The organism is Pseudundibacterium arcticum (assembly GCF_042646465.1).
Taxonomy (GTDB): Bacteria; Pseudomonadota; Gammaproteobacteria; order Burkholderiales; family Burkholderiaceae_D; genus Undibacterium_A; species Undibacterium_A arcticum.
The window spans coordinates 1-57,671 of record NZ_JBHRTP010000054.1; the positions used below are offsets into that span (position 1 = coordinate 1).

Annotated in this window: 50 protein-coding genes (1 of these 50 running past the window's edge); 25 read left to right on the plus strand and 25 right to left on the minus strand. The window is 58.7% G+C overall.

All coding sequences use genetic code 11. The features are described from left to right. Positions 1-615 precede the first annotated feature (615 nt). The 5 genes from ACFOFO_RS16465 (at position 616) to ACFOFO_RS16485 (ending at position 5,343) form a co-directional block, all read left to right on the plus strand. Positions 616-1,134: a hypothetical protein gene (locus tag ACFOFO_RS16465; RefSeq protein ID WP_390325352.1), complete on the plus strand. Its 519-nt coding sequence runs from the start codon at positions 616-618 to the stop codon at positions 1,132-1,134. 35 nt (positions 1,135-1,169) lie between these two features. After that, a complete protein-coding gene (locus ACFOFO_RS16470) occupies positions 1,170-2,846 on the plus strand; it encodes a GMC family oxidoreductase (RefSeq protein WP_390332054.1) in 1,677 nt (558 codons plus the stop codon). A 49-nt stretch (positions 2,847-2,895) separates the two neighbouring features. Continuing rightward, complete coding sequence (locus ACFOFO_RS16475) at positions 2,896-3,876, plus strand: esterase/lipase family protein (RefSeq protein WP_390325355.1); 981 nt, start codon at positions 2,896-2,898, stop codon at positions 3,874-3,876. 131 nt (positions 3,877-4,007) lie between these two features. Beyond that, a complete protein-coding gene (locus ACFOFO_RS16480; protein ID WP_390325356.1) occupies positions 4,008-4,682 on the plus strand; it encodes a TetR/AcrR family transcriptional regulator in 675 nt (224 codons plus the stop codon). Positions 4,683-4,740: 58 nt separating this feature from the next. Next, the gene (locus tag ACFOFO_RS16485; protein ID WP_390325359.1) at positions 4,741-5,343 is read left to right on the plus strand and encodes an LOG family protein; all 603 of its coding nucleotides are present in this window, start codon (positions 4,741-4,743) and stop codon (positions 5,341-5,343) included. A gap of 333 nt (positions 5,344-5,676) precedes the next feature. On the opposite strand, the gene ACFOFO_RS16490 is transcribed toward ACFOFO_RS16485, so the two are convergent. The 11 genes from ACFOFO_RS16490 to ACFOFO_RS16540 all read right to left on the minus strand — a co-directional run bounded on the left by ACFOFO_RS16490 (position 5,677) and on the right by ACFOFO_RS16540 (position 20,085). Next, the gene (locus ACFOFO_RS16490) at positions 5,677-6,918 is read right to left on the minus strand and encodes a cystathionine gamma-synthase family protein (RefSeq protein WP_390325361.1); all 1,242 of its coding nucleotides are present in this window, start codon (positions 6,916-6,918) and stop codon (positions 5,677-5,679) included. Positions 6,919-7,051: 133 nt separating this feature from the next. Further along, positions 7,052-8,569 (minus strand): amidophosphoribosyltransferase, encoded by a 1,518-nt coding sequence (gene purF / locus ACFOFO_RS16495; RefSeq protein ID WP_390332055.1) that lies wholly within the window; start codon positions 8,567-8,569, stop codon positions 7,052-7,054. Between the two features lie 77 nt (positions 8,570-8,646). After that, a complete protein-coding gene (locus ACFOFO_RS16500; RefSeq protein ID WP_390325362.1) occupies positions 8,647-9,135 on the minus strand; it encodes a CvpA family protein in 489 nt (162 codons plus the stop codon). Between the two features lie 54 nt (positions 9,136-9,189). Then, entirely contained in the window at positions 9,190-10,257 is a 1,068-nt protein-coding gene (locus ACFOFO_RS16505) for an SPOR domain-containing protein (RefSeq protein WP_390325365.1), read from the minus strand. A gap of 22 nt (positions 10,258-10,279) precedes the next feature. Further along, on the minus strand, positions 10,280-11,599 hold the full coding sequence (folC, locus tag ACFOFO_RS16510; RefSeq protein WP_390325367.1) for a bifunctional tetrahydrofolate synthase/dihydrofolate synthase: 1,320 nt from the start codon (positions 11,597-11,599) through the stop codon (positions 10,280-10,282). Between the two features lie 366 nt (positions 11,600-11,965). After that, positions 11,966-12,838, minus strand: a complete 873-nt coding sequence (accD, locus tag ACFOFO_RS16515; protein WP_390325369.1) for an acetyl-CoA carboxylase, carboxyltransferase subunit beta — start codon at positions 12,836-12,838, stop codon at positions 11,966-11,968. Between the two features lie 98 nt (positions 12,839-12,936). Next, positions 12,937-13,734: a tryptophan synthase subunit alpha gene (trpA, locus tag ACFOFO_RS16520; RefSeq protein WP_390325371.1), complete on the minus strand. Its 798-nt coding sequence runs from the start codon at positions 13,732-13,734 to the stop codon at positions 12,937-12,939. Positions 13,735-13,938: 204 nt separating this feature from the next. After that, positions 13,939-15,150, minus strand: a complete 1,212-nt coding sequence (trpB, locus tag ACFOFO_RS16525; RefSeq protein WP_390328143.1) for a tryptophan synthase subunit beta — start codon at positions 15,148-15,150, stop codon at positions 13,939-13,941. 184 nt (positions 15,151-15,334) lie between these two features. Next, on the minus strand, positions 15,335-16,039 hold the full coding sequence (locus tag ACFOFO_RS16530; RefSeq protein ID WP_390332058.1) for a phosphoribosylanthranilate isomerase: 705 nt from the start codon (positions 16,037-16,039) through the stop codon (positions 15,335-15,337). A gap of 163 nt (positions 16,040-16,202) precedes the next feature. Further along, positions 16,203-17,030 (minus strand): tRNA pseudouridine(38-40) synthase TruA, encoded by an 828-nt coding sequence (gene truA / locus ACFOFO_RS16535; protein ID WP_390325373.1) that lies wholly within the window; start codon positions 17,028-17,030, stop codon positions 16,203-16,205. A gap of 79 nt (positions 17,031-17,109) precedes the next feature. Further along, positions 17,110-20,085 carry a motility hub landmark protein FimV gene (locus tag ACFOFO_RS16540; RefSeq protein ID WP_390325375.1) on the minus strand — a complete coding sequence of 992 codons (2,976 nt, stop codon included), beginning with the start codon at positions 20,083-20,085 and terminating at the stop codon, positions 17,110-17,112. Between ACFOFO_RS16540 and ACFOFO_RS16545 the strand changes: the two genes are divergently transcribed. Next, positions 20,084-20,281 (plus strand): hypothetical protein, encoded by a 198-nt coding sequence (locus ACFOFO_RS16545; protein WP_390325378.1) that lies wholly within the window; start codon positions 20,084-20,086, stop codon positions 20,279-20,281. The genes ACFOFO_RS16540 and ACFOFO_RS16545 overlap by 2 nt on opposite strands. 116 nt (positions 20,282-20,397) lie before the next feature. Here the strand turns inward: ACFOFO_RS16545 and asd are convergent, their stop codons facing one another. The 6 genes from asd to aroC form a co-directional block, all read right to left on the minus strand. Beyond that, complete coding sequence (gene asd, locus ACFOFO_RS16550) at positions 20,398-21,525, minus strand: aspartate-semialdehyde dehydrogenase (protein WP_390332060.1); 1,128 nt, start codon at positions 21,523-21,525, stop codon at positions 20,398-20,400. 151 nt (positions 21,526-21,676) lie between these two features. Then, positions 21,677-22,747, minus strand: a complete 1,071-nt coding sequence (gene leuB, locus ACFOFO_RS16555) for a 3-isopropylmalate dehydrogenase (RefSeq protein WP_390325380.1) — start codon at positions 22,745-22,747, stop codon at positions 21,677-21,679. A 234-nt stretch (positions 22,748-22,981) separates the two neighbouring features. Continuing rightward, positions 22,982-23,629: a 3-isopropylmalate dehydratase small subunit gene (gene leuD / locus ACFOFO_RS16560; RefSeq protein ID WP_390332062.1), complete on the minus strand. Its 648-nt coding sequence runs from the start codon at positions 23,627-23,629 to the stop codon at positions 22,982-22,984. 140 nt (positions 23,630-23,769) lie between these two features. Continuing rightward, positions 23,770-23,895 carry an entericidin A/B family lipoprotein gene (locus ACFOFO_RS16565; protein WP_390325385.1) on the minus strand — a complete coding sequence of 42 codons (126 nt, stop codon included), beginning with the start codon at positions 23,893-23,895 and terminating at the stop codon, positions 23,770-23,772. A gap of 33 nt (positions 23,896-23,928) precedes the next feature. Then, entirely contained in the window at positions 23,929-25,329 is a 1,401-nt protein-coding gene (gene leuC / locus ACFOFO_RS16570; protein WP_390332213.1) for a 3-isopropylmalate dehydratase large subunit, read from the minus strand. A 245-nt stretch (positions 25,330-25,574) separates the two neighbouring features. Continuing rightward, positions 25,575-26,675: a chorismate synthase gene (gene aroC / locus ACFOFO_RS16575; protein ID WP_390332064.1), complete on the minus strand. Its 1,101-nt coding sequence runs from the start codon at positions 26,673-26,675 to the stop codon at positions 25,575-25,577. 453 nt (positions 26,676-27,128) lie between these two features. Between aroC and ACFOFO_RS16580 the strand changes: the two genes are divergently transcribed. Continuing rightward, positions 27,129-29,414 (plus strand): putative bifunctional diguanylate cyclase/phosphodiesterase, encoded by a 2,286-nt coding sequence (locus ACFOFO_RS16580; RefSeq protein ID WP_390325388.1) that lies wholly within the window; start codon positions 27,129-27,131, stop codon positions 29,412-29,414. Between the two features lie 123 nt (positions 29,415-29,537). Then, on the plus strand, positions 29,538-32,813 hold the full coding sequence (locus tag ACFOFO_RS16585; protein ID WP_390332066.1) for a PAS domain S-box protein: 3,276 nt from the start codon (positions 29,538-29,540) through the stop codon (positions 32,811-32,813). A 71-nt stretch (positions 32,814-32,884) separates the two neighbouring features. Here ACFOFO_RS16585 and ACFOFO_RS16590 read toward each other — a convergent pair whose 3' ends face one another. Then, positions 32,885-33,088 (minus strand): oxidoreductase-like domain-containing protein, encoded by a 204-nt coding sequence (locus ACFOFO_RS16590; RefSeq protein WP_390325395.1) that lies wholly within the window; start codon positions 33,086-33,088, stop codon positions 32,885-32,887. A 24-nt stretch (positions 33,089-33,112) separates the two neighbouring features. Continuing rightward, complete coding sequence (locus ACFOFO_RS16595) at positions 33,113-34,120, minus strand: asparaginase (protein WP_390325397.1); 1,008 nt, start codon at positions 34,118-34,120, stop codon at positions 33,113-33,115. 290 nt (positions 34,121-34,410) lie between these two features. On the opposite strand from ACFOFO_RS16595, the gene ACFOFO_RS16600 reads away from it, so the two are divergent. Together ACFOFO_RS16600 and ACFOFO_RS16605 are read left to right on the plus strand one after the other, a co-directional pair. After that, on the plus strand, positions 34,411-35,145 hold the full coding sequence (locus ACFOFO_RS16600; protein ID WP_390325399.1) for a 2OG-Fe dioxygenase family protein: 735 nt from the start codon (positions 34,411-34,413) through the stop codon (positions 35,143-35,145). Positions 35,146-35,230: 85 nt separating this feature from the next. Next, positions 35,231-35,443 carry a DUF1653 domain-containing protein gene (locus ACFOFO_RS16605; protein ID WP_390325400.1) on the plus strand — a complete coding sequence of 71 codons (213 nt, stop codon included), beginning with the start codon at positions 35,231-35,233 and terminating at the stop codon, positions 35,441-35,443. A 156-nt stretch (positions 35,444-35,599) separates the two neighbouring features. Here the strand turns inward: ACFOFO_RS16605 and ACFOFO_RS16610 are convergent, their stop codons facing one another. The 3 genes from ACFOFO_RS16610 to ACFOFO_RS16620 all read right to left on the minus strand — a co-directional run bounded on the left by ACFOFO_RS16610 (position 35,600) and on the right by ACFOFO_RS16620 (position 39,484). Then, complete coding sequence (locus tag ACFOFO_RS16610; protein WP_390332068.1) at positions 35,600-37,486, minus strand: MFS transporter; 1,887 nt, start codon at positions 37,484-37,486, stop codon at positions 35,600-35,602. 336 nt (positions 37,487-37,822) lie between these two features. Further along, entirely contained in the window at positions 37,823-38,842 is a 1,020-nt protein-coding gene (locus ACFOFO_RS16615; protein WP_390325402.1) for an NAD(P)/FAD-dependent oxidoreductase, read from the minus strand. Between the two features lie 195 nt (positions 38,843-39,037). Then, on the minus strand, positions 39,038-39,484 hold the full coding sequence (locus ACFOFO_RS16620; protein WP_390332070.1) for a CBS domain-containing protein: 447 nt from the start codon (positions 39,482-39,484) through the stop codon (positions 39,038-39,040). Positions 39,485-39,772: 288 nt separating this feature from the next. Between ACFOFO_RS16620 and ACFOFO_RS16625 the strand changes: the two genes are divergently transcribed. From ACFOFO_RS16625 to ACFOFO_RS16675, 11 genes are all read left to right on the plus strand, one after another. Beyond that, positions 39,773-41,095: an O-acetylhomoserine aminocarboxypropyltransferase gene (locus ACFOFO_RS16625; RefSeq protein WP_390325404.1), complete on the plus strand. Its 1,323-nt coding sequence runs from the start codon at positions 39,773-39,775 to the stop codon at positions 41,093-41,095. 1 nt (position 41,096) lies between these two features. After that, positions 41,097-41,906 carry an alpha/beta fold hydrolase gene (locus tag ACFOFO_RS16630; protein WP_390325406.1) on the plus strand — a complete coding sequence of 270 codons (810 nt, stop codon included), beginning with the start codon at positions 41,097-41,099 and terminating at the stop codon, positions 41,904-41,906. Between the two features lie 55 nt (positions 41,907-41,961). Continuing rightward, positions 41,962-42,279 carry an Mpo1-like protein gene (locus ACFOFO_RS16635; protein ID WP_390332071.1) on the plus strand — a complete coding sequence of 106 codons (318 nt, stop codon included), beginning with the start codon at positions 41,962-41,964 and terminating at the stop codon, positions 42,277-42,279. A 410-nt stretch (positions 42,280-42,689) separates the two neighbouring features. Continuing rightward, entirely contained in the window at positions 42,690-43,943 is a 1,254-nt protein-coding gene (locus ACFOFO_RS16640; RefSeq protein ID WP_390325407.1) for a flagellin, read from the plus strand. A gap of 79 nt (positions 43,944-44,022) precedes the next feature. Further along, on the plus strand, positions 44,023-44,400 hold the full coding sequence (locus ACFOFO_RS16645; protein WP_390332074.1) for a flagellar protein FlaG: 378 nt from the start codon (positions 44,023-44,025) through the stop codon (positions 44,398-44,400). An 88-nt stretch (positions 44,401-44,488) separates the two neighbouring features. Continuing rightward, positions 44,489-46,507, plus strand: a complete 2,019-nt coding sequence (gene fliD, locus ACFOFO_RS16650) for a flagellar filament capping protein FliD (RefSeq protein WP_390332077.1) — start codon at positions 44,489-44,491, stop codon at positions 46,505-46,507. A gap of 34 nt (positions 46,508-46,541) precedes the next feature. Then, positions 46,542-47,051 (plus strand): flagellar export chaperone FliS, encoded by a 510-nt coding sequence (gene fliS, locus ACFOFO_RS16655; protein ID WP_390325414.1) that lies wholly within the window; start codon positions 46,542-46,544, stop codon positions 47,049-47,051. Positions 47,052-47,053: 2 nt separating this feature from the next. Further along, on the plus strand, positions 47,054-47,383 hold the full coding sequence (locus ACFOFO_RS16660) for a flagellar protein FliT (protein WP_390325416.1): 330 nt from the start codon (positions 47,054-47,056) through the stop codon (positions 47,381-47,383). A gap of 11 nt (positions 47,384-47,394) precedes the next feature. Further along, positions 47,395-48,522 carry a flagellar hook-length control protein FliK gene (gene fliK / locus ACFOFO_RS16665; protein ID WP_390325418.1) on the plus strand — a complete coding sequence of 376 codons (1,128 nt, stop codon included), beginning with the start codon at positions 47,395-47,397 and terminating at the stop codon, positions 48,520-48,522. Beyond that, entirely contained in the window at positions 48,519-48,827 is a 309-nt protein-coding gene (locus ACFOFO_RS16670) for an EscU/YscU/HrcU family type III secretion system export apparatus switch protein (protein WP_390325420.1), read from the plus strand. The genes fliK and ACFOFO_RS16670 overlap by 4 nt, the downstream gene beginning before the upstream one ends. Positions 48,828-48,836: 9 nt before the next feature. After that, a complete protein-coding gene (locus ACFOFO_RS16675; protein ID WP_390325422.1) occupies positions 48,837-49,592 on the plus strand; it encodes a flagellar brake protein in 756 nt (251 codons plus the stop codon). 240 nt (positions 49,593-49,832) lie between these two features. Here the strand turns inward: ACFOFO_RS16675 and ACFOFO_RS16680 are convergent, their stop codons facing one another. Next, complete coding sequence (locus tag ACFOFO_RS16680) at positions 49,833-51,191, minus strand: ATP-binding protein (RefSeq protein ID WP_390332079.1); 1,359 nt, start codon at positions 51,189-51,191, stop codon at positions 49,833-49,835. 7 nt (positions 51,192-51,198) lie between these two features. Then, positions 51,199-51,885, minus strand: coding sequence for a response regulator (locus ACFOFO_RS16685; RefSeq protein ID WP_390325424.1), 687 nt, complete (start codon positions 51,883-51,885; stop codon positions 51,199-51,201). A gap of 426 nt (positions 51,886-52,311) precedes the next feature. Between ACFOFO_RS16685 and ACFOFO_RS16690 the strand changes: the two genes are divergently transcribed. The 3 genes from ACFOFO_RS16690 to ACFOFO_RS16700 all read left to right on the plus strand — a co-directional run bounded on the left by ACFOFO_RS16690 (position 52,312) and on the right by ACFOFO_RS16700 (position 55,405). Next, complete coding sequence (locus tag ACFOFO_RS16690; protein WP_390332081.1) at positions 52,312-54,438, plus strand: cytochrome-c peroxidase; 2,127 nt, start codon at positions 52,312-52,314, stop codon at positions 54,436-54,438. 242 nt (positions 54,439-54,680) lie between these two features. Then, positions 54,681-55,022 (plus strand): hypothetical protein, encoded by a 342-nt coding sequence (locus tag ACFOFO_RS16695; RefSeq protein ID WP_390325427.1) that lies wholly within the window; start codon positions 54,681-54,683, stop codon positions 55,020-55,022. A gap of 146 nt (positions 55,023-55,168) precedes the next feature. Then, positions 55,169-55,405, plus strand: coding sequence for a transposase (locus ACFOFO_RS16700; protein WP_390332215.1), 237 nt, complete (start codon positions 55,169-55,171; stop codon positions 55,403-55,405). Between the two features lie 31 nt (positions 55,406-55,436). On the opposite strand, the gene fliE is transcribed toward ACFOFO_RS16700, so the two are convergent. After that, positions 55,437-55,742, minus strand: coding sequence for a flagellar hook-basal body complex protein FliE (fliE, locus tag ACFOFO_RS16705; RefSeq protein WP_390325429.1), 306 nt, complete (start codon positions 55,740-55,742; stop codon positions 55,437-55,439). Between the two features lie 300 nt (positions 55,743-56,042). Here fliE and fliF point away from each other — a divergent pair, with 300 nt between their 5' ends. Then, positions 56,043-57,671, plus strand: partial view of a flagellar basal-body MS-ring/collar protein FliF gene (gene fliF, locus ACFOFO_RS16710; protein ID WP_390332083.1) — the 5' portion only. It continues 27 nt past the right edge of the window; the window shows 1,629 of its 1,656 coding nt (coding positions 1-1,629); it begins with the start codon at positions 56,043-56,045; its stop codon lies beyond the right edge, outside the window.

Below are 57,671 nucleotides of genomic sequence, written 5' to 3' on the forward strand. Positions count from 1 at the left end.
ACGCATACTGGGCAGATAAGCTTGGTCTTGTTGCACTTGGACATTGAAACCGCCCGCTTTGTTTGCATTCCAAAGATAGCGAATTTTCCCGATACTCCCATCGAAACGCCTTGATGACAGCGCTGGCCGGCCACTCGGTCTGCGCGCCACAACGGGTGCGGCCGATGCTTGCATGGTCCGCATTTCACATCATCACGCTGCGATTTTTCCCATCTATTTTGGCGGCATATATTGCACCGTCAACGATTGCACCGTCAACGCGCCGCATAAACTGGTCCGGTGCGCCAGTGTCGTCCGCCGCGGATATCGCAATGGCGATACTGGCGGTGACGGCCGCTGAGATGGGCGTAGGTAAATCGCCTTTTTGCTCGAATCGGACAGCAGCACGGCTGGCAACCAGGGATTCGATTATCTTGCTTTAGTGGAATTACTCTAAGGCCGGCGATCTGGCCTGAGAACCGAAATTTGAATGAGAAGCACCTAGGGCGAGGCTGCGATTGACGCCATCAGCGGTTTGCATGGCGCCTTTGCGCCCATCCTGAACTGAGCCGTGGCTCGGAAGAATTCCGATAACTGTGGGTTACACTGCACAAAAATCGGAATGGGATAAAGGGTATGGGGACGACTGTATCGCGTCGCGCATTTTTAACAGTTGGGATCGCCGGAGCGCTCGCTCTGGCGACTGCGGGCGCCTTGTATCGCGCTACCCGCCAAGCAACTGCATTGCATCCCTACGCGCTGGACGGTGAAGCCAGATCCGCGCTGTCCGCAATCGTCCCCGCGATGTTGAACGGCGCGATGGCAAACACGCCACAGCAGAGCGAGGCCGCGATCACGCGCGTGCAGGGCGCCATCGCCGGACTGCCGCTGCTTACCCAGAAAGAAATTCAGGATCTGTTCGCCTTGCTCGCCTTCGGCCCTGCGCGACGCTTGCTGGCCGGGGTGCCGGACACCTGGCAGCATGCCAAGCCGGACGACGTGGCCGCGTTTCTCCACAGCTGGCGGACGCACCGGATCGGCATGCTGCAAAGCGCGTATTTCGCGTTGCACGATCTGATTCTCGGCCCGTGGTACGCCGATCCATCAACCTGGGAAGCGATCGGTTATCCCGGGCCGCTCAAGGAATTAAGCTAACCGCGCCGATCAAAGCACCGGCTGAAACAATGACTATGATGAATACCGCAACCCGGCCGGTTGGTCCGGTGACGATCAATTCGTCGAGTAGCCCGATCCCGGACCCGATCGAGGCCGGCCTGGCATCGGGCTGGCAGGTGATCGATGGCGCCGCGCTGACGCATGACCGGACCATCGAGGCCGACGTCGCGATCATCGGCACCGGCGCCGGCGGCGGTGTGACGGCGGAAATCCTGGCGCTGGCAGGGCTGAAAGTCGTGCTGATCGAAGAAGGCGCGCTGAAATCATCGAAACATTTCAAGATGCGCGAGGCGGATGCGTATCCGACGCTATATCAGGAATCAGCTGCGCGCAAAACCCGCGACAAGTCGATCAATATCCTGCAAGGCCGCACGGTCGGCGGCTCGACCACGGTCAACTGGACCACCAGCTTCCGCACCCCGGACAGTACGCTCGATTATTGGCAGCATCAGTTCGGCCTGAGCGACTGCACGCCGCAGGCGCTGGCACCATGGTTTGCGATGATGGAACAGCGGCTGCATATTCGCCCATGGGACGTGCCGCCCAATGAAAACAACGACTTGCTGAGGCGCGGCGCCAGCAAACTTGGCATCCCGACCGCCGCCATTGCACGCAACGTCAACGGTTGCTGGAACCTTGGTTACTGCGGCATGGGCTGCCCGACCAATGCCAAGCAATCGATGCTGATCACGACCATTCCGTCGGCGCTGGCCCAAGGCGCGACCTTGTTGACGCGGTGCCGCGCCGAACGCCTGATGTTCAAAGGAGATACAGTCGATGCCTTGGCTTGCGTCGCGCTCGATGCCGGCGGATTGCAGCTAACCGGCAGGCGGGTGACGGTGCGCGCCAGACATTATGTGGTCGCCGGCGGCGCGATCAATTCACCGGCACTGCTGATACGCTCGAAGGCGCCGGATCCGCACGGCTTGCTTGGCAAGCGCACTTTCTTGCATCCGACCGTGATTTCCGCCGGGACGTTTCCGCAGCGGGTCGAGGCCTATGCCGGCGCGCCCCAAAGCATCTATTCCGATCATTTCCTGCAGACACAAGCGATCGATGGCGCGATCGGGTACAAGCTGGAGGCGCCGCCGCTGCATCCGCTGCTATTTTCCACCACCATGTCCGGCTTCGGTGCGCAGCACGCGGCGTTGATGCGGCAGTTTCCGCATACCCATGCGTTGCTGGCCTTGCTGCGCGACGGCTTCCATGCCGACGCGCCGGGCGGCAGCGTACTGCTGCGTGACGACGGCTCCCCGGTGCTGGATTATCCGCTGACCGACTATGTCTGGGATGGCGTCCGACGAGCGCTATTATCGATGGCGGAAATCCAGTTTGCCGCTGGCGCCGGCACCGTGTACCCGGTGCACGAAATGGCTGAGGGTTATACCAGTTGGGCTGCCGCGAAGAAGGCAATCGCGGCACTGCCCTATAAACCGCTGCTGACACGCGTGGTCTCGGCCCATGTGATGGGTGGTTGCACCATGTCGGACGATACCCGGCTCGGCGTGGTCGCCGCCAATGGCCGTTACCATGGTGTCACGAACCTGTCGGTGCACGACGGCTCGCTATTTCCGACCTCGATTGGTGCCAATCCGCAATTGTCGATTTACGGCATGACCGCGCGGTTGGCGAGCGGGCTGGCGCAAGCCATGACAAACCGGCCGGCACCGACGCTGGCGGCGCCGCTGTGACACGATCACCGGCATAAATAAGCGCAAAAAAAGTCGCATAATCATTCACATGATCGTTCGCCTCACCCGTATCCTGCTTCTCGCCCAGCTGGTCATGACCGGTGTGCTGGCCATTGCTGCCATCAAGCTATGGCATGTCGAGCAGATCTGGCTGGCGTGGTTGCTGGGCCTCGGGATCGTTTTGATGTTCCGCGCTGCGATCACGGCGAATAACTTCTTGATCGCGCGGCGCTATCGCGATCACACCGAGCCAGTCCCGCCGCTGGGCTGGTTCCAATACAGTCTGCTGTTCATCAAGGAGTTTTACGCGACGATATACAGCACCAGCTGGAGCCTGCCATTCCAATCATTCACCCAACGCCTTTGTCCCGGCTCCACCTCTACCGCGTCCACCGTCTTGCCGGTGCTGCTGATCCACGGCTACGGCTGCAACAGCGGCTACTGGCACTCGATGAGCAAGGCGCTGCAGCAGGCCGGCATCAGCCATGGAGCGGTCGATCTGGAGCCGGTGTTGGGCAGCATCGACGCATATGCGTCGCAGTTGCAGCAGGCCATAGACGCGCTCTGCCTATCCTGCGGCAGCGACCGGGTCGTGCTGGTTGGACACAGCATGGGCGGTCTGGCGGCGCGCGCCTATCTGCGCGCCCGCGGCGACGCGCGCGTGGCGCGGGTGATTACGCTGGCGACACCGCACTACGGCACCGCAGTGGCGAACTATGGCATCGGTATCAACAGCGCACAGATGCGGTGGACCAACGATGACGGGGTCGGCGGCGCCAACGCCTGGCTGAGGCAGCTCGAACGGGATGAAAGCAGCGCGACGCGTGCCATGATCAGCTCCATCTATACGCCGCACGACAATATCGTGTCGCCGCACAGCTCCTGCCATTTGCCGGGCGCCCGCAACATCGTGCTGCCGCGCATCGGTCACGTCGCGTTTGCACTGCATCCGGCGGTGCAGGCATGCGTGATCGAAGAAATCCGGCTCGCATCCAAGGCGATACCTGACAGCGCCCGGAAAATGGCGTGACCGGCAACCTCCGACAGCCACGTCGGGCCGCCGTACAACCGGATGCAACCACGCGGCTTGGGCGACTTTTGTGGATTGATTTATCAGTGTTATCCTTGCTGAAAAGCAGCATAAACAAGGACCGCCCTGCCATGCAACCGAAAGCACCACGCCGTACCCGCGAACGTATCCTGGAACTGTCACTGCGGCTCTTCAACGAGTTCGGCGAACCGAATATCACTACCACCGTGATTGCCGAAGAGTTGGATATCTCGCCCGGCAACCTGTACTACCACTTCCGCAACAAGGATGACATCGTCAATTCGATCTTCATCCAGTTCCAGGCCGAGGTCGACCGCATGCTGGCGCTACCGAATGGGCGCACCCCGAATATCGAGGACGTGTGGCTGTATCTGCACTATACCTTCGACCTGATCTGGCGCTACCGCTTCCTGTATCGTGACCTGAGCGATTTGCTGTCGCGCAATCGCAAGCTGGAATTGCATTTCAAGCAGATCCTGGCGCACAAGATCAAGGTTGCCAAGCAATTATGCGAAGGGCTGCGCGCGCAAGGGGCGATGGAAGCGACTGACCTCGAGATTTGCGCATTGTCGACCAATATGGTGGTGGTTGCGACCTACTGGCTGTCGTATGAATATGTGCGCAATCCGCGCAAATACACCGAGCAGCAAGCGATGTCGGATGCGCTGGCCCGCGGTTGCTATCAGGTGGTGTCGTCGATCGGGCCGTATCTGCGCGGCGAGTCGAAGCAGCTATTCACGAAGCTGGCCGACGATTACCTGAAGACGCTGAAAGAAGAAGCATGATCCTGATCCTCGCCACCGCGCGCCGCCGTGATCTGCGCTCCATCCATCAAGGCAGCCGATGAAATCGATCTGCGTCTATTGCGGCGCGGCCACCGGGGCGTCGCCCGCCTATGCTGATGCGGCCCGCGCGTTGGCAAAAGTACTGGTCGACGACAACATCGCGCTGGTCTATGGCGGCGGCAATGTGGGCCTGATGGGCATCATCGCCGACGAAGTGATGCGTCGCGGCGGCGACGTCACCGGCGTTATCCCGCGCGCGCTACTGGACCAGGAAGTCGGCCATCATGGACTGAGCCGGCTGCACATCGTCAAGGACATGCACGAACGCAAGGCCATGATGGCGCAATTATCGGACGGTTTCATTGCGCTGCCGGGCGGGCTCGGTACGCTGGAAGAATTGTTCGAGATGCTGACTTGGTCGCAGCTCAAGCTGCATGACAAACCGGTCGGTTTGCTGAATATCGGCGGTTTTTACGACGGCCTGCTCGGCTTCATGGCCCATCAGGTGAGCGAAAACTTCCTGCGACCGGAGCATGCGGCGCTGCTGATCGTGGAATCGGATCCCGCCCTGCTGCTGCGGCGCTGCGAGGCATTCGTGCCGACCCATGTTGCTCGGTGGATCAGCCGCCTAGCGATGGGCGATTTGGACACACTGGAATGAATTGATAGGGAGTATGCACCAGAACATAGCAACATCCGCTTGAATTACATGGGCGCCAACAAATACTTCCACCAGTATCCATTATCCACCGGGCGACATCGGAACCGCAATCCAAGGCGCGAATTGGCATGGAACGGCTCAAACCAAGCGCTCAGCTCCGGTCGGTCGCATGGTTGCATTTGACATCGACGACGAAGTTCACCGTAAATTGGACGATGTCTTTGGCGTCGTAATTGCCGAGGTATCGGGCAACGATCCAGTTGGCACCGGGTCCATCGTTCGCTGGAACCAGCCCCCGGATCACCCGAGCGCCAGCGCCTCAGCTCAGATATCTCACATATCCAGCGCCTGCCGGAAATCCTCGACCAGATCGGCCGTATCCTCGATCCCCACCGCGACCCGAATCAACGACTCCGCAATGCCCATGCTGGCCCGACGCTGCGCACCCATCTCAAAAAAGATCGTATGCGCGACCGGAATCACCAGGGTCCGGGTGTCGCCCAGATTACTGGCCGACACGCCCAGCTTCAGCCGGTTCAGGTAATCGAAACAATCGATGTCGTCCTGCAATTCAAAGCTGAACAGTGCGCCGTAACTGCGGAATAACTCGGTCGCCAGCGCGTGCTGCGGATGCGAAGGCAAGCCGGGATAATGCACCGCCGCAACACGCGGGTCGGCCGCCAGCATTTGGGTCACCGCCATCGCATTGGTGCAGGATCGCTCCATCCTGAGTGCGAGGGTTTCCGACCCGACCGCGATATGGTGTGCCGCCTCCGGTCCCAGCGAAGCACCGAAATCCCGCAAGGCCTTGGCGCGGATTTGCACGATACCCCATTGCAGCGGCGGATTGCGTTTGTAATTATCCAGAATGTTGGGAAACACGCTCCAGTCAAACACGCCGGTGTCGGTCAGGCAGCCGCCCAGCACATTGCCGTGGCCAGCGATCGACTTGGTCAGCGCATTGACCACCAGGCCGGCACCGACCGTCTTGGGTCGGAACAGATACGGCGAAGTCATCGTATTGTCGACCACGAACAGGATGCCGCGCGCGCGGCATAATTGGCCGATGCGCTGCAGGTCGGCGATCTGGGTACGCGGATTGGCGATGGTCTCGACGAACACGATGCGCGTCGCCGGCGTCAGCGCCGCTTCCACGTTGGCGACATCGGTGGCGTCGACAAAGGCCACATCGACGCCCTGCCCGCTGACGGTCTGCCACAGGCTGTTGGTATTGCCGAACAAGAATGACGACGACACTACCTGATCCCCGGCGCGCAGCAGCGACTGGAACAATGCGCCGATTGCCGCCATGCCGGTGGCAAAGCAGATGCTGGCATGGCCGTCTTCCATCCTGGTGATCTTATCCTCCAGCGCGGCCACGGTCGGATTGCCTTGCCGGCCGTAACGATAACCTGGCTCCTTGCCTTGGAATACCGATGCCAGTTGGCGCGCATCCTGATAGCCGTAGGCGACCGAGGTATGAATCGGCTTGTGCAAGGCGCCATGCTCGATCGGCTTTTGCCGGTCGCCGTGCAGGATGGTGGTGGTAAAACCGTAGGGATGAGTTTCGTTCATGTCAGGCGATGGTCTGATGGTGATACCGGGCACTAGGAGTCTGTCCGGCATGGCGCCGGACAGAGCTTGATTGCGCTTATGCTACAACTTGCGACTGCTTGATGCTGCTTGATGCTGCTGGTTGCTGCGATTCTTAATCCGCGCTGACCAGATTCAGGTTCAACTGCGAGCGGACCGCATCTTCGGCTACCAATTTTGGATTGTTGCGAGCGAATTCGATCCGGTCCAGATAGTCGCGCGACACATCGCCGGTGACGTAGAGCCCATCGAAGCAGGATGCCTCGAAGTTTTTCAGCGCCGGATTGGTATCTGAAATCGCGCGCTTCAACGCATCGATATCCTGATACACCAGTGCATCGGCGGTGATCTCGCGGCACACTTCTTCGTCGCTGCGACCGTAGGCGATCAGTTCGTCGCGGGTCGGCATGTCGATACCATACACGTTCGGGAATTTCACCGGCGGCGCAGCCGATGCAAAGATCACGCGCTTGGCGCCAGCATCGCGTGCCATTTGCACAATCTCACGGCTGGTGGTGCCGCGCACGATCGAGTCGTCCACCAGCAGCACCGACTTGCCCTTGAATTCGGATGGCATCGCATTCAGTTTCTGGCGTACCGATTTGCGTCGGATCGCCTGGCCCGGCATCATGAAGGTGCGGCCGATATAGCGGTTCTTGATGAAACCTTCGCGGTAATCGAGATTCAGATTCATCGCCAGTTCCATCGCCGCCGGGCGCGACGAATCCGGGATCGGCATCACCACGTCGATGTCGCCCAAGGGAATTTGCGTGCGGATTTTTTGTGCGAGGTACTCGCCCATCTTCAGCCGCGACGCATACACCGAGGCGCCGTCGATGACCGAGTCGGGACGAGCCAGATAGACGAATTCGAACGCGCATGGGTTCAGCGAAGGATTTTCGGCGCATTGCTGGTTGTACAGTCTGCCGTCGAGATCGACAAAAATCGCCTCACCCGGCATCACATCGCGCAGGAAACGGAAGCCCAGCCCTTCAAGCGCCACCGACTCGCTGGCCACCATGTATTCCGGCCCCTTGTCGCTTTCGGCAAAACCGAGGCACAGCGGACGGATGCCGAACGGATCGCGGAACGCCAGCAGACCGAGACCGGCGATCTGCGCCACCGCCGCGTAGGCGCCGCGTACCCGCTTGTGCAGCACCGATACCGCCTTGAACATCGCTGCCGGATCGAGCGAATAGCCGCTGGTGGCTTCCTGAATCTCGTGGGCCAGCACGTTCAGCAGCACTTCCGAATCGGAATCGGTATTGATGTGCCGGCGGTCGATCTTGAACATATCGTCTTTGAGCTGCTCCCAGTTGGTCAGGTTGCCGTTGTGCGCCAGAGTGATGCCGAACGGCGCATTGACGTAGAACGGCTGCGCTTCCTCCTCGCTGGACGAACCGGCGGTCGGGTAGCGCACATGGCCGATGCCCGAATTGCCTTGCAGCGAACGCATATTGCGCGTGCGGAACACGTCACGCACCAGGCCGTTGGCCTTGTGCATCGAAAACGTGTTGCCGAGATTGGTTGCGATCCCTGCGGCGTCCTGACCGCGATGCTGCAACAGCAGCAGCGCATCATAGATCAGCTGATTAACGGGACTGTGAGAGACGACGCCAACAATGCCACACATGCTGTGCTCCTAAATGAAACAATTTAAAACAATTGAAAATCTGAAACAATTGAAGCCGCGCAATCGATGGCGAGCCTCTAGAACTGAATATGTTGGGCCCAATTGCCGGGAACAAAGGGTTTGACCGTCATCGCGGCGGTCTCGGCCAGCGGACTCAACAGGGCCCCCTTCCAGAACGGCTGCTTCGGAATGGCGGTCATGCCACACACCAGTACCGCCGCCAGCACAATCACCATTCCGCGCGCCATTCCAAACAAACCGCCCAGACCGCGGTCCGCCACCGTCAGGCCGCCGGCCCGCACCAATGCGTCAACTGCCTTGGTCAACAGCATCATCAATATCCTGACACCGATGAATAGTGCGATAAAGGCAACGATCAGTCGTGTCACATAACCGGGTATGGCATCCGGCAACAGCGCGGCCAATGCCTCACCATAGGCATTGGCGACGACCAGGGCTACGATCCATCCGAGCAAGGACAAGACTTCCTGGACCAGGCCGCGCATGGTACCGATCAGAATTGAACAAACCAATACGAACAGCACCAAGTAATCAAAACTGGTCACGTCAGACACCCGGCCGTGTTTCAAAAGCGCGCCGCAACACTGCTGCGATCGCCATCAAGACGGCACCAAGCTGCCGTTCAGTCCGGCCTTGCTCAGTCTTGCGCGTACCTTGTCGGCTTCTTCCTTGCTGGCGAACGGACCGAGCCGGACGCGGATGCGTTCGCCGGACTGGGTCGCCACTTTTTGCGTATGCGATTTCAGGCCCAGATCGCGCAGCTTGCCTTGCAGCTCACTGACTTTTTCCGCCGACGCTAGCGCCGCGACCTGCACCACGAATTTGCCGGAGGATTTGTCGGCCGGCTTGGCATCATGTGCATTGCCATCCGCCTTGCCTTCCAGAATCGCGTTGGCGCGCGCCGCCTCGCTGCTGTCAGGCTGCGGCTTGACTGGCTTGTCCGATTTGCTCGCAATATCGGCTTCCGTCTTGGGTGTCGGCGCCTGCTTGCGCTCCGGCTGCGAATCCGCCTTCGAAACGGGCTGCGATACCAGCTTCGATTCCGGCTTTGCATCCGGTCTAGGGCTGGTTTTGCTCTCTGTTTTCGTGGCGGCGTGCGTATCGTTCGCTGCATCGCGAGAACTGCGGGATTCCGTCGCCTTGATCTCGTCCTGCGGCTTCTTGCCAGTGAGCGCCAGTGCACCCGCGCCTACGGCAGCCGCACCGGTGACCAGCGCGGTACTCGGTACGATCGGCTTTGTGCTGGCCGATGCCGATGGTGATGGTGATGGGGCGGCGGAAGGCAACAACTCTTCGTTTCGATCGAGTCCCGCTGACGACGCCGCGGACGGACGCCGCACCGCTGGCACCGCCGGTTTGTCTTTGGAAGGAATTTCAATCGCGATATCGTCGGCCAGCGGTTTCGGCTCGGAATCGAGAATCATCGGCAGACCGATCACGACCGCCAGCACCAGTGCCACCGCGCCGACCAGGCGGCGGCGCGCCCGCTTTTTCTCGGGTAGTACGGGATCGAGCGGATCGTTGTCGGTGTCGGCGCCACCGGCGCGGCTGTTACGCTTGGCACGGCCACGCGGAATGCTGGAACCTTGTTCGGCGCGGGAATGAAATTCACCCTCGGCGGCGACAGGCCCTTGCTTGTTTTTGCGAAGGAACGAGAACAAGCTCATGCGATAGATGATGAAGTCGTCATTAATCTGAAGATTTTCGGGATTTGCCGGCCTCGCGCGCTGCGATGACGCCGGCAACGGTCAGGAAGGATCCGAAAACCGCAATTCTATCATTCTCGCCGGCCCGACTCAGCGCATTCGCGTAGGCGTCGGCCGGTGTGGCAAAGATTTCAATGCTTTTATCCTTATCTGCAACACTTTGCGGTCCCAGACCGGCAGCCAGCAGCTTTTCTTTCAGTTGCAGCGCGGTCGCGGCGCGCGGCAACGGCAGGTCGGTGACGCACCAGTGATCGATGCGGTCGCGCAGCTGCGCGATCACGCCGTCGATATCCTTGTCGTGCAGGGCGCCAAAGACCGCATAGGTGTAGGCGTGAAAGCCCATGTTGTCGAGATTTTGCGCCAGTGTCGCGGCGGCGTGCGGGTTATGCGCCACGTCCAGGATCACGCTCGGACGTCCCGGCAATACCTGGAACCGGCCCGGCAACTCGACCATCACCAGTCCGGTGCGCACTTCCTGCGCCCCGACCGGCAGCCGATTGCGCAGCGCTTCCAGTGCCGCCAACGCGGCCGACGCGTTCAACAGCTGGTTGGCGCCGCGCAGGCTCGGATAGCCGAGCGAGCTGCGGCGCTGGCCGCGCCCGGCGAAATTCCACTGCTGCTTGTCGCCGGAGTAATTGAAGTCGCGGCCGAACAGCCACAGATCGGTGCCGATCTCCATCGCGTGATCGATCAATGATTGCGGTGGGCGCGGGTCGCCGCAGATCGCGGTGCGGCCGGTGCGAAAGATGCCGGCCTTCTCGAAGCCGATTTGCTCGCGCGTATCGCCCAGGTAATCGGTGTGATCGATATCGATGCTGGTGACGATCGCGACGTCAGCATCGACCAGATTGACCGCATCGAGCCGTCCGCCGAGGCCGACTTCGAGAATCACCGCGTCCAGCCCGGCATCGGCGAACAGCTTCAGGACCGCGAGCGTGGTGAATTCAAAATACGTCAGCTGGATGTCGCCGCGCGCCGCCTCGACCAGCGCAAAACTGTCGGTCAGTGCGTCGTCAGCCACGATTTCGCCACACAGGCGGGCTCTCTCGTTGAACCGGATCAGGTGCGGTGACGTGTACAAGCCGACCCGGTAGCCGGCGCGCATCAGGATCGACTCCAGCATCGCGCAGGTCGATCCCTTGCCATTGGTGCCACCGACGGTGATGACCGGCATCGCAAATTCGATCGCCAGCCGTTGATAGACTTCGCGCACCCGCGCCAGTCCCATCTCGATGGTGTGCGGGTGCAGGCGCTCGATATAGCTTAGCCAGTCGGTTAATGTTTCTGAGGTGGTCGGTGACATGGGTTGATCTTTGGGTTGATCTGTACAGGATTGATATTTGGCCAAGCGCCCGAACCGATAGGCGGAGACCGGTGGCCGGTTGTTGACCGCGCATCTTCAATACCAGCCAGGCACTGGGCATTTCTTGGGAGTATTGCCCAAATGCCCTTTAATTAATTGCGGTAATAGCAAGCATTGAACCGAGTATATTTTTGCAATGCGATGCGGCCGGGCTTCCATGAGCGCGCCACGCGCTTCGATTGAACCGCGACCGCAACCGACCATTCCTGCGGCGGCGGCGTGCGCGCTGGTTGCCCACTCAAAAAAAGCCCGGATACGTCCGCATCCAGGCTTTTGTCATGCGAGCAGCGCGCGATTGGCACGCAATTAAGCAACGGCCTCCGCGGCCTGATTTTGCAACAACGCCAGCAAACGCGCGATCTCTTCACGCATCTTGCGCCGATCGACGATCATGTCTACCGCGCCTTTTTTCACCAGGAACTCGGCGCGCTGGAACCCTTCGGGCAGTTTCTCGCGCACGGTGTTTTCAATCACGCGCGGGCCGGCAAATCCGATCAAGGCCTTAGGTTCGGCGATGACGACGTCGCCCATGAAGGCGAACGATGCGGACACGCCCCCCATGGTCGGATCGGTCAGCACCGAGATGAACGGCAGCTTTTTTTCCGACAGTTTGGTCAGCATCGCGGTCGTTTTTGCCATCTGCATCAGCGACAGCAGGCCTTCCTGCATGCGGGCACCGCCGGTCGCGGTGACGCAGATGAACGGCACTTTTTGTTCCAGCGCGTTTTGCGCGCCGCGGGTGAATCGTTCGCCGACTACCGAACCCATCGAGCCGCCCATAAATTCGAATTCAAAGCAGGCGACCACCACCGGCACAGTCATGATGGCGCCGCCCATCACCACCATCGCGTCGGTTTCGCCGGTCGCTTCCATCGCGGCCTTCAGGCGCTCCGGGTATTTCTTGCTGTCCTTGAACTTGAGCGTGTCCACCGGCAGCGTCTCCTGACCGATTTCGTACCGGCCGCCGGCATCGAGCAACGCCTCGAGCCGCTCGCGTGCGCCGATGCGCATGTGATGGCTGCATTTCGGGCAGACATGCAGATTCGCCTCGAGATCGGAGCGATACAGCACCGCTTCGCAGGACGCGCATTTGACCCACAGACCTTCGGGAATCGACTTGCGGCTCGCCGAATCGGAGCGCTGAATGCGCGGGGGCAGTAATTTTTCTAACCAGCTCATGAAATCTCCTTAGTTCCCGCTTCGGGCCATCTTACCATCGTGTGCACCCAGCGTTTTCCTGCCAGCGGCACCGTGCCTGAACCGGTTTTTCCCGTATTTTACTCGTCTAACGCCTTGCGTATGCCGGAAATGAAGTTTTGCACCGCGGCAACAGCCTGTTCCGGTGGCGTATTCTCCAGCTCCTGGATGATGCGGCTGCCGATCACGACCGCATCCGATACCGTTGAGATCGCCTTGGCCGTGGCGCCATCGCGGATGCCAAAACCGACGCCAACCGGCACTTTGACATGCTGCTTGATGCGCGGAATCATGGCGGCTACCGCATCCAGATCGAGTTGCCCGGAACCGGTGACGCCCTTCAGCGATACGTAATAGACATAACCGCTGGCAATTTTACCGACTTTTTCGATCCGCTCGTCGGTCGAGGTCGGCGCCAGCAGAAAAATCGTATCCATGCCGCTGGCCTGCATCGCCTGCGCGAACTGTTCGCATTCTTCGGGCGGATAATCGACCACCAGCACGCCGTCGACCCCGGATTCACGCGCGGCCTGAATGAACGGTTCAATACCCATCCGTTCGATCGGATTGGCATAACCCATCAACACCACCGGCGTGGACAGATCGGTGGCGCGGAACTGGCGCACGTATTGCAATACATCGCGCAGGCTGACGCCATGTTTTAGCGCGCGTTCGGAGGCGCGCTGGATCACGGGGCCATCGGCCATCGGGTCGGAGAATGGCACGCCGAGTTCGATCACGTCGGCACCGCCGGCGACCAGCGCGTGCATCAGCGGCACCGTCAGTGCCGGCGCCGGATCCCCGGCGGTGATGAAGGGGATCAGGCCTTTTTTGTGTTGCGCCGCAAGCGCGGCAAATGTTGACTGGATTCTGGACATGGTTCCATGCGTTCGAGACGCTTCAAGATGTTATCGGTGTCGATTGTGCGGTGCGGCGGCCATCGCGACGCTGGTGCAGCTACAAAGTTCTGCGACGGAAATATATACTCCAACATGATATTGCCAACTTCGCAATAAAATCGCTGAAAATATTCATATACTCCACTGGGCCAGCCACACAATCGGACGTTGGACTACGCAGACTCAAGAGAAATGCAGCCCCATTCGCTCGGCGACGGTATGCATGTCCTTGTCGCCGCGGCCGGACAGGTTGGCCAGCACGATCTTGCTTGACGGCAAAGTCGCCGCCAGCTTGGCGGCGTAAGCCAGCGCGTGGCTCGATTCCAGCGCGGGGATGATGCCTTCGATCCGGCAGCAGTCATGGAACGCCTTGAGCGCCTCGTCATCGGTGATGGTCACGTACTGGGCGCGTCCCGAATCCTTCAACCAGGCATGCTCCGGGCCGACGCCGGGGTAATCGAGGCCGGCCGACACCGAATGGGTCTCGATGATCTGGCCGTTGTCGTCCTGTAACAGGTAGGTACGGTTGCCGTGCAGCACTCCCGGCGAGCCGGCAGTCAGCGACGCCGAATGTTTTCCGCTTTCTAGGCCCTCGCCCGCCGCCTCGACGCCGATCAGTTGCACCTGCTGGTGGTCGATGTACGGATAGAAAATCCCCATCGCATTCGAGCCGCCACCGACACAGGCGACCACCGCATCGGGCTGGCGACCGGTCATCTCGGGCATCTGCTGCAGGCATTCCTCGCCGATCACCGACTGGAAATCGCGCACCATCATCGGGTACGGATGCGGGCCGGCGACCGTGCCGATGATGTAGAAGGTATTTTCGATATTGGTGACCCAGTCGCGCATCGCCTCGTTCAGCGCGTCCTTCAGCGTCCTGGAGCCCGACTCGACTGGCACCACGGTCGCGCCCAGCAGCTTCATGCGATACACATTCTGAGCCTGGCGCTTGACGTCGTCGCTGCCCATGTACACCACACACTCGAGCCCGAAACGGGCGCAGATGGTGGCGGTCGCGACGCCGTGCTGGCCGGCGCCGGTCTCGGCGATCACGCGCGGCTTGCCCATCCGCTTGGCCAGCAGGGCCTGGCCGATCACGTTATTGATCTTGTGCGCGCCGGTGTGATTCAGGTCTTCGCGCTTGAAGTAGATCTGCGCGCCGCCCATCATTTCCGACCAGCGCTTGGCATGGTAAATCGGCGAGGGACGGCCGACGAAATGCTTCAATTCATAACGGAATTCATCCAGGAATTGTTGGTCCTGGCTGAAATGCGCATACGCCTGTTTCAGTTCGGTCAAGGCATGGGTCAGCGTCTCTGACACGAAGCTGCCGCCGTATTTGCCGAAATGGCCGTTGGCATCCGGCAGCTGGTATTCGGCGGCATGGAACAATGCGTTGGACGGGTGCTGCTGTGATTGATCCGGGCCCGGATCGGCTTGCGGATGCGCTGGCAATTGAGCTGAATTCATAATGGTTCTCTGTGTCAAGCAGTTGAGGTACGGGTCTGACGAGACGCGCTGGCCACGGCGCCGCGCACGGCCGGCTCACCAACCGCTGCCGGACAGCGGCAAGCTGTTACGGCCGGATGGCGTCGGCGCGTCGCACCGCCGCGATAAAAGCGCGGATCTTGTCGGCGTCCTTGATGCCTTTCGCGTGTTCGACGCCACTGCTGACGTCGACCGCGTAAGGGCGCACGCGCTGCACCGCGTCAGTCGCGTTGTGTACGCTCAAGCCACCACTTAAAACGACCCGAGGCGCGAGCTCTTTTGGGATGAGAGACCAATCGAAAACCTTTCCACTGCCGCCATATGCGTCGACAAAGGTGTCGAGCAACAAACCTGCATTCAGACCGGATGCGGGGGCTGCGTTGCCATCGGCATTCGCAGCGCCCGCAGCGATGGCGTATTCAGAAGCGTATTTTAACAAATCGGCGCCAGTCATCCCGGCCTTGACGCGCAAGGCGCGGATGAATGGCCGATTGACGCCGCGCGCCGCGTCGACGCACTGCTGCGGCGTCTCGTCGCCATGAAATTGCAGCAGCGCCACCGGCGCCTGGGCCAGCACCGACGCCACTTCGGGCGCCGACGCGTTCACGAACAGGCCGACCGTCGTGATGAAGGGTGGCACCACGGCCAGTAATTTTGCCGCGGCGGCGGGCGTCACGTAGCGTGGACTGGCCGGATAGAACACGAAACCGAGCGCATCGGCGCCGGCGTCTACCGCCGCTTGGACGTCCTCGATGCGGGTCAGGCCGCAGATCTTGATTCTGGTGCGGTGCATCGCGCTCATCTGTTGTATTTATCTAAGCCGGTACAGGATAAGACCATCGTATTGGAGAATTCTCACGTTCAATATACTGCCGTCAGTATATTTTTCAGGTCCGCATTTTACTGGCGGATGGCAGCTATTTTTTACCGATACTCCCGCCAACGCATGCCAAAGACTACAGCCATGGCATCAAATTCGGCGTCTGCTGCGGCAAGCCCCACTTTGCATCGTAGTCGATATTCGCCAGATACAAACCGTCGGGCATGAAAGTCGGCGCGGCCAGTTTGCGATTGCCGCTGTGCAAAATCTCTGCCAGCCATTGGGGCGGCTGGTTGCCGTTGCCGACATAGATCAGCGAACCGACGATATTGCGCACCATGTGGTGCAGGAAGGCATTGGCATGCAGCGTGAACACGAACAGATCGCCGCGCTGCTCGATGCGGATCGCATGCATCGTCTTGACCGGCGATTTGGCCTGGCATTCGGCGGCGCGAAAAGCGGTGAAATCATGGTTGCCGACCAAGTGCCGGGCCGCTTCGCGCATCGGCTCCAGTTGCAGCGGCCGAAAGGCCCAACCAGCCTTGCCGGCCAATAGCGGCGAGCGGATCGGATGGTTATACAGCAGGTAATGATAGGTGCGCGCGGTGGCACTAAAACGTGCATGAAACTGGGTCAGAGGATTCTCGGGATCGTGCGGATCGCGTGGCACGTCGCAGGCCCAGCGCACCGCGATCGATGGCGGCAGGAAGGCATTGACGCCGCGCACCCAGGAAAAAGTATCGCGCTGCAGCTTGGTATCGAAATGCACCACCTGCTCCAGCGCGTGCACCCCGGTATCGGTGCGGCCGGCGCAGGTGGTGGCAATATCGGTGCAAGCGAACTGCCGCAGCGCCGTCTGCAGCCGATCTTGCACGGTCTGGCCGCCGGGCTGAGTCTGCCAGCCATGCCAAGGCGCGCCATCGTACTGTATGCCGAGCGCGATGCGTTTCAAATGCTTGTCCATCGAATCAGCCGCCAAAAACCATTTTCACAAATAGAAACGGGCGCTGGCAATTGCCGCGCCCGTCCCCGATCAGCGTGGATTACGCCAGTTTGACGCGCATCGCCCGAGCTTGTTCGACTTGCTGGGGCGTTCCGCCCTGCAGCACTTCGTCCAGCAGTTCGCGCGCACCTTCCTTGTCGCCAATCTCCTGGTACGCGACCGCCAGATCGAGCTTGGTCGCCATTTCGGCGCCGGCGGCCCCGACGATATCATCAACCGCATGGGCCGCATCGTTGGCATCGTTGGCGGCGTTTGCATGGGCGGCTTGCCCGTGCTTTGCTTGTGCCGGATCGAGATCCAGATTGATGTCCGACAAATCGAATTCCATCGGTGCTGCCGTGTTGTCAAAGCCGGCAGCATCATCGGATTTGGCCGGCGCCTGATCCTTGGTCTGAAAGGCCACGGCCGATGTGGCGGCGGCTGCTCCGGTGGCCGCCGCAATCACGGCAGATTTTTGATGCACCGGCTGGAATGCCAGGATCGGGTCAAAGTCCATAGAGGCAGCAGGCTTGGTTTCGGCGGCAACGGCCGGCGTCGATGACGGTGCCGCTGCAGCCGGCGCCGGAAAGTCGATTTCAGGTAACTTCTGCTCAGCTTCGCCCAGATCGAAATTCAGGCCATCGAACGCGGCTGAGTGCGACGGTGCCATAGCGGTAGTGGCGGGGAGTGCCGGCTCCTTGTGCGCGGCCGGTTCACCCAGATCGAAATCGAGGTCACCGAAGTCAATGCTTTCCGCAGCAGGCGCGTGGCTGTTCGGTTGCGCTTTGACCGGTTCGATGCTCGGCAGGCTCGGCACTTCGGCCGCAGTAAAGCGCATGTCGCTGTCATTTTTTTGCCGCTCGGTGTTGTCGTGCGCGACCTGGCCGATATCGAGCATCAGGTCAGGATGCGATACCTGGTGCGCGGTCGGACTGGTGTCGGCGGGCGCCTTGGTCGGCATAAAGTCGAGGTCAGCGCCATCGAGCAAATTGGCCGCGGTAGCCGGATGCAGCGAATTGGTCAGCAAGGCTTCCGGATCGAGCTCTTCCAGCGGTTCGGTGGCGGAATGAAGCGTCGCGGTCTTGTGCGCCACATCTTCCGGCAGTTCGCCACCGGCATACAGCGGATTGTTCGGATCAATCGCGATCCCCATGCCGGCGGCACGGAGCCAATCGTCGCCCTCACCTTTGGTGATGCCATACAACTCGCTGGCCTGCAGATCAAACGCGCGGACATCCTTGCGGTTGGCGTAGATTTCCAGCAATTTGACGCGCACCGCATGGCGCTCGGGCTGGGTGCGCAGGGCTTCCTTCAGGATTTCTTCGGCCTGTGCATCGCGACCATAAGCGATATACACATCGGCTTCAGCCACCGGATCGACTTCGTTGGCGTCGAGTTGACTGGCCGACGGTGCGAAATTCGAATTGAACACGCTGTTATTGGTGTCAACGCTCTGACCGCCGGTCGAGCCGAACAGCGAATTGGCCGTCAGGCTGCTGGAATCGCCCAACATGCTGGTACCGCCGTACGCCTTCTCGTCCTTTTGCTTGCGGCGCTTGGTGTAGAACAGGAAGCCGCCGAGTGCCGCTACCAACGCGATGCCACCGGCCAGCAGGCCGCCGTTTTCTTCGATAAAGCTCGGTTCCGGTGGGGGTGGCGGGCTACGCTTCGGCTTGGCTGGCACTTTGGCGACCTCGACCGGGGCCGTTGCTGCGGCGACTGGTGCTGCGGCAGCGGGTGTCGAGGCCGATGTGGCGCTCGGTGCAGCCGCTACCGGGGCGTTGGCGCTGGCCGTTGTCGCAACCGCGGCTGCAGCTGCAGCGGGGTTGGCCTGCGCGCTCGCGACGGCCGCGGCCTCAGGAGCAGACTTCGCGCTGGGCGTCGTTGCAGCAGCGGCCTGCTTTTGCTGGGTCGCCAAATTCTGGTCTTTGACTTCCAGCAGTTTCTGCAAGTCGTTGACATTTTTTTCAAGCTCCTTGACGCGCGTGTTGGCATCTGCCACCGCCCGCTCCTTGGCGATCTTGTCTTCCGCGCTGGCGGCGGCACCGGTTGCCTTGTCAGGTGCGCCTGGTGCGGCGCCGGCTTTCGACAACTTCAGCTTGTCTTTCGCCTCGTTGGCCGCGGTCGCGCGCTCTTCGACTGTGGCGCCGATCTTGCCGCTGGCGCTTTGCTTGGCTTCTTCCGATTTATTCGGCGCCATGGCGGCAACCTGACCGGCCAGCTTGTTGCGGTATTCGTTGAAGTCGGCCGCTTGGGCGACCACGACACCCTTCGCTTCGGCTGCGCCTATGCCACGTGCACTGGTTTCGGCATCCGGCACAGACAGGATCTGGCCGCTGCGCAAGCGGTTCATATTATTGCCGACGAAGGCATTCGGATTGGCGCGATACAGGCCGACCAGCATCTGGTCCAGCGACACGCCTTCCGGTTTAAACTGGTTCGCAATCCCGGCCAGCGTGTCGCCTCGTTTGACCTGGTAATCGGACCCGCTGCTGGCCGCTGCTTTTGTTTCGCCGCTTGCTTTGACCGCTGCACGCATAGCCTGCCGCGTGTTACCGGTCGGTACCGGCGTCGTCGCAACCGGCGCTTCGGATGGTGCGGTCGACACCACTGGACGCGGTGCCGGCGCGGTAACTGCCGGCGTCACATTGACCGGCGCGGCAACTTGAGCCGGTTGGCCGGCACGCAGTTCCGCCGGGTCGAGCAGGAAGGTGTATTCGCGCACCATGCGATTATTGTTTGCGCTCAGTTCCAGCAGCAGGTCGACGAACGGGTCATTGATCGACTGGCTCGAAGAGACTTTAATGAATTGCCGACTGCCGCGCTGCTCGACCGCGAAGCGCAGCGACATCAGGACTGGATTGAAATCAACATTGGCCTTGCGGAAGGCGTCTTGCGAAGCCAGTTTTGCCACCAGGGCACCGGTTTCGTCCTTCGACACCGAGTTAAGCTCGATTTCAGCACGCAACGGCTGACCCAGTGCTGACAATACCGTCAGCTTACCCAAACCTGCTGCCTGTGCACTGGAAAGCAACATGAGTGCCGAAGCAACGGCCGCACTGAGCGTCTTTAAACCAAGGGTAATTACCGTCGGACGTGTGTTCGTGCGCATTTTGAGTGACATGGATTGGATTCGCTTAGGAAATATTTGGTCGTGGACTGCGGTGCCATCCGCATCGAGCATTATTTTTTGGTTTCAACATATCATCACGGCCAGACGCACGCAAGCTTAAGGCATGCCGCAAGATAAGTAAAACCCGCCAAACACTCATTGAATGAGCATCGGGCGGGTTCATGTTGCACAATGGCAACGTTATTTTATCTAAAAAATAAGACTCGTAGCGAACATTTAATCTTGCAGGATGATGCGCAGCATCCGGCGCAGCGGTTCGGCAGCGCCCCACAGTAATTGGTCACCGATGGTGAAGGCGCCGAGGTATTCCGGCCCCATCGCCATCTTGCGCAGGCGGCCGACCGGGATGGTCAGGGTGCCGGTTGCGGCCACTGGCGTCAGATCGCGGATGCTGGCCTCACGCGTGTTCGGCACCACCCTGACCCACTCGTTGTCGGCGGCGATCATCGCCTCGATGTCGGCCAGCGGCACGTCCTTCTTGAGCTTGAAGGTGAGTGCCTGGCTGTGGCAGCGCATCGCGCCGACCCGCACGCAGAAGCCATCGACCGGCACCGCCGGCGTGCCGAAACCCTCGCCCCAGCCAAGGATCTTGTTGGTCTCGGCCATCCCTTTCCACTCTTCCTTGGAGACGCCATTGCCCAGATCTCTGTCGATCCACGGGATCAGCGAGCCGGCCAGCGGCACGCCAAAGTTCGCGGTCTCGGCCTCGCTCATCGCGCGCTGCTTCTCTATCAGCTTGCGGTCGATCTCGAGGATGGCGCTCTTGGGATCGTGCAGCAGCGCCTTGACTTCCGCATTGAGGGTGCCGAACTGGGTCAGCAGCTCGCGCATATGCTGCGCACCGCCGCCCGATGCGGCCTGGTAAGTCTGCGTGCTCATCCATTCGACCAGACCGGCTTTGTACAGCGCGCCTACGCCCATCAACATGCAGCTTACGGTGCAGTTGCCGCCGATCCAGTTCTTCTGGCCCTTGCTCAGCGCATTTTTGATGACGGGCAGATTGACCGGGTCGAGCACGATCACGGCGTCATCGCTCATGCGCAGGCTCGATGCGGCGTCGATCCAGTGTCCATTCCAGCCGATCGCGCGCAGTTTCGGGAACACCTCGTTGGTGTAGTCGCCGCCCTGGCAGGTGATGATGATGTCGCAACGCTTCAGCGCGTCAATATTATTGGCGTCCTGCAGCGTTGTTTCGTTCTTCGCCATCGCCGGCGCTTTGCCGCCGGCATTCGAAGTCGAGAAAAACACCGGTTCGATATGGGCGAAATCGCCCTCTTCCTGCATCCGCTGCATCAGGACCGAACCCACCATGCCACGCCAACCGACCAAGCCGACCAATTTCATTTCATCACCCGAGTAAATATATATAACTATAAAAAACCATCTGTTGCCGATTCAATATCATCGCGCACCGCGTTGGTGGAGTATATCGACACGATCCAATAAATATTTGCGCAATCCAGGCATCAATGACGGAGTATCTGGATTCAAGCCATCAATGCAAAGCCTGGACCACCGCGTCGCCCATTTCCCTGGTGCCGACCTTGGTGGTACCCGCCTCATAAATATCGGCGGTCCGCAGACCCTGCGCCAGCACCTGCTTGACCGCTGCCTCGATCCGGTTGGCCTGCTCGGCCCGGTTCAGCGAATAGCGCAACATCATCGCCGCCGACAAAATCGTCGCCAGCGGGTTGGCCACGCCTTTGCCCGCGATATCCGGCGCCGAACCGTGCGATGGTTCGTACAAGCCCTTGTTATTGGCGTCGAGCGAGGCCGACGGCAGCATGCCGATCGAGCCGGTCAGCATCGCCGCGGCATCGGACAAGATGTCGCCGAACATATTGCCAGTCACCATCACGTCGAATTTTTTCGGCGCGCGCACCAGCTGCATCGCCGCGTTGTCGACATACATGTGATCGAGCGCGACGTCGGGATATTCCTTGTGCACATCGGTGACGATCTCTTTCCAGAACTGGAAGGTTTCCAGCACATTGGCCTTGTCGACGCTGGTCAGGCGCTTGTCGCGTTTTTGCGCGGCCTGGAACGCGACATGCGCAATGCGCCGGATCTCGGACTCGGCGTAGCGCATGGTGTCGAAACCCTCACGCTCGCCCTTGAACGGCCCGTCCGGACACACGCGCACGCCGCGCGGCTGGCCAAAATAAATATCGCCGGTCAGCTCGCGCACGATCAGGATATCGAGACCGGACACCACTTCCGGTTTGAGCGTCGATGCGCCGGCCAGTTCCGGATACAGGATCGCCGGGCGCAGGTTGGCAAATAATTTCAGGGCCTTGCGCAAGCCGAGAATCGCCTGCTCCGGCCGCAACGCACGTTCCAATGTGTCGTACTTCCAGTCGCCGACCGCACCGAACAGAATCGCATCGGCCTGCTGCGCCAGTTTCAGGGTCGCCTCCGGCAATGGATGGCCGTGCGCGGCATAGCCGGCGCCCCCGACCGGGGCGGTTTCCATTTCGAACGGCTCACCGAGCGCGTTCAGGACCCTGACGGCCTGCTCGATAATTTCGGGACCGATGCCATCACCGGGAAGCACTGCGATTTTCAATATAACCTCACTAATAAGATCTCGACGCCTCTGTGCTCGGCGCCGCGATGAAAGACTGTCGGCAGGAATTTCGCGATCACACTGCCGGATGTGCGCGCGACTGTTCGTCATCCGCCTTTACTCCGACACTTGGAACTCGAATCAACAGGTATATAGGCGGAGATTTCGATATACTCCGACCAACAGGCTTCTTAGTGCGGGTCGCGCGACTTTAGCCAACACCCATTTGGAACATCAAATCGTATTACTTAGCCACGGCTGCGCGGCCAGATGACGGTCTTCGTAAGCATGGATCTTGTCGGCGTGACGCAGGGTCAAACCGATATCATCGAGCCCGTTCAGCAGGCAATACTTGCGGAACGCGTCGATCTCGAACGGATAGCTGGTGCTGCCGTTGCTGGTCACTACGCGCTGCGCGTCGAGGTCGACGATCAGGCGGAAGCCGGGAAACACCTTCACTTCGTTGAACAGATGATCGATCTGCGCTTCGGTCAGCACGATCGGCAACAAGCCATTCTTGTAGCAGTTGTTGAAAAAGATATCGGCAAAACTGGGCGCAATCACGGCACGAAAACCATATTGCTCCAACGCCCATGGCGCATGCTCACGCGACGATCCGCAACCGAAATTCTTGCGGGTCAGCAGGATCGATGCGCCCTGATAGCGCGGCTGATTCAGCACGAAATCCGGATTCAGCGGACGCCGCGTGTTGTCGATGCCGGGTTCGCCATGGTCGAGATAGCGCCACTCGTCGAACAGGTTCGGACCGAAACCGGTCCGCTTGATCGACTTCAGAAACTGTTTCGGAATGATGGCGTCGGTGTCTACATTAGCGCGGTCGAGCGGCGCCACCAGGCCATCGAGAAGTGTGAATTTATTCATTCTGTCTACTAAGTCAAAATAAGGCAGTGGCAGGCGCAAAATCTGCCGGCCCTGGTACAACGATCGCGGACCATCGCAGGCCGCTCACAGTGGCCGCAGTCCTCGGAGCAAGCGGCGGTGCAAGCTCGCCGCCGTTGCTGTTACTTGGAGCCCTGCATTTTTTCGCCGACATGTTCGACATCCTTGCCGAAACCCTTGACGGTATTGCAGGCCGACAGCATGCCGCCGAAAGCGACTAGCAAACACAGCGCGATAATTTTTTTCATTAGTTAGTTCCTGTTGATTTCAATTGCAAATGATCATAACGAGCGGACATCGACAAAACTGCCAGCGATCCCTGCCGCAGCAGCCATCGCAGGGCTGACAAGGTGCGTCCGCCCACCGGCACCTTGACGTCCTTCAAAATTACGATTCGAGGTCGATGCGCAGCGCTCGCCCGGTTCCAGGCGATCGGCATTCATCGCCAGGCACATCGAGCAGCCCGGCTCGCGCCATTCAAACCCGGCATCCCGGAAAATCTTGTCCAGACCTTCACGCTCGGCCTGATCCTTGACCAGGCCCGAACCTGGCACTACCATCGCCAGTCGCACATTGGACGCGCGGAACTTGCCGCGCACCACAGCCGCCGCGGCGCGCAGATCTTCGATCCGCGAGTTGGTGCAGGAGCCGATGAAAACCTTGTCGATCCGGATATCGGTGATCGCGGTATTCGGCTTCAAGGCCATGTAGACCAGGGCTTTTTCCATCGCCTCACGCTTGACCGCATCTTTTTCCTTGTCGGGATCGGGCACCCGGCCATCGATCGACACCACCATTTCCGGCGAAGTACCCCAAGTCACCTGCGGCTTGACGTCACTCGCGTTCAGGGTCACTACCAGATCGAAGCGCGCGCCGGCGTCGGAATGCAGCGTGCGCCAGTATTCCACGGCGCGGTCCCAATGCGGGCCAACCGGCGACAGCGGACGGCCCTTCACATAATTGATGGTGGTATCGTCGACCGCGATCATGCCGGCTCGGGCACCCGCCTCGATCGCCATATTGCAGACCGTCATACGGCCCTCCATCGACAGCGCGCGGATCGCGCTACCTGCGAACTCGATCGCATAACCGGTGCCGCCCGCGGTCCCGATCTTGCCGATCACTGCCAGCACGATGTCCTTGGCGGTCACACCGGCCGGCAGTTGCCCATCGACCTGCACCAGCATCGCTTTCGATTTCTTGGCCAGCAGCGTCTGGGTCGCCAGCACGTGCTCGACTTCCGAGGTGCCGATACCATGCGCCAGACAACCAAACGCGCCGTGGGTCGAGGTATGCGAATCGCCGCAAACCACGGTCATGCCGGGCAAGGTGGCACCCTGCTCCGGTCCGATCACATGGACGATGCCCTGGCGGTGGTCGCGCATGCTGAAATAGGTCATGCCGTACTCTTTGGCATTGGCGTCGAGCGTTTCGACTTGCAGGCGTGACACCGGATCGGCGATGCCGTGGGCGCGATCGGTGGTTGGCACATTATGGTCGGCCACCGCCAGATTGGCAGCGATACGCCAGGGTTTGCGGCCAGCCAGTTTCAAGCCATCGAATGCCTGCGGGCTGGTCACTTCATGCACCAGATGACGGTCGATATACAGAATCGTGGTGCCGTCGTCTTCGACATGCACCACATGCGATTCCCACAGTTTGTCGTACAGCGTTTTAGCCATGGTCTGAGAAATAGAAAGCAAAGATAGGCGCCAAATACAACGATTGGCGCGTAGTTAATACATAGATAACATAAAAAATACGAGCAAATTAATGCCGCTGACGTAGCAATCGATTATGCCATATTGGCGCGATGGAAGCGCCGAGGGTGGATATTTGTTGCGTGGCACCAATCGCACCAACACGCGCGAGTGGTGAATAGTGCGGCAACCAGCGTTAGCCAAAGCCTGGATGCCGGCTCACCACCCTAGCGTCGATTGGCAGCAATTGCCGGCGTAGCGACGCGAACATCGCCACATTGCGCACGGTGGCGCAACGCGTGATCCATCAGCACCAGTGCCAGCATCGCCTCGGCGATGGGAGTGGCGCGGATGCCTACGCAAGGATCGTGGCGCCCGAAAGTCTCCACCGTGGCGGGCTGGCCTGCCTTATCGATCGACTGGCGCGGCGTCCGGATCGACGAGGTCGGCTTGATCGCGATCGATACCGTGATGTCCTGACCGGTCGAAATGCCGCCCAGTACGCCGCCGGCGTTATTGGACCGGAAGCCGTCCGGCGTCAGTTCGTCGCCATGTTCGGTTCCCTTCTGCGCGACCGACTTGAAGCCGGCGCCGATCTCGACGCCCTTGACCGCATTGATGCCCATCATCGCGTACGCGATCTCGGCGTCGAGCTTGTCGTAGATCGGCTCGCCCAGACCAACCGGCACGTTTTGCGCCACCACTTCGATCCGCGCGCCGCAGGAATCGCCATCCTTGCGCAGCTTGTCCATATACGCTTCCAGCTGCGGAATCACGTCGGCGTTGGCCGCGAAGAACGGGTTGCCGGCGACCAGATCCCACGACTGGAACGGGATGTCGATTTCGCCCAGCTGGCTCATGCAGCCTTTGAAGACGGTGCCGTACTGCTGTTGCAGCCATTTTTTCGCGATTGCCGCTGCGCCGACCACCGGCGCAGTCAGGCGCGCCGATGAGCGTCCGCCACCGCGCGGATCGCGGATTCCGTATTTATGCCAATAGGTGTAGTCCGCATGCCCTGGCCGGAAGGTCTCAGCGATATTTCCATAGTCCTTGCTGCGCTGGTCTTCATTGCGGATCAGCAGCGCGATTGGGGTGCCCGTGGTTTTTCCCTGGTACACGCCGGACAGAATCTCTACCGTATCGGATTCCTGGCGCTGGGTGACGTGACGAGACGTGCCTGGCCTGCGACGGTCCAGTTCCGGTTGAATGTCGGCTTCAGACAGGTCGAGACCCGGCGGGCAGCCATCGATGACACAGCCGATCGCAGGGCCATGCGATTCGCCGAACGTGGTGACAGTAAACAGGGTACCGAGGGTATTGCCGGACATGGGGAGCGAGGAGAAGATTAAAATTCGATTTTACCAGCGTCGCGCAATTGCATCGGATGTGGCCGCTGGAGCGCTCAGCCAAGTCTGGTCCAAGAGCGGTGTGCCGCCTCGAAGATGCCGCCCCAATATCGAAGGCACCATTCGAGCTTCGCTCAAATATTAAGGAGTATGCGTCAACGTGACACTATTTTATTGCGTAAATTCCGTCTGACTTCACCAGTATCTGGATACCAGGGAAAAGCGCGCCTTGGTCAAGATCAGCGACAACTGCGGCACGCTAAAATCGCCAGGCGACATGGACGCCACAAAACGCCGCGCAAAGTTGTTGGTCCGATACAATGCAACGCAATGCGGTATGGAACAAGGTCGCTCATCGCGACCGATATCGAAACGGTCCCGAATTCACGCACGCTTAAGTCAGCCAATCAGACAAAGATTTTCGGAGACGCTTGAATGCCCTTACCGAACAAGTCCGACAAGGACGAGCTCATTTTCCTGGAGGAGTCCGCACCCAGGTCGACGGCGGGCCCGACCCACAAGCCCGCAGTCTGGCGCGTGTTGATCATCGATGACGATATCGATGTGCATACCGCCACCGTGTTCGCGTTGAACAACATGGAAATGCAGCTGCGCCCGCTCGAATTCCTGCACGCCTACTCGGCTGCACAGGCGCGCACACTGCTGCAGACTGAAACCGACATCGCGGTAATCCTGCTCGACGTCGTGATGGAACAGGACGATGCCGGCCTGCAGCTGGTGCGGCATATCCGCGACACCCTGGGCCAGGTCGAGGTCCGCATCATCTTGCGCACCGGCCAGCCTGGCTATGCCCCCGAGATCGAAGCGATCCGCGATTACGACATCAACGATTACAAGACCAAGTCGGAACTGACCCGTATCAAGCTGTACACCACGGTGACGGCCGCGATTCGCTCCTACCAACAGATCCGTGCGATCAACGCCGGCCGCCGTGGGCTTGCGCATATTGCGCGCGCAGGCACGGAATTGATGGCGCTGCATGGCTTGCCGAATTTTTCCGCCGGCGTGCTCGCGCAATTGGCCGCGCTGCTCGACTGCGTGCCGGATGGCCTGGTAGGCATGCAACTTGGTGGCGCTCAGGGCACCGCATCGGAGCACCATATTGACATCATCGCGGCAGCCGGCTCGTATCACGCATTGCTGAATCAATCGATGCCGGCCCGTGGCGACCGTCGTCTGCCTGATGGGCTGGCGCAGGCCTTCGAGCGACGCCAGAACGTGCACGGCGAAGACTTCAGCGCGCTGTATTTCGCCTGCAAGGAAGATCGCCATTTCGCTGCGTTGTTGAACACAGGTCGTCCTCTCTCCGACATCGAACAGCGTTTGCTGGACGTCTTTTGCGGCAATGTCTCGGTCGGGTTCGACAATGTGCTGCTGTTGACGCGGCTGCATAATTTCGCATTCTATGACCAGTTATCGACGCTGCCGAACCGCACCCGGCTGATCCAGATTATCGACGACATGCTGCAACAGCCGGCGCGCCGCAACGCGACGCTATCGATCGTCGATATCGACCATTTTTCAGAAACCAACGACGCCTTCGGGCACCAGTTCGGCGACCAGCTGTTGCTGGCGGTGGCGGCACGGATGCAATCGCGCCTGGGCGAACGACTGACCGTCGCACGTGTCGGCGGCGACACCTTTGCGGTGCTGGGCGACAGTGCCCAGGTCAACCCGACCATGATCCTGGCGCTGTTCAAGGAGCCGTTCCGGATCGACGGTCAGGCGATCCAGCTGTCAGCGACGGTCGGCCTGATCCGGCTGACCGACTATGAGGGCAGCGGCGCCGGCGTGGTCAAGGATGCCGACATCGCGTTGAAGCGAGCCAAGGTCCAGCAGCGTGCCGGTCACTTCTATTTCTCCCACAGCATGGGTATCGAAATCCGCGAGCGGGTCAAGATGATGCATGCGCTGCGCCGGGCCTTCGATGAGGGCCAGCTGTTTCTGGCTTACCAGCCGCAGATCGACTTGGCGACGCGCCGGCCGATGGGTGCAGAGGCACTACTGCGCTGGCAAACCGAGGACGGCAACTTCGTCGCGCCGGATCGTTTCATCTCGATCGCAGAATATTCGGGCCTGATCATCGAACTCGGCGAATGGGTGTTACGCACCGCCTGCCTTGAACTGGTGCGCCTGCGCACGCTCGGCTATCTGGACTTCATGATATCGGTCAACGTGTCACAGGCCCAGTTCCGCCATCCGCGCTTTCTGGACATACTGCGGCAGGTATTGACCGATACCCAGGCACCTGCCGAATTTATAGAGCTGGAAATCACTGAATCGATGGCAATGGAAGAACCGGCGTTCTTGAGCGAAACACTGCATCAGGTCAAGCAACTCGGCCTGAGTATCGCGATCGACGACTTCGGCACCGGTTTCTCATCTCTCAATTATCTGCAACAACTCCACGTCGACCGGCTCAAGATCGACCGCGCCTTCGTCAATGAGATCACCGATTCATCACGCGGCAGCAGTATTGCCGAGATGGTGATTCAGCTGGGGCGCAAACTGGATCTGTCGGTCGTCGCAGAAGGCGTGGAAGATGAGCGTCAGGCAGCGATCCTTGCCAACCTGGGTTGTGCGTCGGCGCAAGGGTTCCTGTTTGCCAGGCCGATGGCCGCCGCGCAACTGGCCGACTGGCTCAAGCATGCAGGTCTCGGCGCGGCGCTGCACACGCAGTCCGAATCGATTTCGGAGTAGCCGCACCATGATCGCGCGCGTCGACTTTTTCTCCATGACTCGTCCGAACCGACCCGACCGCGCGCGCGCCGCGCACCCACCGTGCGATGCAAATCGGCGCGGCGGGCCGATGCTTGGCCTTTCATGATCCAGCATTTCCTGACACTGCGACGCGCCATCGTGCTGGCGGTGGTGGTGGCGCTGCTGGCGCCTGTGGTGCTGATCATGAGCTATTCCTGGTTCGCGAAATACGACGGGGACATCCACCAGCGCACCCATGAATTGCTGCTGCAGAACGCCGATGTGCTGACCAACGGCATGCAGGAACCATTGTGGAATATCAGCAAGGAAAGCGCAGCTTCGTTGCTCGAAGCGATGATGGCAAATGAAGACCTGGTGCAGATCGAGGTGCGCGACAGCAACGGCGAGGTATTTGTCAAACAGGACCGACCTGAACGGCACCAAGGCTATACCGAATCTACCAACCGCAACATCATTTATCGCGGCAGCACTATCGGCTCGGTGCGGCTCGAAGTGAATAGCACCCACCAGAAAAAAATCATCGCGGAAAATCTGATCGGATACATGCTGGCGTTGACGGCGCAAGTGGCGCTGTCAATCATCCTGGTGCTGCTGTTGTTGGAGCGGCGCCTGGTCGGCCCACTTAGGCGGATCGGCTCCGGCGCTGAACGATTGGCTTCCGGGCAACTGGATCAACCGTTCAGCTGGCAGCATCTGGATGAAATCGGCATGCTAAGCCAACGGCTGGAGCAAACCCGGGTCAGCCTGCGCCGACTGTTCGACGAACTAGGCAAGAAGAACATAGAACTCGAACAGGACATCGCGCAACGCCACAGCGTCGAACAGGAGCTGAGCCAGCGCGAGGCGCGCTTTCGGACCATGGTCGGACAAAGTCCGATCGCGATCATCGAGTGGGATCTGCAACGGCGCATCATCGAATGGAACGCCGCCGCAGAGAAAATCTTCGGGTATTCCCGCGCACAGGCGCTCGGCCAACATCCCGATCTGATTATCCCGGCGGACGAGTTGCACGGCGTGGATCAGATTTTCAGTGAACTGGCGCTGGGTACCGGCGGCACCCCCTGTACCAATCGCTGCATGACCGCAGCGGGCGAGATCATCTTCTGCCAATGGAATAACGGCCGTATCACCGATGACAGCGGCGCCGCGGTGCGCCTGTTGACCATGGCCGAAGATATCACCGAGAAACGAAAGTTGGAGCAGGACAGGATCTGGTCGGAAGCAAAATTCGCTGGCGCCTTCCAGTGCAATCCCGACCCGATTTCGATCAGCCGGATCAGCGACGGGCAGATTCTTGATGTCAACCAGAGCTTTGAAACCGTCACCGGCTTCAGCCGCGATGAGACCTTGGGTAAAAATTCGCGCGAGCTCAATCTCTGGGCGGATCTCGATGAGCGCGACGCATTGATCAAGCAGTTCGACCGCAGCAAGACGGTGCGAGATTTTGCCAGCAGCATGCGAACCCGTAACGGCGATATCAGGCTGGTGCTGAGCAATACCACCATTTTTGAAGTGGCCGGCGAGGCTTATCAACTGTCGGTCATCCGCGACGTCACCGAGCAGCGCCGACTGCAGCTGCACAAGGCCGAAATCGATCGTGCGCTGCACCGACTGACGCAATGGAGTCAGCGCATTACCGGCGAATCATTCTTCCAGATGCTGGTCGACGATCTGGCGTCCGCGCTACAGACCGAGCACGCCATGATCGGATTGCTGGAAGGCGACGCACCGGGACAGGTGTACACGCTGGCAGTCCACGACCGCGGTGCGGCCGCGGATAATTATCGCTACTCATTTGCTGATGCGCCCTGCGAAGATATTCTGACTGGTGAGATCTGCCTGTACGCCAGCGGCATACAGCAAAGCTTTCCGCGCGACCATGTGCTGGTCACGCAAGGCTGGGATAGCTACGCCGGCGCGCCCATCCGCGATGCCGCCGGCAACACGATTGGCCTGTTGGCGGTGATGGACAGTCGGCCGCTGGGTAACCCGGAACTGGTCAAATCGCTGTTGCAAGTGTATGGCGAACGCGCTTCCGCCGAGCTTGAGCGCGAACATGCGGAAGAAGCGCTGCTGGAAAGCGAACGCAGCTTCTCGACCATTTTCCAGGCATCCCCGGTAGCGATGTGCGTGATCCCGTTCGGTGGCGATTATCCGGTCAAGGATGTCAACGACGCCTTCGAACGGCTATTCCTGAGGCCGCGCGAAGTGGTTGTCGGAAAAACGATGTCGCAGCTGGCGCTTTTTGAACCGGATGCGCAACCAGCGGCATCGACCGGCTTGTTCGATGGCACCGGTGTCGAAAACAATCGCGAATACTGGATGCGTCGCGGCGACGGCTCACCAGTGCTGGTGGAAATTTCAAGGAATTCGTTCGATGTCTTCCGCGACAAATTCACCATTCTTGCCTGCGAAGACATCACGGATAAACGGCGCATCGAAAACGAGATACGCGAACTCAATGCCAACCTTGAACACCGGGTAGTCGAACGCACCGATGCGTTACGTCGTGCCAATTTGGAACTGGCGAGCACACTCGAAACCCTGAATCGGGCTCAGGAAGAACTGGTCGGCAACGAAAAACTGGCGGCACTCGGCTCCCTGGTAGCGGGCGTCGCGCATGAGCTCAACACACCGATCGGCAACAGCCTGATGGCGGCTAGCACTCTGGTCGACTTGACGCACGCCTTCAACCGAAGCTATGGCGACGGTCTCACTCGCTCGACGCTGGAACGTTATGTCAGCGACGCTGGCAAAGCCGGCGATATCCTGGTGCGCAACCTGTACCGGGCAGCCGACCTGATCACCAGCTTCAAACAGGTCGCCGTCGACCAGACCAGCTCGCAGCGCCGCGTTTTCTCATTGCTGGATGTGGTGTCAGAAATCCTGTTGACGCTGTCCCCGGCAATCAGAAAGTCGTTGTTCAGTGTCAAGCACGATATCCCTGCGACATTGCGGATGGACAGCTATCCCGGTCCGCTCGGCCAGGTATTGGCAAATCTGATCAACAACGCGCTGATCCACGGCTTCGAAGGGCGCGACCGCGGCACCATCACGATCACCGCGCAAGCGATGCCAGACGGCTGGCTGGAGTTATGCGTCAGGGACGATGGCGTCGGCATTCCGAGCGAGCACCTGAAACGGATTTACGACCCGTTCTTCACCACCAAACTCGGCGCCGGCGGCTCCGGTCTCGGCCTGAATATCACCCACAACATCGTGACCGGGATACTCGGCGGACGGATCCAGGTCAACAGTGAACCGGATGTCGGCACCAGCTTCATCCTCAGTTTGCCGGTCATCGCACCACAGATGCCGCGCGAGGACAAAACCGTGTTGCCGGTACCGGAATCAATGTCATCGCCCAGCCTCGATTAGGCTGCATCGGGTCCCTCGATGCGGTACGCGAATCGGCGCTGCGTTGCTGAGTGCACCCGCCCGATGAACGATCAGCGCGACACACTCCGTCGGCTGCCTTTCATTCGACCGGCGTGCCGGGATTCCCATGCCTTCAACTCGGCACGATAGCGTTCCATTGCTTCCTCGTACCGATCAAACACACAGCACTGACATCCACTATTGCAGCAATCATCAACGTCTGGCCGTATCGGTGCGGTCGGCGCTGGATCATCGTTGGGTGGGCGCTTGGCCATGGTTCGCAGGGAGAATACAAGACGCTAAACTTTGTGCAGCTGGAATGCGGCGCGCACTTCGCCGGTACGCAAACCCATGAAATTTTTCAGCTGCGGCCTTATCCAGCCGGCCAGTGGCGAATTTTCTGCATCGCACACTAGACCCAGTTGCATCAACACCGCGACCGCTGCCGTGTACAGGGCGCGCATATTGCCGTCGATCATCTTGATTGCTATTCCCAGTCCGGCGGAGCGCACCCCAATCACCTGCACGCCATCGGCGCCAATTTTGGCGACCCAATCTCCCGGCCCTGTCCGCATGAACGCCAGATCGTTGCGCCCGGTACCCGATACCAGTTCCGGATGCGCGGTCATGGCGCGATAGAGATCGTCCAATGCCCCACCGTAGAGCGCATCCTGTTCGCCCTGCGCCAGTCGCGCATAGGACAATGCCAGGCGCGACAGCGGCATCGCATAGTTGGGGGCCGAGCAACCGTCGATTCCCATGATTAAATCCGAGTCGTTGACGCCTGCAAAATGCGCGACGCTGGCGCGCACCGCCTGTTGCAAGGGATGGGCCGGATCAAGATAGCTGTCAATCGGCTGTCCATGTTGCATGCAATACGCCAGAAACCCGGCGTGCTTGCCACTGCAATTATTATAGAGTTGATTGAAGTTTTCGCCGGCCACCGGCAGCGTGTCGGTGGCCGCGTAGCGCAACGGCAAATGACATCCGCAGCGCAGATCATGCTCGTCGCATCCGCAATTGCGCAGCATCGTCCGCACCGTGTCGACATGCACGGCCTCGCCGGAATGGCTGGCACACATCAGCGCAACTTCACGGGTAGAGAACCCGAATTTCGCGGGCCCGCCCGCGCGCAAGAAAGGCGCCGCCTGAAACGGTTTGATCGTTGATCGGGTGAACGTCAAAAAATTCGGTTCGCCCGCCTGATACAGCAAGTCGCCTCGGGTATTAACAATCGCAATTGAACCGGAATGAATGCATTCCACGCTGTCGCCCCGCGTGACCTCAACCAACTGTGCATGTGCCATTGCTGATTCCCCAAAGTATTTATTGGCGCCACGTGGTCGCATCAGGAGCACCAGACCAACGCAACTCCACTATACCAAGGCTTGGCGCAGTCCGCCCTACGCTGGCGAACATCGACATTCCGCGCGCGGAGTCGAGCCCGGTCTGCCGTGACAAGCCCGCTGGCCAGGCGCATTGGAATGCGTTAATTCAGAGATCATTACGTTCCTTCAACTTGTCAGCCATGAGAGAATGACGGCATCGTGCTTTTGTTGTCCCAATGACGTGCATCAAGACCAATTCGCTAACTGCCATGACGACTGCCCCCCCCTCCCCGCCATTCACTCTGCCCGATCAAGTTACCAACACGTTACGCTCCCAGGGCTATGCGTTGCTGTGCCCGTCGAGTGTCGCCTCACTGATTGATTGCGATCTGGCCGAGCTGGAAGCGCTCAAGCCGAGTTGGAATGAACTGGCGCTGGATAAATATCTGAAGGATGGCGGGCATTACCGGCGCCGCAGACATTCCAGTTTTGTGGTCAAGGGATCTGAAGTGACGCAGGTGCCGCATCGTGCGCACTGGCAACCCACCGAATACAATGCCCTGCATGGTGGCATGAAGCGTTTGTTTGAACCCATGGCGCCGGCAACGGTAAATCAGCCGGTTTGGTCGCGACTGGTGGCAGCCGTGGGCGAAATCTGTACCGCAGTCAAGGCATCCCAACCATGGTACGTGGAAGCACATCAGTTTCGCATCGACACCGCTGGCGGTATTGGCAGACCGACTCCCGAGGGTGCGCACCGGGACGGCGTTGATTTTGTTGCGATCCTGTTCGTCGGTCGCGTCAATGTCAAAGGCGGTGAAACCCGCGTGTTTGAAGCGGCCGGCACGAACGGCCAGCGTTTTACGCTGACCGAGCCGTGGACACTCTTGTTGCTCGACGATGAGCGCGTGATTCACGAAACCACGCCGATCCAGCCAACCGACAGCGCCGGACACCGAGATACTTTGGTACTGACCTATCGGGCGAACGGGTTTCAGGAATAAACCACTGACGGCGCCCCGGCCTCATCTACCTCGCGTTGCGCCGCCCCGTGTAACCGGCCACACAATTTTCGAGCTGGAGAAACCAATGACCGAAGCGGATGCCCAAAAAATTGCCACGCACAAGCATTACAAGGGCGGCCTGTACCGGGTGATCGGTGATGCAACGCATTCCGAAACCGGGGAATCCATGGTCGTTTATGAACACCTTTGGCCTCATGCTCGTGGCCTGTGGGTCAGGCCATCCGAGATGTTCAATGGCACGCTGGAGGACGGGTCGCCGCGTTTTTCCCGGCTGTAGGTCGCATTAGCGGAGACCGCACGATCTGCGCTTTTGGCAAATTGAGCCCACGCCAGATCGGCGTGGCCGCGGAAGCCGGTGACACTGTACTGCTCACAGATTTTAGCCGCCGATTCTCCGGGGGCGCCGAGCCGTAAGTCCGACAGCCGTCGGGCGCTATTTCCAGTCGCCGCGCAAGCCCAGTACCTGCTCGCGCAGCAACTCCGGCGTCGCCAGCGCCGCCGGAATCGGCAAACCGACCACCAGATCCAGCCGTGACAGCGGACCACGCCGGAACGAGCGTCCCAGTGGGTTGCTGCTGTCGCGCGTCAGCAGGCTGCCCCACAAGCCGCGCAGCGCCATCGGGATTACCGGGACCGGCGAGCGATCGATAATTTTTTTGATGCCGCCCTTGAATTCGTTCATCTCGCCGGTGCTGGTCAGCTTTCCCTCCGGGAAGATGCACACCAGGTCCCCTTCGTGCAGTGCTTGTGCAATATCGACGTACGCCTTTTCCATCAGCCACGGATCTTCTTTGGCTGGCGCAATCGGAATCGCCTTGGCGGTGCGAAAAATCCACGACAGCAGTGGCACCTTGAAGATGCGGTGATCCATCACGAAGCGGATCGGGCGCGGACTGGCGGCCATGATGACGATCGCATCGACGTAGCTGACGTGATTGCAGACCAGCACCGCTGCACCCTGCTCCGGGATGCGATCGACATCAACGCCGCGCACGCGGTGGATGGTGTGGATCAGCAACCAGGCAATGAAACGCATCAGGAATTCCGGCACCAGGCTGAAGATATAGGCAGCCACCAGTGCGTTCATGATCGCGGTCGCCAGAAACAGTTGCGGGATGCTCAATCCGGCTTTCAACAACACCATGGCGACCAGCGCCGCGACCACCATGAACAAGGCATTCAGGATGTTCATGCCGGCGATGGTGCGCGACAAATGGCTGCGGTCACAGCGGGTTTGGATCAGCGCGAACAGGGGCACGATATAGAAACCGCCGAACACGCCGATCATCACGCAGTCGAACAGGATGCGCAGGCTGCCGTGCTGGGCCAGGAAGCCGCTCATATCGACCGGCGCAGTGTTGGTATAGGCCAAACTGGCAAGGAACAGATCCACACCAAACACCGACAAACCGATCGAACCGAAAGGTACCAGCCCGATCTCGACCTTGTGCCCCGACAGGCGCTCGCACAACAGCGAGCCGACGCCGATACCGAGTGAAAATACAGTCAGCAGCAGCACGAACACGCTGTGATCGCCGTGCAGATAATTTTTCGCATACACCGGAAACTGCGCCAGTATGATCGCGCCGTAAAACCAGAACCACGAATTGCCGAGCATCGAAAGGAATACCGGTCGGTTCCGGCGGCTGAATCCGATGTTGCGAATAGTCTCGGTCAACGGATTCCAGTTGATTTTCAGCTCGGGCTCGGGTGCCGGCGACAGCGGTATGCGGCGACTGGTGAGCCAGCCAATCACGGCAATTGCAATCGTGCCGCCGGCGACCAGTTCGACGCCCCACGGCCGATGCACGACCAGCACCGCCCCTAGCACTTCACCCAGCAGGATGCCGACGAAGGTGCCCATTTCGATGATGCCGTTGCCGCCGATCAGCTCTTCCGGTTTTAACTGTTGCGGCAAATACGCATATTTGACCGGGCCGAACAGCGTCGAATGGACACCCATGCCGACTACCGCGGCGATCAGCAACCACAGACTGTGCGTCATCCAGCCTGCCGCGGCGATCAACATGATCATGATTTCGAGCAGCTTGACGCAGCGTGCTAGTTTCGACTTCTCGATCTTGTCAGCCAACTGCCCTGCAGTCGCGGAGAACAGCACAAAAGGCAGGATGAACAGACCCGGAATCAGGTTATTGAGCAGGCCGACATCCATCGTGGTCCAGCTGATGGCCTGATAGGTCAGGATCGTCAGCAGCGCAGTCTTGAAGACATTGTCGTTGAACGCACCAAGAAACTGGGTCCAGAAGAACGGCGCGAAACGGCGTTGTGACAGCAGCGAAAATTGATTCGATTGACTCATTTGGAATAACGGATTGAATGCGGATTGAATGTGGATTGGATTGAACTGGATAGCCGCACTGGCCAGTATTGCGCTTGTTTGTTGCGTTCGTTTGTTGCGCTCGTTTGTTGCGTTTTTTTGCGCAATTTTACAGCGCCCTGTTGATACCCCACGATGGTGCGATTTGTTGTGCTACCGCAGCAGCGCGCACCGCCGATAAATATGAATTATAAAGAGTATATAGAGTAGCTCCTTTAATTCATTGCGGAATTCACATTCAAACACCGGAGTATATCAACGAGCGTAATCCGGATTTGCGCCGACAAGCTTCGCACAAACCCGGACCCGATCGCGACATCAGCCGATATGCCCCGTCAGTTGCAGGCCGCTGATATAGGCATTTTCAGCGCGACCGCCGCCCTCCAGCCCGGCCGCAAACCAATCGCCGCAGGCGCCGATCTTGTGTTTGGCATCCCACAGACAAGGTTTATCCAGTGGCTCCAGCGCCTGCGCATAGCGCCAGCAATGGGCGACCGCGTGGATCGGCTGCACCCGTGAGCCGGTCGCTTCATGAAACGCCTTGAGCAGCTTGTCCCTGGCGCGTTCCGCATCATCGCCCAAGTGTTCTGCGCTCCATGCGGCCGATGCATGCGCGACCCAGTGCTCGCCCGGGCGGCGCTCCGGTTTGGAGGCATCGCGCGCAATCCAGGACAGCCGTGAATTGTTGATCCAGGCGCCGTCGTAGCCGAGTTCAAGCGGCTGCTGAAAGCCCAGCATCAGCGACCAGCAAGGCGCCAGATGCGTCTTGGCGGCAACTTTTGCCATTGCCGGCACCGCGACGAGCAAGGACGCAGCCTGTTCGGCCGGCATCGCGACGATCACGGCGTCGAACGGTCCGGCATGCGCGTCAATCGGCACCGTATCCGATTGCACCGTCAGCAACCATTGGCTCTTGGCGGAACCGGATGGATCGGCCGCCGCGATGCGCTTGACCAGTTGTCCGGTGCGGACATCAAGCCCGTCTGCCAGGTATTGGCCCAGCGCACTCATCCCGGGTACCGCGACATAACGTTGCGTGCCGCGGCCGGCGGCTTTGGGCGCGGCACCGGTCGCGGCGTCGAGGGTGACCAGTTTGCCCTCCCAGGCCGCGACCAGTCCTGCCTTGCGCCAGGCCGACACTTGCTTCTTGAAACCATCCGATACCGCGGTGAAGTATTGAGCACCGTGGTCGAAACCGCCGAGTTCGGTCTCGCGCGTGCCCATGCGGCCGCTGACATGGTTGGATTTTTCATAGACAGTGACACTATGGCCGTGGGCCTGAAGCTGGCGAGCGCATGTCAAGCCGGAGATGCCGGCGCCGATAACCGCAATCTGCATGTCTATCCTCTCAGTCACAAAAAAACCGTTCGCAAATCCTGATGATTCATGAACGGTTTGATTAAAAAACGAAGGCACCCTTTTGCTTCACCAACCTGAAATACTCGAAAAACCGACGCGTGGTGCATCCCTCGCGTCCCCCGCATTCTGCGCGGAATGCCAGCGATGTTATCGATCGCATGCGCGCGCAGATACTCACTCGTCGGTTTCCACTGGCCAGTCGCGGATATATGCTTTCAGCATCTTGTTCTCGAAACTCTGTGCTTCCAGTACCGCTTTTGCGACGTCATAAAACGAAATCACGCCGAGCAGGGTCTTGGCGTCCATTACCGGCAAATAGCGCGTGTGCTTTTCGATCATGATGCGGCGTACCTCGTTGACGTCGGTGTCCGGCGTGACTGTCAGCGGGTGGTCGTCCATGTGTTTGCGCACCGTGCCGTTGCCGACGGTGCCGCCATTGGCATGGATTGCCATGATTACCTCGCGGAAACTGAGCATGCCGACCAGATCGCCAAACTCCATCACGACCAACGAGCCTATGTCCTTCTCGGCCATGGTGTCGGCGGCGGCCTTCATCGGCGTGTCCGGCGTCACCGTATAGAGGATATTGCCCTTGACCTGGAGAATTTCGGAGACTTTCATGTTTCCCTCTTCGCGGAATATATTGTTCTAGTGTAAATGCATTTCGAATGTAGCCTATGCAGGATGAAAAATCCAGCGCGGGAACGCTGCTGACCGCAACCGCTGAGCCAAGGCCGGCACAAGCTTCCCTGGCAAAAAAGGGCAAACAGTCTGTTTGACGGTCCATGCTGCCGCTCCGTGCGAGCGCCAATTCGGTAGCGAATATTCCGACCCCTTCGCCGCGTGTTGTACAGCCCGCCATGTTTCAGGCTACCATTCCGCCCATCGTCATCCACAGAGCCCACGTCCATGAGCGGTCCCAAATATCTCGGCTTCGACACCCTGTCGCTGCATGCCGGCGCAGCGCCCGATCCGGCCACCGGCGCCCGCGCGACGCCGATCCATTTCACCTCGTCCTTCGTGTTCAAGGATTCCGATCAAGCGGCATCGCTGTTCAATATGGAACGCGCCGGCCACGTCTATTCGCGGATCTCGAATCCGACCAATGCGGTGCTGGAAGAACGCATCGCCGCACTGGAAGGCGGCGTGGCCGGGATCGCCGTCGCCAGCGGGCAGGCGGCGATGCATTTGGGATTGGTGACCATCGCCGGCGCCGGCTCCCATGTGGTGGCGTCGCGCGCGCTGTATGGCGGCTCGCAAAATTTGCTGGCCTACACGATGAAGCGTTTCGGTATCGACACCACCTTCGTCGATCCGCGCGACCTCGACGCCTGGCGCAGCGCGATCAGGCCGAATACCAAGGTACTGTTCGCCGAAACCTTGGGCAATCCGGGGCTGGACGTGCTCGATATCCCCAGCGTGGCGGCAATCGCGCATGACCACTATTTGCCGCTGATGCTGGACGCGACTTTGACTACGCCCTACCTGCTGCGCCCGTTCGAGCATGGCGCCGATCTGGTGTTCCATTCCGCCACCAAGTTCCTGTGCGGTCACGGTACCGCGATCGGCGGCTTGCTGATCGACGGCGGTACCTTCGACTGGCAGCAGGCATATGACAAGACTGGACGCTTCGCCGAATTGTGTGAACCCTATGACGGCTTCCACGGCATGGTGTTTGCCGAGGAATCGACGGTAGCGCCGTTTGCGCTGCGGGCGCGGCGCGAAGGTCTGCGCGATTTCGGCGCGAGCATGAGCCCGCACAACGCATTCGCGATCCTGCAAGGCATCGAAACCTTGGGACTGCGGATGGACCGGCATGTCGCCAACACCCGCAAGGTGGTCGATTTTCTGGTGGCACATCCGGCGGTGGAGTCGGTGTCGTATCCGGAGCTGGTCTCGCACCCCGATCATGCGCTGGCCAAGAAACTGCTGCCAAAAGGCTGCGGCGCGGTGTTCTCCTTCAGCCTCAAGGGCGATCGCGCTGCCGGCCGGCGCTTCGTCGAGGCACTGAACATCTTCTCCCATCTGGCCAACGTCGGCGATGCGAAGTCGCTGGTGATCCACCCTGCCTCGACCACCCATTTCCGGGTACCGAGCGAGCAACTGGCCGCATCCGGCATCACCGAAGGAACGATGCGGCTGTCGATCGGCCTGGAGGATCCGGATGACCTGATCGAAGACCTGGCGCGCGGCCTGAAGCTGTCGCAATACAGCGCGAAGAAAGGGGCCTGAGATGCTGCTCGACGTACACGGTCACGCGGCCTACTGCTATACCGGCGGCAAAGCCTTCAACCCGGCGCTGCCGACCGCCGTCTTCATCCACGGCGCGCAAAATGACCATACGGTGTGGTGCTTGCAAACGCGTTATTTTGCGCATCACGGTTTTGGTGTGCTGGCGGTCGACCTGCCCGGCCACGGCCGCAGTAAGGGCGCCGCGCTGACCAGCGTGGCAGCGCTGGCGGACTGGCTGCTGGCCCTGCTCGACGCCGCAGGCGTAAAGCAGGCAAGCCTGATCGGCCACAGCATGGGATCGCTCATCGCGCTGGAAACCGCACACAAGGCGCCGGAGCGGGTCAGCAAGCTGGCCCTGGTTGGCACCGCGTATCCGATGAAAGTGTCCGACACGCTGCTCGATGCCGCAAAAAACGACGAACAACGCGCGATCGACATGGTCAATTTGTGGCAACACACGTCGATCGCCCACAAACCATCCTGCCCCGGCCCCGGCTTCTATGTCATGGGCGGGGCGCAGCGCTTGATGCAAAGGATTTCGCAGATCAACCCGGCACAGGTGTTCTACACTGACTTTGCCGCCTGCAATGGCTACGTCAATGGCGAAATCGCCGCCGAATCGGTGCGTTGCCCGGCCCTGTTCCTGTTGGCGAAACAGGACATGATGACCCCGATCAAGGCCAGTGCCGTGCTGAGCAAGGCGATACCGCACGCAAGGACGGTACAGATTGACCGCTGCGGCCACGCGCTGATGGCGGAGCAGCCGGATGCGGTGCTCGATGCCCTGTTTTCATTCGCCAACAGCGACTGACGTCGGCCCAGCGGCTTGCCTGGCAAGCGATTATCCTTATTGACAGGAGTTCATTATGGCCGCAGCCGATCCAGCAAAATTCTCCAGCTTCGCCGAGTTCTATCCGTTCTACCTGAGCGAACATCGCAATCCGACTTGCCGCCGACTGCACTTCATTGGATCGACGCTGGTATTGCTGTGCCTCGCAGCGCTGGTCGTTACCGGCAATCCTTGGTGGGCGCTGGCAGCGCCGCTGTGCGGTTACGGTTTTGCCTGGATCGGCCACATCGGTTTTGAAAAGAATCGGCCCGCCACTTTCAAGCATCCGCTATATTCGCTGATGGGCGATTGGCGCATGTACTGGCAGCTGTTGACTCGACAAATGCCACTGTAGGGCCAGATGCCGTTCAGTTGGACCAGACGCCGCGGCGATTTGCCCCTCGCGAATGCGGGGGCTAGGCACGCAACGCTTCTCGATTTCCCGCTTCGCGGGAATGGCGCCCAGAAATTCACGCGGCTAAATTCATTGCCTCCGAAGCATTAAGTTCCGCCCAAATTCCTCGTGAGCACAAAAAAATAAATAAAATCGCTCCCTAAAGTTTTGAAAATCAAGGCCGATTAGCGCAGTGCGGGCTCAGAGCTGTACCTTCAAAACGCAAAAAAAATCTGCTGTTTTCACTAAACTTTCGTGCTCCCCTTCCGTTACAACTAGCAACGGCGGTGTTATTGCCTCGCAGAAATTTCGAGACACACCAACGTTTTAGGCGCCAAGCCGAAACCAAATAATCAGCAAGGGGAAACAAAATGTCCGCATTTATCAATACCAACATCTCGTCGCTGAACGCACAGCGCAACCTCAACACCTCCCAATCTTCACTCGCGACTTCATTGCAACGCCTGTCGTCCGGTATGCGCATCAACAGCGCCAAGGACGACGCTGCCGGCATGGCAATTTCGTCCCGCATGACATCCCAGATTAACGGGCTCAATCAGGCTGGCCGCAACGCTAACGACGGCATTTCGATGGCACAGACCGCAGAAGGTGCGCTCGGCCAGGTGAGCGACAACCTGCAGCGTATGCGCGAACTGTCTGTTCAGGCGGCAAACGGTTCCCTGTCAGCCGCCGACCGTAAAGGTGTGCAAAGTGAGATCAGCCAGTTGAAGAATGAAATCAACCGGGTTGGCAACCAGACATCGTTTAACGGCACAAAACTTCTGGATGGGACAAATGGCGGCTTTACCTTCCAGGTGGGCGCAGACGCAAATCAGACCATCGCCATTAACTCGCTAACCGATGCGCGCTCTACCGCATTGGGGACGTCGACATATGCAGAAGCTGCCGGTACTACGATGACCCTCGTTGCCGCTAACACCGCAGTAGTACCACCAGGTGCGGCAGGCTCCACGTCGGCGATGGTCGGCGGATTCACACTCAACGGTATTGCCATTACAGGCACCGACATGGCTGTCGCCGACAATACCGCGATGACTGCATCTGAATACAAAGAGTTCATGACCAAGTCGGTCGATGCAATTAACGTGAAATCGTCCGAGTCCGGCGTCACTGCGCAACTGGACGTCGCAGCAAACGGCGACATGAGCATCAAGATGTTCGGCACAGCCACGACCGCCAGCACATCCGGGAATATTGTATTCACCGCTGGCACAAACGATGGAAAAGCGCTGGGCATTGACGTTGTCACCGGAGCGGCAGCAGCAACAGGATTAGCCCAATCGCAAACCGGTTTTGACACTATCGATGTCAGCACGGTTTCGGGGGCCAATAAAGCACTGACCATGCTCGATGGCGCCATTAATGCCGTGAACACGATGCGCGCGGACCTTGGCGCGGTCCAGAACCGCTTCAGCTCAACGGTATCGAACCTGCAAACAACGACCGAAAACTTGTCTGCTTCACGCAGCCGGATCCAGGATACTGACTTCGCCGCAGAAACAGCCTCACTGACCCGTGGCCAGATCCTGCAACAAGCTGGTACCGCCATGCTGGCACAAGCAAATTCGCTGCCTAACGGTGTGTTGGCTCTGTTGCGCGGCTAATTCACTGCCTGAGGCTTCATGCTGAATTGCTCCCCGACTGCTTTTCCCGGTCGGGGACTTTTTTATAAAGGAAGTAATCATGGACATCCGATCGCTTAACGATATCGCTCCACCAGTGCACCGCGCCGCGGTCAAAGGTGGTTCAGGCATCGAACCGTACGTGGTTGCGCCAAAATCTACCTTCGTTTCCCTGGACACCAGCACCGCAGTCGAACCGCCTGGCGCGACGCCTTCGTTAGACCAAGTGCATCACGCAGTCGAAGAAATCAACAAGGCAATGCAGGCGCAGGAGCAAGATCTCGTTTTTTCGGTTGATCAAGACAGCAACCGAACCATCGTCAAGGTTGTCGATCAGCGAACCCAGGAAGTCATCCGCCAAATGCCCTCACCGGAAGCGCTCGAAATAGCCAAGGCACTCGACAAGATGCAAGGCTTGTTGATTCGACAAAAAGCATAGCAATTTAAATAAACGGGTGAATCGCCCTCTAAAGTCTGCATTGGCGCAGCCGTAAACTAGCTACAGTATTGTTTTCGCAGGAGGCGCAGTGGCAACTCTCTCATCACCTGGTATTGGTTCCGGGTTGGACGTCAATGGTATCGTTACCAAGTTGATGGCCGTTGAGTCACAGCCGTTAACAGCACTCGACAATAAAGAGGCCAGCTATCAGGCAAAATTGAGCGCGTTCGGCTCGTTGAGCGGCGCACTCGGGTCCTTCCAGAGCGCCTTGGCCGGATTGACCTATCCCGCCAAGTTCCAGGCCGTAACCGCCACTTCAGCCGATACGACGATCATTACCGGCTCTGCCACCAGCAAGGCGATTGCCGGCACCTATAACGTCAACGTGACTCAGCTCGCGCAAGCGCAAACCATTGCGACCGCCGGACAAACCACCTCGGCGACCGCGATCGGCGATGGCATGGCGACCACACTGACATTTCAGTTCGGCGCCATCAGCGGCGGCACGTTGACGAACGGCGTGTATAGCGGCGCGGCCTTCAGCCAGGATGCCAATCAAGCCCGTGGAAGCGTTGTCATCGATAGCTCGAATAACTCATTGCAAGGTATCCGCGATGCGGTCAACAAGGCAGGTATTGGCGTCACGGCGACCATCGTGTCCGACGGCAGCGCGACCCCGAACCACCTGGTATTTACGTCGACCAAGACCGGCGCAAGCTCCAGCATGAAGATTAGTGTCGCACGCAATCCGCTCGATCCGGCCGATCCTTCGTTGGCAGACGTGCTGGCTTACGACCCCGCAGCAGCACAACAGATGACGCAAAGTAGTGCGGCACAAAGCACCAAACTGACGGTCAATGGCATCGATGTCACTAGCTCGACATCGACCGTTAACGAAGCAATTCAGGGCGTCACGCTCAGTGCGGCCAAGATCGGCAGCACCACCATTTCGGTTGTCCAAGACAGTACGGCGGTGAAATACAGCATTAATTCGTTCGTAAAAACGTATAACGATCTGGATAGCACCATTAAAGGTCTGACCGGATACGATCCGAAGACGCAGAAGGCTGGGTTATTGAACGGTGATTCGACTGTGCGCGAGATCCAGACCCAGATCCGAAACATGCTTTCGTCGAAACTGAGCGATTCGGGTAGCGGCTTGGCCACCCTGTCCCAAATTGGTTTATCTTTCAATAAAGATGGCTCAATGGCACTGGACTCGACCAAGCTCCAAACCGCCATCACGAGCAACATTGGCGGAATTGGCAGCCTGTTTGCCACCGTGGGAACAACATCAGACAGTCTGGTCAGTTTCGTCAGCTCAACGTCGGCGACACAACCCGGCAGTAATGCGATCAATATCAGCACATTGGCAAGCCAGGGTACGCTCACCGGTTCGGCAGCACCCGCGAACCTGACAATTACCGCGGGCAGCAATGATCAATTGGAATTGGTGGTTGATGGCGTCAGCACGACGATCAAGCTGGCGCCGAGCACCTACACCGCGAATGGCTTGGTCGCCGCGCTGCAGTCTTCGATTAACGGCGCGACTGCCTTCTCGTCGGCGGGAATCGCCGTCAGTGTCAGCGTCGACGGCAGCGGAAAAATGAGTGTCACCTCGAATCGATATGGCTCTGCCTCCAACGTGGGCGCGACCGGCAATGGCTTGAGTAATTTGCTGGGTACACCAGTGGCCGCTGCCGGTATTGATGTAGCTGGCACCATCAACGGGCTCGCTGCCACGGGCTCTGGCCAGACCCTCAGCGGAGCATTAGGATCCGCGACAGAGGGACTCAAACTGCAGGTTACCGGTGGACTAACCGGCCCGCGCGGCAGTATCAATATGTCACAAGGCTATGCGTACAAATTGAACAAGTTGGTCGATAACTATGTCGGGAGCGCGGGACTGATCGCCGGAAAATCCAAAGGCATCAATAGCAGCATCGACAGTATTGGAAAATCCCGCGATAGTTTGAACCTCAGATTGGCGGCCATCGAAAAGCGTTATCGCGCCCAGTTCAACGCCCTCGACGCTGCAATTAGCAGTATGAACTCGACCAGTACGTTCCTGACACAGCAGTTAGCGCAACTGAGCAGTCTCAAATAGTCCGCCGCCACAGATAAGATAAAGGAAACCGTCAATGTTTGGATCGACACGCAACGGAGCAAACGCCTACGCCAAGGTCGGGATTGAGACCGGCGTGGTATCTGCCAGTCCACATAAGCTGACTGCCATGCTATTTGATGGCGCAACCATGGCCGTGGTGAGCGCCATACAGCAGATGAAGTCTGGCAATATCCCCGCCAAAGGGCAAGCCATATCCAAAGCCATTCTGCTGATTGATAGTGGTCTACGCGCCAGTCTGGACAAGAAACTTGGCGGCGAAATAGCCGAGAATCTCGATGCTCTGTATGAGTACATGAGCCACCAACTATTGCTGGCGAACCTGCATAACCAGCCGGAACGATTGGAAGAGGTTCACGGCTTGCTGTCGGATTTGAAAGCGACCTGGGATGCGATCGGCGTTACGACCAACACCATCAGCGCAACCACGACCGATGCCCCGGCCACGCCGACCGCATCGTCGTTGCCAAAATCTTCTGCGTACGACGCGCTCGCGCCACGTTCAGTTAACTTTATGACTGCTTAAACATGAATAGCGAAGAAATCATCAGCCTCTATGAAACGGTCGCGCAATTGAGTGAGCAGATGCTTGCCGCAGCACGTTCGGCCGATTGGGAACGATTGGTGACGCTCGAATCCGACTGCGCCAATCATGTTCAAATGCTACAGTGCGGTGAACCGGTTGCGGCGCTGTCCGGCACGATCCGGGAAAAGAAGGTCAGAATCATCCGCAAGATCCTGGCGGATGACCGCGAAATTCGCATTATCACCGAACCCTGGATGGCCGAGCTGTCGTCGTTGATGAACAGTGCCGGGACAGAACGCAAGCTGTCCAGAGTGTACGGCGCCAACCAGTAAGGTAGACCAACATGCTGCCACGGGTGGATAACTCCATCAGGCCCGTGACCTCGATCGAGGCACCGGCCGCCACGGTGGTCGTCGGCGATCCGCGCCAGCAGGCATTGCAGCGCTCGACCCAGCTGGTCATCGGCCGGCAACTGCAAGGCGAAATTTTGTCACGCCTGAATGACGGGTCCTTCCTGGTCAAAATTGGTGGTACCGCGGCACGTATGATGCTGCCGGCCGACACCCGCATCGGCAGCTCGTTGCCGATGACCCTGGTATCGACCGAGCCGCGTCCGGTATTCCTGCTTGGCGCTGATGCGTCTGCTGCCGTTTTAGCCGCCGAGCTAGCGGCACATCCGGCGGAACTTCTTCCTACAATTGCACAGCAATCCGGCACGGCCAGCAGTGCAGTCGGCAAGGCAACGCTGGATTCCTACCTATTCCACCAAACAGATTTGAGCGGCGCCGAATCCGGCGCGTCCAGCACGACGCTTAGCAGCGCCGGGCGCCTGATCGACAGTCTGCTGCATGCGGTCCAACAAGGCGGCGCGCCGACTGCAGTGCTGGGCAAGTCGCCGTTGGTCAATGCGCCGACGGTCGGTGCCGACCGCATCGCCGAAGCCTTGCATGGTGCGGTCGCGACCAGCGGACTGTTTTACGAATCGCATGTCGTTGAGTGGGCCGATGGCAAGCGTGAGATGAGCGACCTGCTGCGCGAGCCCCAGACCCAGCTGGGCAATTCCGTTTCCAACGACACCAAGACGACGGCTTCGATCGGCAACGAGGCAGCACAGTTGATCAATGCGCAACTTAACACACTGGAACACCAGCGTCTGCAATGGCAGGGCGAAGTCTGGCCCGGTCAGCGCATGGATTGGCAAGTCAGTCAGGACGCACCTGAAGGCGGCGACCGCGATGGTCCGGAACTGCAATCATGGCAAAGCGCGGTGCGCTTCGAGCTGCCCGGATTGGGCGTCGTCTCGGCCACAATTCACCTGCTCGGCGAGAACCTGCATATCCAGCTGCGCACCGCGACCGAGACCACGGCGACTGCCTTGCGCGATCACAGCCAGCAATTGGCGGACGCGCTTGGTGCCGCCGGTTCGCCACTGGATTCCTTGACGGTAAAGCAGGATGAGTGCGCAGGATGAGCGAGCCTAAATTGCAACATGCAGTCGCGCTGGCCTATCAGACCAATGATGCGGCGCCGAAGATCGTTGCCAAGGGTCGCGGACTGATCGCCGACGAAATCATCGCGCGCGCAAAGGAACATGGCGTGTTCGTGCATGAATCCAAAGAACTGGTCGCGCTGCTGATGCAGGTCGAACTCGACCAGCATATCCCGCCGGCCCTGTATCGCGCCGTTGCGGAACTGCTGGCCTGGCTATATCATATTGAGGCTGCGCAAAAAAGTGACAGTTTGAATTTGCCACCTCCTCCCAAATCCCTCAAATAGCTGCCCGTGATGCAATCAGATAACAACGATTTGGGAACAGAAGTCCAGAATCATTATCAGGTCCAGTCGCGACGTGAAATCCTGGCCATTCTGCGCAATCTCGCGGAAAAAAATCAGTTGGTCAGCGTCAGTATCGACAATGGTGCAGAAGTGGCGGTTACTACCATTCTGGAAGTAGACAATGACGCCGTGATTCTCGACTGTGCGCCTGATCCGGGGTTGAATCAACGCATCATCGCAGCCGATCATATTTCGTTCGAAACTTCGCTCGACAAGATCCGCATCGTGTTTTCAGCCGCTGAGGCAGAGTCATGCGAGCATGAAGGTCGGCCCGCCATTGCCATCGGCATACCGGCCAGCCTGATCCGCCTGCAGCGGCGCGAATACTATCGCATCAATACACCGGTCACCAATCCCCTGCGCTGCACCATTCCGCTGCCGGAAGAACTAGGTGGCGGCGCATACACGATGTCGTTGGTCGACATCAGCTGCGGTGGCATCGCGGTACTGGATGACAAGAAGACGCTCGACAAGACCATCGGTCGCAATTATCAAAATTGCCGGGTCGATATTCTGGGGATTGGCACCATCGTCGTGACGCTACAGATCCGCAGTTCGCAGGATATGACGCTATTGAACGGGAAAGTGAACCGGCGCCTCGGATGCCAGTTCATCGATCTGCCGAATTCGATGCTGACCGTGGTGCAGCGTTACATCATGAAGCTGGAGAGGGAGCGCAATTCGAAGGCAACAGGTCTCGGCTAGGACCCTGAGTGCATTCGTTACCCAGGTTTAAAGTCGAACATCGAAGTTAATTCCGGTCCGGTATGGCGGAAGATTCACGTGTCACTCGGATCCCGTGCCGCGTTCGGCACATTGGTAAATGTGCGTAAAGCGCTGCCAGCACAATAGGCAGGCGAGGTGCCGAAACCGAGAGATCCCGATACCAGTGGAGCCGCCACGCTTCAATCGAAACGTTCGTATCAATGCGGCCGAATCGCCACATTAATTGCGACGGAAAACAGGAACGGCAATTTGAACGCAGAGGCCTCCCTTAGAGAGGTTAAAGGCTCTTATACTCCCGCTATGCGCTTCGATGATCCGTCTCGCAATGGCAAGCCCCAATCCATGACCGCCTGGATTGCCGTCTGCTTTGCTGCCACGGAAAAATGGCTTGAAAATTGAATTGAGCTCTGCCTCAGGCACGCCCGGGCCGTGGTCCGAAATGGATATCTTCAGCATGTCATTCTCGGAGTCTCTGTTGACCTTTACATAAACGGCGCAGCCTTGGTGAGTATGTTGGATTGCATTGCGGACCACATTCTCGATCGCTCGATGTAACAGCTCAGCGCTACCTTTAATGATGGCCCCGGATTCGCCTGAAAAATAAAATCTCTTCTTCGCTGATTCTGCCTCGAATTGCGCGCTATCTACAATGTCATCGAGTACTTCATCGATACAGACTTCTGCATCGAGCACCCCGATTTCACTGGTTTCCAGCCTCGACAAAGTCAGCAGCTCTCCTATCAGCCGGTCCATACGAATGATTTCACTATCGATCCGGTCTAACATATCTTTCGTTTTTTCCGGCTGCTGCCTTGCCAGCCCGGCGGCTGCCTGCATCCTTGCCATCGGCGACCGCAGTTCGTGTGAAACATCATGAAGCAGGCGTCGCTGACCATCCATTAGGACGCGCAGTTGCGCAGCCATGCGGTCGAACTCACGTAGCAGATCGGCCAATTCGTCTTTCCGCTTTGCTACGGCATTTGCAACGCCGACGCGCAGGTTCCCGGACGCTACAGCCTGAAAAGCAGACCGCAGGCTGCGGATCGGTCGCGACAAGTAGTGGGCAAGAAGGGCGGCGACAATCAGGCTCGCAAGCAAGTGGGCCACCAGCGGCTCAGTCGGGAGAAGTTTCGATCCGTGGGGAGGCCGTGGGCCAGTATCCATCGGCCTGGTCAGCTTTTGTGCTGCATCAACAAACAACAGATAACTATGTCCGTCAGCCAGTGTTATCCGGCGAACACCGTCGGCATTTTCTCGTTGATGAGATTTTGCCTGCGCCCGTTGCAATGCGGCGGGATCCACTGTTCTTCCAAGGAGTTCACGATTATTTTCATCTACGACTACCAATTCGTGTCTCGTCGTATCGTCCATGAGCTTCCGCAGCGCCATGGGTCCTCCGTACTGAAGGGCCGTCGCGGCCGATTCAATCAAGAGATTGGCCGACCGATCCGCTACCGCGTTGGGCCGGTTGTCGCCTTCAAAACCCTGTTTCAGCTCGACCGCGACCATCACCGACATGGTGCCGATGATCTGGGCTATCCAGATGACAATGAAGAACTTCCAAAATAACCGACCCATGCCTTATCTACTTCTTGATGAATTGGTAACCGAACCGGAAAACCGTCTGAAGACACGACCTGCCGTCTTCCAATCGGCCTAACTTACGACGAAGGCTGCTCAAATGAACGTCGATGTTTCGATCATAGGGGGTAAGCGAACGGCCTAATCCTTGTTCGGAAAGTTCGTTCTTGCTCACCGGGCGGCCTGCATTCCGGACCAGCACTTCGAGTAGACTAAATTCCGTGCTGGTTAGCTCAACGGGCCGTCCCTCCCATTCAACCTGCCGTCGCTCGGGCCACAAGGTCAATAGGTCGACGACTAGCGGGGCATCCAACGCCGGCTCCGGAGTGGAGGATTGGGTACGGCGGAGAATCGCACGTATTCTCGCCGTCAGTTCACGAGGCGTGCAGGGCTTGGCTACATAATCGTCTGCGCCAAGTTCCAGACCGGCAATACGATCCATGTCATCTCCCTTGGCGGTCAGCATCAGTACCGGTATCTGGCTTTCCGTGCGGATACACCTTAGGGTTTCCAGGCCATTCAGACGGGGCATCATTACGTCAAGCACGACTATCCTGTACTTTCCCGACAGCGCTTCCGTAACGCCCGTCTTTCCATCCTGCACCGCGACAACATCAAATCCTTCCAGGTGCAGGTAGTCCTTCAACATCAGGGAAAGTTCACTGTCGTCGTCAACTAACAAGACTTTCATCTGCTTCTCCGTCACGAAGAGACACTCATTACGTGATGGTATCAAGTGCCGTCCTGAAGAAATTTTCCAATACCGGTCTTTACCTAAATTTACATCGTCAGACGTTGTTTTTTAACGGGAAAGTTGGATACTAAAAGTGTCTTCTTCACAGGCTGCGCATTACTGTTTTTTCTCGAACACGCCGCCCGGCCTGGCTCCGAAAATTGATTGAGGGGGAAGGCGCCACCAGTTGCTTTGTCAAAGCCCTTTACGCAACCCATCTGGAATTCGCGTAGGACGTAACGCTACTCACGAATCACACGGCTTCGCCTAGACGGAACATGTCGATTGCAAGCGACATGCCGGCCACTTTACAGCAGCACCGCGTACGAAATTGCGCTAACCGCAGGAATGTTGCTTGTGGTTTTAGCACAGGAGATCTAGATCATGTATCGGTTTCAAGCTCGCGCGACCATTAACAGACGTTTATTGACCCATTTAGTCAACATTCTATCCCCTCACTACTACACTTATCGCGATCCAGCCATTCATGGTAGGGCTTCCATGAATCATCGTCCGTTTCTTCTGCAAACTGACGCAATTGGTCAAACGATCATTAAGACGGCTTTCGTAGTGCTGATGGGTGCAGTGTTTGGCGTACCCGTAACAGAGGCCCAAGAGCCAACTCCAGCAGTCACGTCCACTCCGCCAGTTTCCCTCAAGACCGTTCCGACACCGGGCCCATCCCAAGCGATCCTTGATGCGTACGTGCAGGACAAGAAGGCCGTCGTTCAACTTGGCAAGGCGCTCTTCTGGGATACGAAGGTAGGAAGCGATAATAAAACCTCATGCGCCACTTGCCACTTCCATGCCGGCGCCGATAATCGCACCAAGAATCAGCTTAGCCCAGGGCTCTTGGCAAATGACAAAACATTCCAGTTGGGCGGGCCGAACTACGCGTTGAAGGCGAGTGACTTTCCTTTAACGAAGCATGCTGACGTCAACGATGCGGCCTCGCGCATCAGCGACATAAATGACGTGGTCGGATCGCAGGGCGTTTTCGCGACTGCCTTTGCTGATACGAACGCATCAGGTGCGCCTGACGCCTGCACTGCGGTATCCGATGCGGTTGGTCATGGGGGCTCAGGATTCAACGTCAACGGCGTCAATACGCGGCGGGTGGAACCTCGCAATACGCCGACGGTCATAAACGCGACGTTCAATTTCCGCAACTTTTGGGATGGCCGGGCTAATAACATGTTTAATGGGGGCGATCCATTTGGGATGAGAAACCCTAACATCCTCGTCTGGAAATTGGAACACGGCGTACTCAGACAAATCAAGGTGGCGATTCCAACCTCTGCGCTATCGTCCCAAGCGTCAGGCCCGCCATTGAGCGAGAACGAAATGAGCTGTAAAAACCGTACGTTTGCAAATGTTGGGAGAAAGCTGCTGGGCAACCAAGCTTTGGCCGACCAGGTCATCTCTGCCACGGACAGTGTTCTCGGCTCCATGGCAGCCAGCAGACCCACCTATGCATCGCTCGTCAAGACAGCCTTTCGGTCCGAATATTGGAGTTCGCCCTCGATCATGACTATCCCGGTGGCCCACGCTCGACAATTTGGAACAATGGACCTGGCAAATAGCCGCCACTCCAATCAACCTCGGACAGTGCAAATGGACGGTGAGGTTACCCAGATGGAGGCCAATTTCGGAATGTTTTTTGGGTTCGCGGTTCAAAGCTATCTAGCTACGCTGGTCGCCGACGATACGCCGTTCGACCGATATGCGGAGGGTGACAGCAGCGCGTTGAACGCGCAACAGATACGCGGCTTTGAACTCTTTCGCGGACCCGCCCAGTGCATCCACTGTCACGCGAATGCTGAACTCACCAGCGCTTCGACCCACAATTTTGATACCGACGTACGACTCGACCAAAGGACAGGGGCGAACAACCAGCAGATTTTCCGCTACGACAATGGCTTCTTTAATACCGGCGTGCGTCCGACCGCGGAAGATCTTGGCGTCGGCGGACTGGATCCGTTCGGCAATCCGCTTTCAGAAACCCGGATGTCCCAACTCCGTCGTACCAATTTGCTTGGCAACGATTTCCATGAGGCTGCGGTTGATCCGAACGCACTGACCGCCGTCGATGGCGCGTTCAAGACGCCGGGACTGCGTAATGTAGAGTTCACCGGGCCCTACTTCCATAACGGGGGAAAATCCACATTAATGCAGGTAGTTGATTTCTATAACCGCGGCGGCGATTTTGCCAAGGACAATCAACCGACTCCCGACCCGACCATCAAGCCGCTTGGTTTGACCGAGAAGCAAAAGCAGGATCTCGTGGCTTTCCTTCTAGCTTTGAGTGATGACCGGGTAGCTCACGAAAAAGCACCATTTGATCATCCATCCATCTGCGTCCCAAATGGACACCAAGGTGATCAGAATTCGGTAAATGCAGACAAATCCGGACATGCGATCGACATCATGAAGTGCATTCCGGAGGTGGGTGCCCGAGGAACGAAGGAACGAGTCTCAACGTTCCTCAATCTGGACCCATTCCAGCGATAGTACTCACCGACCGATATGGTCCTCGGAACGCAAGCGATTATCAACTTACGGCGTAGCGGCAGGCAAGTAGAAGACGTAAACATGGATATACGATTAATCATTTCTTTGAGTAAGCAAAGAGAGTACGCGGAGCAGGTGCCTCCTATCCAGCCAGCATGTCCGCAAATTCGCAACGCATTGCCGGCGAGCCAAGTCCCGGTTATTTGCCCAGGTTGACAACCCAATCACGAAAGGTTCCTGCGATGGATCGTGTACTAGCGCTCAAATCACTCATCGACCTGCGCGTATCGCTGCCACTTGCACTTGCTCACTTGAGCGAGTTCGAATGGGACTGCAGCGAAAAGCTGGTGGACCTGGAGCCGGTTCACATTGCCAGCGTGCTCAATAAATTCCTCGCCGGAGAACTCAACTCCCCGGAAGTGGAATCGTGGGCGAACGCCATCGCGGGTCTCGAAGACATCGACGTACCGGAACCCCTCATGCGCGCCGCGGTGCATGAACTGGCAAATCCAACACTGACGCCTGCACTTACCGGCTGGCGTGCGCAGTGGTGGCTATCGCGTCTGCGCGTTCTTGGCAACTAAGCCTTACTTCCAGCCGCAGTCGCGTCTCGTCTCGCCTTTCCGGTTGAGACGCAGCCGTTTGCGCGCCGCAGACAATGGATCAGAATGTCCGTTGTCTAAGGTGACGCAGGGATTTCGCGGGGCAAGTCCCGCGCCTGCGTCCGAGACTGAAGCCATCAGCCTGGACATGTGGCCCGATTGAAAGACACCGTCCCAATATATTGACGTATTTCAAACATCGTATAACCAACGCTGTAGCAGAAGGATTGAACTCCAAAATTGCAACCGTACAAAAACGCGCCTGCGGGTTCAGAAACCGTGACAACTTCAAGATCGCTGTCTACTTCCATTGTGGCGGACTTGACCTGTATCCGGTTTCAATGACCCACAGAAAACCCGGATGAATCAATTATTGACAGAAATCAGAAGTGACTTTTATACCTGCATGTTCATGATGTCGTGATAGGCCGACACCAGCTTGTTGCGCACCTGGACCGCGGCCTGAAATGAGATATTCGCCTTCTGCATCGAAATCATCACATCCGACAGGCTGACCTTATCGTCGCCCATCGCAAAGCTTTGCCCCAGTTTTTCGGAAGTCTGCTGCGCGCTGTTGACCTGCTCCAACGACGATTTCAGCAGGTCTGAAAAATTTGCCTTGCCGACCGGCGCCTCGGCTGCAACCGAACTATTATCCATGCCCGCTGGACGCGTTGCGGCCGCACGCAATTGCGTGAGCATTGCCTCTATCCTGCCGCTATCAATTAGCCCGGTTTTCATCGGTAGCCTTTTTCTATCAAGTAACCATGGCAACCATGGCCGGTCGTGGTCGACGCGGCAATAGTCATAGTTTTTCCACCCTGCCACCTTAGCAGTCACCTGTCCCGCATCCGGCCTGATTAGAAGCCCAAACGCGCTTCTATTCGTCCGATTAAAAATTGCTCCAGGGAATAATATCGACGCTAATCTAAAAATCTTGAATTCTTTCCACAAAAATATCGTGACATCGACCAACCCACCACGAGCAGGCGGAAGAACATCATGGCTGTAGCCGAAGAAGGCGCCCTCGTCCCCAGAATCGCAGGATTTGCACAGAAACCGGGCGGCCGCAATTTTCTGCTCGCTCTCGGCGCGGCGGCTGTGATGGCCGTGATGGCCGGGGTCTGGATGTGGAGCCAGCAGCCGGAATACCGCGTGTTGTTCGCCAATTTCAACGACCGCGACGGCGGCGCAATAGTTGCATCATTGCAACAAATGAACGTACCCTACAAGTATGCCGAAGGTGGCGGCGCGATTCTGGTGCCGGCCAATCAAGTCTTCGATGCGCGCCTGAAGCTGGCGGCGCAAGGCTTGCCAAAGGGGGGCAATGTTGGCTTCGAGCTGATGGAAAACCAGAAGCTCGGCGTCTCGCAATTTTTGGAACAAGTCAATTTCCAGCGCGCGCTGGAAGGCGAATTGGCGCGCTCGATCCAGTCAGTGGGCGCGATACAGGCCGCCCGCGTCCATCTGGCGCTGCCGAAACCGTCGGTCTTCGTGCGCGACCAGCAAAAACCCACTGCATCCGTGTTGCTGAACCTGCATCCGGGGCGCACGCTCGATACGCAGCAGGTCAGCGCCATTGTCCATCTGGTCGCCAGCAGCGTGCCGGATCTGCCGCCCAGCAATGTCACTATCGTCGATCAAAGCGGCAATTTATTGTCTGAATCCGGCAAAGCACCTGGCGCCAAAGGACTGGATCCGTCGCAGCTGAAATACGTGCAACAACTGCAACAGAACATCGTGCAGCAGATCGAATCGATCATCACACCGATTGTCGGCCTCAACAATGTGCGGGCCGAGGCGACAGCCGATGTCGATTTTTCCAACACCGAGCAGGCGGCCGAAACCTACAAGCCGAACCAGACTCCCACCACATCGTCGGTACGCAGCCAGCAAACCAGCGAATCGCAAAACAGCAGTGGCGGCAATGCATCCGGCATACCCGGCGCATTGAGCAACCAGCCGCCGGCACCGGCCACCGCGCCATTGACGGCGCCGGCGTCGGCCCAGGCCAATGCCAGTGGCACTAATACGCCGATCAATACCCGCAAGGACTCGACCGTCAACTATGAAGTCGACAAGACGATCCGTTATACGCAGCAACCGATGGGTGGCATCCGACGTCTGTCCGTCGCGGTGGTGGTCAATTACAAACGTGAAATCGACAAGAACGGCAAAGTCACGACGAAGGCGCTGACCGATACTGAAAAGGCACAAATCACCGATCTGGTGAAGGAGGCAATGGGCTTCAACAAGGATCGCGGCGATTCGATAAACGTCGTCAACAGCCCATTCGCAAGTTCCGAAAAGGAAAACTTCATCGAGCTGCCGTTGTGGAAGCAGCCGGACAATATTGCGCTCGCCAAGGAAGCTGGCAAATACCTGATTGCAGCGATCGTGCTGCTGTATTTGTTCTTCCGCGTATTAAAGCCGATGTTGCGCAGGTTGACCCACAATCTCAATACGGCAACGACAGCGCCGGCGTTGAACGGCGCGGAGCCCAACGCCGGCATCGGCAGCGATGGACAATTGCTGCAGGACGATCTGGTGTCGATCTCGGGCTATCAGAAGAATCTTGGCATGGCCAAGGAACTGGCCAGAAGCGATCCGCGCATTGTCGCCAACGTCATT

What these genes read in the sequence shown, in the direction of transcription:
- ACFOFO_RS16465 (WP_390325352.1), top strand. Translation starts at nt 616, where the DNA reads ATGGGGACGACTGTATCGCGTCGCGCATTTTTAACAGTTGGGATCGCC.
- ACFOFO_RS16470 (WP_390332054.1), top strand. Translation starts at nt 1,170, where the DNA reads ATGATGAATACCGCAACCCGGCCGGTTGGTCCGGTGACGATCAATTCG.
- ACFOFO_RS16475 (WP_390325355.1), top strand. Translation starts at nt 2,896, where the DNA reads ATGATCGTTCGCCTCACCCGTATCCTGCTTCTCGCCCAGCTGGTCATG.
- ACFOFO_RS16480 (WP_390325356.1), top strand. Translation starts at nt 4,008, where the DNA reads ATGCAACCGAAAGCACCACGCCGTACCCGCGAACGTATCCTGGAACTG.
- ACFOFO_RS16485 (WP_390325359.1), top strand. Translation starts at nt 4,741, where the DNA reads ATGAAATCGATCTGCGTCTATTGCGGCGCGGCCACCGGGGCGTCGCCC.
- ACFOFO_RS16490 (WP_390325361.1), bottom strand. Translation starts at nt 6,918, where the DNA reads ATGAACGAAACTCATCCCTACGGTTTTACCACCACCATCCTGCACGGC.
- purF (WP_390332055.1), bottom strand. Translation starts at nt 8,569, where the DNA reads ATGTGTGGCATTGTTGGCGTCGTCTCTCACAGTCCCGTTAATCAGCTG.
- ACFOFO_RS16505 (WP_390325365.1), bottom strand. Translation starts at nt 10,257, where the DNA reads ATGAGCTTGTTCTCGTTCCTTCGCAAAAACAAGCAAGGGCCTGTCGCC.
- folC (WP_390325367.1), bottom strand. Translation starts at nt 11,599, where the DNA reads ATGTCACCGACCACCTCAGAAACATTAACCGACTGGCTAAGCTATATC.
- accD (WP_390325369.1), bottom strand. Translation starts at nt 12,838, where the DNA reads ATGAGCTGGTTAGAAAAATTACTGCCCCCGCGCATTCAGCGCTCCGAT.
- trpA (WP_390325371.1), bottom strand. Translation starts at nt 13,734, where the DNA reads ATGTCCAGAATCCAGTCAACATTTGCCGCGCTTGCGGCGCAACACAAA.
- ACFOFO_RS16530 (WP_390332058.1), bottom strand. Translation starts at nt 16,039, where the DNA reads ATGCACCGCACCAGAATCAAGATCTGCGGCCTGACCCGCATCGAGGAC.
- truA (WP_390325373.1), bottom strand. Translation starts at nt 17,030, where the DNA reads ATGGACAAGCATTTGAAACGCATCGCGCTCGGCATACAGTACGATGGC.
- ACFOFO_RS16545 (WP_390325378.1), top strand. Translation starts at nt 20,084, where the DNA reads ATGAGTGCCGAAGCAACGGCCGCACTGAGCGTCTTTAAACCAAGGGTA.
- ACFOFO_RS16540 (WP_390325375.1), bottom strand. Translation starts at nt 20,085, where the DNA reads ATGTTGCTTTCCAGTGCACAGGCAGCAGGTTTGGGTAAGCTGACGGTA.
- asd (WP_390332060.1), bottom strand. Translation starts at nt 21,525, where the DNA reads ATGAAATTGGTCGGCTTGGTCGGTTGGCGTGGCATGGTGGGTTCGGTC.
- leuD (WP_390332062.1), bottom strand. Translation starts at nt 23,629, where the DNA reads ATGAATAAATTCACACTTCTCGATGGCCTGGTGGCGCCGCTCGACCGC.
- ACFOFO_RS16565 (WP_390325385.1), bottom strand. Translation starts at nt 23,895, where the DNA reads ATGAAAAAAATTATCGCGCTGTGTTTGCTAGTCGCTTTCGGCGGCATG.
- leuC (WP_390332213.1), bottom strand. Translation starts at nt 25,329, where the DNA reads ATGGCTAAAACGCTGTACGACAAACTGTGGGAATCGCATGTGGTGCAT.
- aroC (WP_390332064.1), bottom strand. Translation starts at nt 26,675, where the DNA reads ATGTCCGGCAATACCCTCGGTACCCTGTTTACTGTCACCACGTTCGGC.
- ACFOFO_RS16580 (WP_390325388.1), top strand. Translation starts at nt 27,129, where the DNA reads ATGCCCTTACCGAACAAGTCCGACAAGGACGAGCTCATTTTCCTGGAG.
- ACFOFO_RS16585 (WP_390332066.1), top strand. Translation starts at nt 29,538, where the DNA reads ATGATCCAGCATTTCCTGACACTGCGACGCGCCATCGTGCTGGCGGTG.
- ACFOFO_RS16590 (WP_390325395.1), bottom strand. Translation starts at nt 33,088, where the DNA reads ATGGCCAAGCGCCCACCCAACGATGATCCAGCGCCGACCGCACCGATA.
- ACFOFO_RS16595 (WP_390325397.1), bottom strand. Translation starts at nt 34,120, where the DNA reads ATGGCACATGCACAGTTGGTTGAGGTCACGCGGGGCGACAGCGTGGAA.
- ACFOFO_RS16600 (WP_390325399.1), top strand. Translation starts at nt 34,411, where the DNA reads ATGACGACTGCCCCCCCCTCCCCGCCATTCACTCTGCCCGATCAAGTT.
- ACFOFO_RS16605 (WP_390325400.1), top strand. Translation starts at nt 35,231, where the DNA reads ATGACCGAAGCGGATGCCCAAAAAATTGCCACGCACAAGCATTACAAG.
- ACFOFO_RS16610 (WP_390332068.1), bottom strand. Translation starts at nt 37,486, where the DNA reads ATGAGTCAATCGAATCAATTTTCGCTGCTGTCACAACGCCGTTTCGCG.
- ACFOFO_RS16615 (WP_390325402.1), bottom strand. Translation starts at nt 38,842, where the DNA reads ATGCAGATTGCGGTTATCGGCGCCGGCATCTCCGGCTTGACATGCGCT.
- ACFOFO_RS16620 (WP_390332070.1), bottom strand. Translation starts at nt 39,484, where the DNA reads ATGAAAGTCTCCGAAATTCTCCAGGTCAAGGGCAATATCCTCTATACG.
- ACFOFO_RS16625 (WP_390325404.1), top strand. Translation starts at nt 39,773, where the DNA reads ATGAGCGGTCCCAAATATCTCGGCTTCGACACCCTGTCGCTGCATGCC.
- ACFOFO_RS16630 (WP_390325406.1), top strand. Translation starts at nt 41,097, where the DNA reads ATGCTGCTCGACGTACACGGTCACGCGGCCTACTGCTATACCGGCGGC.
- ACFOFO_RS16635 (WP_390332071.1), top strand. Translation starts at nt 41,962, where the DNA reads ATGGCCGCAGCCGATCCAGCAAAATTCTCCAGCTTCGCCGAGTTCTAT.
- ACFOFO_RS16640 (WP_390325407.1), top strand. Translation starts at nt 42,690, where the DNA reads ATGTCCGCATTTATCAATACCAACATCTCGTCGCTGAACGCACAGCGC.
- ACFOFO_RS16645 (WP_390332074.1), top strand. Translation starts at nt 44,023, where the DNA reads ATGGACATCCGATCGCTTAACGATATCGCTCCACCAGTGCACCGCGCC.
- fliS (WP_390325414.1), top strand. Translation starts at nt 46,542, where the DNA reads ATGTTTGGATCGACACGCAACGGAGCAAACGCCTACGCCAAGGTCGGG.
- ACFOFO_RS16660 (WP_390325416.1), top strand. Translation starts at nt 47,054, where the DNA reads ATGAATAGCGAAGAAATCATCAGCCTCTATGAAACGGTCGCGCAATTG.
- fliK (WP_390325418.1), top strand. Translation starts at nt 47,395, where the DNA reads ATGCTGCCACGGGTGGATAACTCCATCAGGCCCGTGACCTCGATCGAG.
- ACFOFO_RS16670 (WP_390325420.1), top strand. Translation starts at nt 48,519, where the DNA reads ATGAGCGAGCCTAAATTGCAACATGCAGTCGCGCTGGCCTATCAGACC.
- ACFOFO_RS16675 (WP_390325422.1), top strand. Translation starts at nt 48,837, where the DNA reads ATGCAATCAGATAACAACGATTTGGGAACAGAAGTCCAGAATCATTAT.
- ACFOFO_RS16680 (WP_390332079.1), bottom strand. Translation starts at nt 51,191, where the DNA reads ATGGGTCGGTTATTTTGGAAGTTCTTCATTGTCATCTGGATAGCCCAG.
- ACFOFO_RS16685 (WP_390325424.1), bottom strand. Translation starts at nt 51,885, where the DNA reads ATGAAAGTCTTGTTAGTTGACGACGACAGTGAACTTTCCCTGATGTTG.
- ACFOFO_RS16690 (WP_390332081.1), top strand. Translation starts at nt 52,312, where the DNA reads ATGTATCGGTTTCAAGCTCGCGCGACCATTAACAGACGTTTATTGACC.
- ACFOFO_RS16695 (WP_390325427.1), top strand. Translation starts at nt 54,681, where the DNA reads ATGGATCGTGTACTAGCGCTCAAATCACTCATCGACCTGCGCGTATCG.
- fliE (WP_390325429.1), bottom strand. Translation starts at nt 55,742, where the DNA reads ATGCTCACGCAATTGCGTGCGGCCGCAACGCGTCCAGCGGGCATGGAT.